Genomic DNA, 56,920 nt, shown 5'->3' with positions numbered 1-56,920 from the left:
GATGTTGTGGTTGAACCGGAAGACGTTGTCCGGGTCGAACCGCCGTTTCACCGAGGCCAGGCGCCGCAGGTTGTCCTCGCCGAGGCCCGCCGCGACCCGGTCCTCGCCCTCGTCGCCGAGGAAGTTGAGGTACACCGCCCCGGTGCTCCACGGGCGCGCATCGGCCCGTACGTCCTTCACCCACCGCCGGCACCGCTCGTCGTCCGCCGGGTCCTCCCAGACGGCGAACGGGTGCACCGCCCAGGCGGCGTCCCGGTACGGCACGGGGAAGTCCGCCGGGCCCTGCGCGATGGCCCCGCCCAGGGGGAACAGGATGTGCTGGGTGCCGGTCGGGACCGGCATGGACGCCGCGCGGGCGCAGTAGAGGTCGACCAGCTCGTCGGGCAGCCCCGTCAGGTACTCGGCGGACCAGTAGTTCCGCATCCCCGGCGGGTCGTCGATCATGCACTGGAGGTCCGCGTACGGGATCGCGGTGACGATCTCCACCTCGTGCGGCACGGCCAGCAGCGGCGCCAGGAGCGCGCGCATGGCGTCCTCGGGACCGGCGTACGTCAGGAGCGCCGCGCAGAGCATGGTGCCGACCAGGTGCGGTGGCACGAAAGGCTCCGGCGGCGCGGTGAGGTGGATCACGCCGCCGCTCGCCTCGGGCGGCGCGGCCTCGATCACCTCCCGGTACAGGCGGGTGATCTCGGGGCCCCGTTCGGGGGCGTACATGAGCATCGCGACCGACATGGCGGGCAGTTCGTGCAGCCGCAGCGTCAGCGAGGTGGCGACCCCGAAGTTGCCGCCCCCGCCGTGCAGGGCCCAGAACAGCTCCGGTTCGTCCTCGGCTGTCGCGCTGACGATCTCGCCGTCCGCGGTGACCAGGTCCACCCCGAGGAGGTTGTCGACGGCCAGGCCGAACTTCCGGTCGAGCCAGCCCGAGCCGCCGCCGAGCACGAACCCGCCGACCCCGGTGGTCGAGACGCGGCCGCCGGTGGTGGCCAGGTCGTGCGGGGCGCAGGCCCGGTCCAGGTCGCTCATCAGGGCGCCGCCGGACACCCGTACGGCCTTCGCCCCCGGATGCACCGTCACCTCGTTCATCCGGCGCAGGTCCACCACCAGGGCGCCGTCGCCCAGGGCCGTGCCGGCGACGCTGTGGCCGCCGCCCCGCACCGCGATCGGCAGGTCCAGCTCGCGGCCGAACCGCACGGCCGTGACCACGTCCGACTCGCTCTCGCACTGGGCGATCACGGCGGGACGCCGATCGACCATCGCGTTGAAGACGGTCCGGGCCTCGTCGTAGCCCGGATCGTCGGGCGCGAACACCGCGCCGGAGAGGTCTTCGCGGAGCGCGGTCAACGCCGCGCCCGCCTTCGAGAGCGGGGCCATGACAGCCCCCTTCCGCGAGGGGCACACAAGACCCCTCCAGGTTAGGCCTTGTCGTCGAGGTCGCGCCGGTCGGAACCTCGACGACAAGGCCCGGGGTCAGCCCCCGTACGCCCCGCTGGCCGTCAGGCGCAGCGCGGTGTCGATCAGCGGGACGTGGCTGAAGGCCTGCGGGAAGTTGCCGACCTGGCGCTGGAGCTTGGGGTCCCACTCCTCGGCGAGCAGGCCCAGGTCGTTGCGCAACGACAGCAGCTTCTCGAAGAGCCGGCGGGCCTCGTCGACCCGGCCGATCATCGCGAGGTCGTCGGCCATCCAGAACGAGCAGGCGAGGAACGCGCCCTCGTCGCCCTCCAGGCCGTCCACGCCGCATTCCTCGCCGGCCGTCGGGTAGCGCAGGATGAAGCCGTCGGGGGTCGACAGCTCTCGCTGGATCGCCTCGATGGTGCCGATGACGCGCTTGTCGTCCGGTGGAAGGAAGCCCATCTGTGGGATGAGCAGCAGCGAGGCGTCCAGTTCCTTCGACCCGTACGACTGGGTGAAGGTGTTGCGGTCCTTGTCGTAGCCCTTCTCGCACACGTCCGCGTGGATCTCGTCGCGCAGTTCGCGCCACCGCTCCAGCGGGCCGTCCGCGTCACCGCTCTCGAGCAGCTTGATCGTGCGGTCCACGGCCACCCACGCCATCACCTTGGAGTGCACGAAGTGGCGGCGCGGGCCGCGCACCTCCCAGATGCCCTCGTCCGGCTCGTTCCAGTGGGTCTCCAGGTAGCGGATGAGCTTGAGTTGGAGCAGCGAGGCGTAGTCGTTGCGGGCCAGGCCCGTCATGTGGCCCAGGTGGAGGGCCTCGGTGACCTCGCCGTACACGTCGAGCTGGAGCTGGTGGGCGGCGCCGTTGCCGACGCGGACCGGCCGGGAGTTCTCGTAACCGGGCAGCCAGTCCAGCTCGGTCTCGCCGAGTTCCCGTTCGCCCGCGATCCCGTACATGATCTGCAGGTTCTCGGGGTCGCCTGCCACCGCGCGCAGCAGCCAGTCCCGCCAGGCGGAGGCCTCGTCGCGGTAGCCGGTGCGCAGGAGCGAGGACAGGGTGATGGCCGCGTCGCGCAGCCACGTGTACCGGTAGTCCCAGTTGCGGCTCCCGCCGATCTCCTCCGGCAGGGAGGTGGTCGGCGCGGCGACGATGCCGCCCGTGGGTCCGTACGTGAGGGCCTTGAGCGTGATCAGGGAGCGGACCACGGCCTCCCGATAGGGACCGTGGTACGTGCACTGGTCGACCCACTCGCGCCAGAAGTCGGTGGTGACCCCTAGCGCCTCCTCGGCGTCCGGCGCCTCGGGGGCGCCCCGGTGCGAGGCCTGCCAACTGATGGCGAAGGTCACGCGGTCGCCGGGACCGACGGTGAAGTCGGAGTACGTCGTCAGGTCCTTGCCGTAGGTCTGCGCGTCGGTGTCCAGCCAGACCGAGTCCGGTCCGGAGACGGCCACCGTACGGCCGTCCACCTTGTGCACCCAGGGCACGATCCGTCCGTAGCTGAAACGCATCCGCAGCGCCGAGCGCATCGGGACGCGCCCGCTGACGCCCTCCACGACGCGGATCAGTTGCGGTGCGTGATCCTCGCGGGGAGGCATGAAGTCGATGACACGGACGGTCCCCCTCGGGGTGTCCCATTCCGATTCGAGCACCAGGGAGTCACCGCGATAGCGCCGGCGGTCGGCCCGCGGGGCCGGGGTGCCGGACGGGACCGCGGGGCCGACCCGCCAGAACCCGTGTTCCTCGGTGCCGAGAATGCTCGCGAAGACGGCATGGGAATCGAACCGTGGCAGGCACAACCAGTCCACGGCTCCGTCCCTGCAGACCAACGCAGCGGTCTGCATGTCCCCGATCAGTGCGTAATCCTCGATGCGCCCGGACACGTTGCATCTCCAGTCGAACGGCCACGTCCGCCCCTGAGGGCGCTTGCATTTGCGCGGTTGCGCGGTCTCCGTGTGTGTAGGGATCCCCGCGTAGAGTCCATGATTCCGGAACCGGCGTGGTTACACCGTAGGCCGGACTGCTCGGCGGCGATGTGCAGCGATATTCGAGCAGGATATGACGGCACCCTAGTGATCCCCTTAAGTCTCGGGACAATGCGGCTCGCCCGAACGGGTGACCTGCGCAAATGCCGTAGTCACGGGTGTGGCGCGGTGTGGCGCGCGTCACCGGGGAGGGCCGGACCGTGCCGTCGGAGGCGGACCGTCCCGGGCGCTGATAGGCTGGTATCCCGTGGACCGGTGGTCTGCCTGTGCGAATCAGGAGCCCCGAAACCGCAGCTTCGGCGCCCCCTGAGACCCCTCCGGTTCGACGGTGGCCGGCGCCGGAAGCACCTCACCTCGCGACCACGGGAGCCCCCTCTTGGCGACGCCGCCCGCTGCTTTTCGAAACAGCACAGCCATGACGACCAAGCACATCTTCGTCACCGGGGGTGTCGCTTCGTCCCTCGGCAAGGGTCTGACGGCCTCCAGCCTGGGTGCGCTGCTGAAGGCGCGCGGCCTGCGGGTCACGATGCAGAAGCTCGACCCCTACCTGAACGTCGACCCCGGCACGATGAACCCCTTCCAGCACGGTGAGGTGTTCGTCACCAACGACGGCGCCGAGACCGACCTGGACATCGGCCACTACGAGCGCTTCCTCGACGTCGACCTCGACGGCTCGGCGAACGTCACGACCGGCCAGGTCTACTCGCAGGTCATCGCCAAGGAGCGGCGCGGCGAGTACCTCGGTGACACCGTGCAGGTCATCCCGCACATCACCAACGAGATCAAGAGCCGCATCCGCCGCATGGCTACCGAGGACGTCGACGTCGTCATCACCGAGGTCGGCGGCACCGTCGGCGACATCGAGTCGCTGCCGTTCCTGGAGACCGTCCGTCAGGTCCGCCACGAGGTCGGTCGCGACAACGTCTTCGTCGTGCACATCTCGCTGCTGCCCTACATCGGCCCCTCCGGCGAGCTGAAGACCAAGCCGACCCAGCACTCGGTCGCGGCCCTGCGCAACATCGGCATCCAGCCCGACGCGATCGTGCTGCGCGCCGACCGTGAGGTCCCGACCTCCATCAAGCGCAAGATCTCGCTGATGTGCGACGTCGACGAGGCCGCGGTGGTCGCCGCGATCGACGCCAAGTCGATCTACGACATCCCGAAGGTGCTGCACACCGAGGGCCTGGACGCCTACGTCGTGCGCAAGCTCGACCTTCCCTTCCGCGACGTGGACTGGCGCGTCTGGGAAGACCTGCTGGATCGGGTCCACAACCCCGACCACGAGGTCAAGGTCGCGCTCGTCGGCAAGTACATCGACCTGCCCGACGCCTACCTGTCGGTGACCGAGGCGCTGCGCGCCGGCGGGTTCGCCAACAGGGCGCGCGTGCAGATCAAGTGGGTCACCTCCGACGACTGCAAGACCCCGGCCGGTGCGGCGGCGGTGCTCGGCGACGTGGACGCGATCTGCGTTCCCGGCGGCTTCGGGGACCGCGGCGTCAACGGCAAGGTCGGCGCGATCACCTACGCCCGCGAGAACCGGATCCCGCTGCTGGGCCTGTGCCTGGGGCTGCAGTGCGTGGTCATCGAGGCCGCGCGCAACCTCGCGGGCATCGAGGACGCCAACTCCACCGAGTTCGACGCCTCGACCCCGCACCCGGTCATCTCGACCATGGAGGAGCAGCTGGCCTTCGTCGAGGGCGCGGGCGACCTGGGCGGCACCATGCGTCTGGGCATGTACCCGGCGAAGCTCGCCGAGGGCTCCATCGTCCGTGAGGTCTACGGCGACGAGGCCTACGTGGACGAGCGTCACCGTCACCGCTACGAGGTGAACAACGCCTACCGCGGCGAGCTGGAGAAGAAGGCCGGTCTGGTCTTCTCCGGCGTGTCCCCCGACAACAAGCTCGTCGAGTACGTCGAGTACCCGCGCGAGGTGCACCCCTACCTGGTCGCCACCCAGGCGCACCCGGAACTGCGTTCCCGCCCGACCCGGCCGCACCCGCTGTTCGCGGGTCTGGTCAAGGCCGCGGTGGAGCGTCGCCAGTCCGCCAAGTGAGCCTGCGGGGCCCGAGGGCCTGACCGCATAACGTAGACAGCCGGGGTACGGAGATCCGTACCCCGGCTGTCGCGCGTTGTGGAGGACATTCGGCATGGGCATCGACATCGAGATCAAGGACACCTCGGAATCCTGGGAGACGGTCTCGACCCGGCGTCCTTTCGAGGGCGCCAAGACGGCGGTGAGCTCCGACGTGGTCCGGATGCCGGACGGCGCGACCGTGCGCCGCGACTACCAGGTGCACCCGGGGTCGGTGTGCGTGCTGGCGCTGGACGAGGCCGGGCAGGTGCTCGTGCTGCGCCAGTACCGGCACCCGGTGCGCCGGAAGCTGTGGGAGCTGCCCGCGGGGCTGCTCGACGTACCGGGGGAGAACCCGCTGCACGCCGCGCAGCGTGAGCTGTACGAGGAGGCGCACGTCAAGGCGGACGACTGGCGGGTACTGGTCGACTTCTACGCCTCGCCCGGAGGCTCGGACGAGGCGATCCGCGTGTTCCTGGCGCGGGACCTGGCGGAGGCGGAGGGCGCCCGCTTCGAGGTGTCGGAGGAGGAGGCGGACATGCAGTTCGCCCGGATCCTGCCGGCGGAACTGGTACGGGGGGTGCTTGCCGGCGAGCTGGGGAACCCGGGGCTGGTGGCGGGCGTGCTGGCGCTGTCCGCGGCCCTCGCCGCGGAGGGCGGTCTGGACGCCCTGCGCCCGGCCGACGCACCGTGGTCGGCCCGGCCCTACGAGGCGTAGTCGCCCGGCGGGCGTCGCCGCGCCGCCCCACCCCGCTCCACCGCGGCCCGGCCCGGGGGCGGGAGGAGGGGTCGGCAGGGGTCTGGTGTGACCATCGGCTGATCCGATCGGGCGATGTGCCCGCCGCGCTCCACACGGGTCGTCGCTCTGCGTGAACTACGCTCGGCAACCCTAAGGCAGGGAGAGGAGCGGATCCCGTGACGGATTTCGTCGGGCGGCGGCGTGAGCTCAAGGAGCTGCGCGAGGACATCGCACGGACCGGGCTCGACACCCTCTCGGGGCGCAAGGCGAAGGCGCCCCGCGCGAGGGTTCTGCTCGTCGCGGGTCGTCCCGGTTCGGGACGGACCGCGCTGGCCGAGGCATTCGTCCGCGAGGTGCGCGACGACTACCCCGACGGGGTCGTGAAGGTGCGGCTCACCACCCCCGGCGGGGAGACCGTCGCCACCGAACGGGCCGTCAGGACCCTGTTGGAGGGCCTCGGTCACTCCACCCCGCCCGGGGCCGGCGAGGACGACCTCAGCTCCGAACTGCGCACCGCGCTGACCGGGCGGCGGGTCATCCTGCTCGTGGACGACGCCGCCGACCCGCACCAGGTCGACGCCCTGTTGCCGGACACCCCCGAGTGCCTGGTCGTGGTGACCGCCGAGGGGCCGCTCACCGGGATCCCGGACGTCCGCCCCTGCACCCTCGGGGGACTGGACACCCCCTCCGCCGTCCAGATGCTCGCGCACAGCATCGGGGACACCCGGATCACCGTGGACCCGCGCGCCGCCGAGACCCTCGCCGAGGAATGCGGCGGCCAGCCCGCCGCGCTCGCCCTGGTCGGCGGATGGCTCGCCGCCCACCCGAAGGCCGCCGTGGCCGACGTGGCCAAGCAGCTCCACGACATGCCGCCCGGCACCAGCGGGCCGCTGGCCCGCTCCTTCCGGCTCGTCTACGAGTCGCTGCCGCAGCCCGCCCAACGGACCCTGCGGCTGCTTCCGCTCGCGCCCGCCGGGTTCATCGACGCGCACACCGCCTCCGCCCTGGCCGGCTGCTCCGTGGCCGCCGCCCAGTCCACCCTGGAGGACTTCGCCGGGCTGGGTCTCGTCCGGCACGCCCCCGACGGTCTGTTCCTGTTGCCCGGCTGCCTCGCGCCCCTGCTCCAGGCCCTGTTGGAGGCCAAGGAGCGACCGGCCGAGGTGCAGTTGGCCCGGGCCCGGATGCTGGAGCGGACCGTCCGTCTGCTCACCTCCTGCCGGGCCATGGCCGAGGAGGACGAAGAGCTCGTGCGGGAGCGGCTGGACGGGTTGCCCCGCGCCCTCCGCTTCGCCGACCGGCGGGCCGCCGCCGGCTGGCTGGACACCCGGCTGCCCGCCCTGTCCGCGTCGGCCGCCCTGGCGGTGGCCGACGGCGACCTGGACACCCTGGCCCGCCGGTTGGTCTCGGCCCTCGTGCGGGCCCTCGCGGAGCACCGCGGGACCGAGGCGGCGGCCCCCGAGCTGTACGGGCTGCACCGCCTGGTCCTGGACGTCGCCGAGCGCCGCGACCTGTACCGGGAGCAGGCCGCCGCGCTGCTGAACCTGGCCGACCTGGACGCCGAGACCGGCCGCACCCACGAGGCGCTGGAGCGCTACCGGGCGGCCCTGGTCGCGGGAAAGGCCGCGAACGATCCGTACGCGACGGGCCGCGCGATGGAATCCGTAGGCGGCGCGTACCAGGAGCTTGCCGACTGGTACCGGGCCTCCGACTGGTTCGGCCGGGCCCTGACCCAGGCGCTCGCCCGGGGGGAGCGCACGGACGAGGCCAGGTTGTACGGCCGGCTCGGCAACGTGCACACGTACGCGGGCCGCTACGGCGAGGCGCTGCGCAGTTGGCGGGCCGCCGCGGCCGGCTACCGCCGGCTGGCCGATGTCCCGGGCCAGGCAAAGGCGTTGAGCGAGATGGCGCGGATCCAGGAGTACGCCGGACGACCCGAGGAGTCCCTGCACACCTGCCGTGAGGCGATCGAGTTGGCGCGCAGGGCCGGGGACCTGCGACTTCAGGCCGCGCTGCAGGTGCGGCTGGCCGACACGCTCGACAGGCTGGGCGACCCCGCGGCTGCCAGGCTGCACCGGTCCGCCGCCGACAGATTGCTGGGAGATGACCCCGCAGCCTGCGAAATCCGTAGTGATTCCGACTGAGATTATTTGTTTGCAAGGCTAGACAGCGACTCATCCTTCATTAGACTGGCTCCACCACGTCATCTCGTGGTGCATCCCGTTGCGCGTTCTTGTGAGCGGGTATGTATGGAAGTGACCCGAAAAATCCCCTGAGCCAAGGACCGTGATCGACGATGAAGGTCGGCATCCCCCGCGAGGTCAAGAACAACGAGTTCCGGGTCGCCATCACGCCCGCCGGCGTGCATGAGCTGGTCCGTAACGGCCACCAGGTCTTCGTCGAGCAGAACGCCGGTGTCGGCTCCTCGATCACGGACGCGGAGTACGTCTCCGCCGGCGCCGAGATCCTCGGCACCGCCGACGAGGTCTGGGCGACCGCGGACCTCCTGCTGAAGGTCAAGGAGCCGATCGCGGAGGAGTACCACCGCCTCCGCAAGGACCAGACCCTCTTCACGTACCTGCACCTGGCGGCCTCCCGCGAGTGCACGGACGCCCTCCTGGCCTCCGGCACGACCGCCATCGCGTACGAGACGGTCGAGCTCGCCAACCGCGCGCTCCCGCTGCTCGCCCCGATGTCCGAGGTCGCGGGCCGACTGGCCCCGCAGGTCGGCGCCTACCACCTGATGCGCTCGGCCGGCGGCCGCGGCGTCCTGCCCGGCGGCGTCCCCGGCACCCACGCCGGCGAGTGCGTGGTCATCGGCGGCGGCGTCTCCGGCTGGAACGCGGCTCAGATCGCGATCGGCATGGGCTTCCACGTGACCCTGCTCGACAAGGACATCAACAAGCTCCGCGAGGCCGACAAGATCTTCGGTACGAAGATCAAGACGATCGTCTCCAACGCCTTCGAGCTGGAGAAGGCAGTCACCGAGGCCGACCTGGTCATCGGCGCGGTGCTGATCCCGGGTGCGAAGGCCCCGAAGCTGGTCACCAACGAGCTCGTCGCCAAGATGAAGCCCGGAAGTGTCCTTGTCGACATCGCGATCGACCAGGGCGGCTGCTTCGAGGACTCCCGTCCGACCACCCACGCCGAGCCGACCTTCCAGGTCCACAACTCGGTCTTCTACTGCGTCGCCAACATGCCGGGCGCGGTCCCGAACACCTCCACCTACGCCCTGACGAACGCGACCCTGCCGTACATCGTGCAGCTCGCGAACCTCGGCTGGGCCGAGGCGCTGCGCCGCGACGCGGCGCTCGGTCTGGGCCTCAACACCCATGACGGGCAGGTCGTTTACGGTCCCGTCGCCGAGGCCCACGGTCTCCCGACGCTCCCGCTGAGCACGCTGCTCGGCTGAACCGTCAACGACTGACGTCAATCTCACGTATCCGGCCGGACCTTGCTCGCGAGGTCCGGCCGGCCGCGTTTCGGGGGTGTGCGCCGAGGGCGCTCAACTCGCCTCGAACGTAACCCTTTAACCCTTTCGCACACCTGCGAAACTTCGCGGCGACAGCTCGTACGCCCTTGACAGAGTGGTGTTCGGTTGCCGACACAACGCGTCGGGTCCGGTGGATTGTGTTGCCGCTGGGTGGTGACACGCCATAGAGTCGCCAACCGTCGGCATGGTGCCACGCTGACCTATCGATAAGTGTCCTGGTCACGTCCGAGGAGGTAAGACGACTTGTGAATGAGTCGACATTTGCTCCTGGGGGTGGTCGAGCAGGAATGCCTGCGCGGGGCCAGGGCCCTGCCGGAATCGAAGCTGTCGGCTCCGTCGCAGTCCGCACCTTCGCAAACCACCAGCACATGACGACGCCCCGAAACAGCATGGACGGCCTAGACGTGAACTCCAGGGCCGGCGACCTGAGCGGCGAAAAGCCCGTGGGTTTCGCCGACTATGAAAACGTGCCCGAAGGGCACTTCTACGACCCCGACGCGGAGTACGAGCCCGACCCCGAGTACGCGGCCACTCTCGCCCCCGACGCTGCCCGTCAGCGCCGTGAGCGGATCGGCCCGACCGGACGGCCGCTGCCGTACTTCCCGATCCCCGGGCCACTGACCGACCACGGTCCGGCGAAGATCATCGCGATGTGCAACCAGAAGGGCGGCGTGGGAAAGACCACGTCGACCATCAACCTGGGTGCCGCGCTCGCCGAGTACGGGCGCCGCGTGCTGCTCGTCGACTTCGACCCCCAGGGCGCACTGTCCGTGGGTCTCGGCGTGAACCCGATGGAACTCGACCTGACGGTCTACAACCTGCTCATGGAGCGGGGCATGTCGGCCGACGAGGTGCTGCTGAAGACGGCGGTCCCCAACATGGACCTGCTGCCGAGCAACATCGACCTGTCCGCCGCGGAGGTGCAGCTGGTCAGTGAGGTCGCGCGCGAGTCCACCCTTCAGCGGGCCCTCAAGCCCCTGATGGCCGACTACGACTACATCGTGATCGACTGTCAGCCCTCGCTCGGTCTGCTGACCGTGAACGCCCTGACGGCGGCTCACAAGGTGATCGTCCCCCTGGAGTGCGAGTTCTTCGCGCTGCGCGGTGTGGCGCTGCTGACCGAGACCATCGAGAAGGTGCAGGAGCGGCTCAACCCGGAGCTGGAACTCGACGGCATCCTCGCCACGATGTACGACTCCCGGACCGTGCACAGCCGTGAGGTGCTGGCGCGCGTCGTCGAGGCATTCGACGACCACGTCTACCACACGGTCATCGGCCGGACGGTGCGCTTCCCGGAGACCACGGTCGCCGGTGAACCGATCACCACGTACGCCTCCAACTCCGTGGGCGCCGCCGCCTACCGCCAGCTGGCCAGGGAGGTGCTCGCCCGGTGTCCCGCCGAGTGAGTCTGCCCGGAGCCGACGAACTGTTCCGCACGACCGGGGGGACGGCACTGCAGTCGTCCTCGCCGCGGCGGGGCGTCGAGGAGTCCGCGGGCGGCTCGGCGCAGTCGGAACACTCGGCGAACCCGGCGGAGGGCACGACGGAGGGGCGCGGCCGGGAAGCCGGAGAGCCGGCGGTGGGCGCGCAGCGCAGGCCGCAGGAAGGTTCTGCCACCGCCGCGGCCGGGGCGTCCGCGCCCCGGCGCGGCAAGGGGCAGGGCCGGGGCGCCAACCGGCGGCCGAGCGGGCGCGAGCGGCACGACGAGAAGATCACGGTCTACGTCTCCGCGGAGGAGCTCATGGACCTGGAGCACGCGCGGCTGGTGCTGCGTGGGGAGCACGGCCTCGCCGTGGACCGCGGCCGCATCGTCCGCGAGGCGGTCGCCGTGGTCCTCGCGGACCTGGAGTCCCGGGGCGACGCGAGCATCCTCGTACGAAGACTGCGCGGGCGCTGACCGGCGCCTGACGCCAGGGCGAGGGTCGGCCCGCTAACGTCGCCCGGGCCGGCACCGCCGTGCCGGCCCGTCCGTACCGCCCTCGCACCACCCTGGACCTCGATGCACCCTCCCGCCGAATCCGACCCACCCGCCCGCCGCCGGCTGGGCCGCGGCCCGGGCGCCCCCGACGCGGGGGAACAGGGACCGCGGGAGCCGGGAGGCCGGGAGCCGGCCCCCGTGCCGCCGGAAACGCTCCTGCGGATCCCGCCCGAGACGCCCACAGGGCCCCCGGAGGCCCCCCGAGCCCCCTCGACGGCCCAGGAGGCCCCGGAGGTGGTGGAGGCGCCCACAGGGCCCTCTGAGGCCCACCACGGGGCGGGTGTGGCTCTCGCCGACCCGCCCGCCGACGCCGGCGACGGGCGGTTCACGCTCCGGCTGGCGAACTTCGAGGGCCCCTTCGACCTGCTGCTCCAGTTGATCTCGCGGCACAAACTCGATGTGACCGAGGTCGCGCTGTCCCGGGTCACCGACGAGTTCATGGCGCACATCCGGTCCATGGGACCCGACTGGGACCTGGACCAGACCACCGAGTTCCTCGTCGTGGCCGCCACCCTCCTCGACCTCAAGGCCGCCCGGCTGCTGCCCGCCGCCGAGGTGGAGGACGAGGCCGACCTGGCACTGTTGGAAGCCCGGGACCTGCTCTTCGCCCGGCTCCTCCAGTACCGGGCGTACAAGCGGATCGCGGAGATCTTCGAGCGCCGGGCCGAGGACGAGGGCCTGCGGTACCCGCGCACCGTCGGACTGGAGCCGCACATCGCGGAACTGCTGCCCGACGTGGTGATCGGCATCGGCGCGGAGGGGTTCGCCCGGCTGGCCGTGCAGGCCATGCGGCCCCGGGCGGCTCCCCAGGTCTACGTGGACCACATCCACGCCCCGCTCGTCAGCGTCCGCGAACAGGCCGCGCTGGTCGTCGCCCTGCTCAAGGTCCGCGGGGAGGCCACCTTCGCGGAACTCGCGGAGGACGCCCCGGACACCCTGACCGTCGTGGCGCGCTTCCTGGCCCTGTTGGAGCTGTACCGGGAGAAGGCCGTGGTCCTCGACCAGGAGGAGGCCCTGCGCACGCTCACCGTGCGGTGGAGCGGCGGGGACGGCGACGGGATGCCGACGGTGACGGACGAGTTCGATCAGATCGTGGAGGCGAAGGAATGACCGAGCCGGCGGAGCTCGCCCTCAAGGGCGCCCTGGAGGCCGTCCTCATGGTCGTCGACGAACCCGCGACCGAGGAACACCTGGCCAAAGTGCTGGACCGGACCCCGCGCGAGGTCGCCGCCGCCCTGCGGGAACTGGCCGACGAGTACACCGCCCAGGAGCGGGGTTTCGAGCTGCGCCCGGTCGCCGGCGGTTGGCGGTTCTACAGTCGCGCGGCCTTCGCGACGGCGGTGGAGGCCTTCGTGCTGGACGGCCGGCAGGCCCGGCTCACCCAGGCGGCACTGGAGACCCTGGCGGTCGTCGCGTACCGCCAGCCGGTCAGCCGATCAAGGGTTTCGGCGGTCCGCGGAGTCAACTGCGACGGGGTCATGCGGACCCTCCTGCAGCGGGGTCTGGTGGCCGAGGCGGGGACGGAACCCGAAACAGGTGCGATCCTGTACAGGACGACGAACTACTTTCTGGAGCGGATGGGCCTGCGCGGCCTGGACGAGCTCCCGGAGCTCGCGCCCTTCCTCCCCGAGGCGGACGCGATCGAAGCCGAGACGCAAGAGGGTGTTCCGTCGTTCGATCCGGACGCACCTGATGCACCGGACTACTTTGAAGACGACAAGACGACGGAACTTTGATGCGAAGCAGCGGCAACGGCAACGGTGGCGGCAACAGGAACAGCGGCGGCGGTGGTGGCGGCGGGCGTGGTAACGCCCGCGGCGGCTCCTCCTCCGGCGGCGGCGGTGGCTACCGCGGTGGCGGCTCCGGCGGTGGCAGCGGCTCCGGCGGTGGCTACCGCGGCGGCTCCTCCGGCGGTTCGTCCGGCGGCTCCGGCGGCGGCGGTGGCTACCGCGGCGGTTCGTCGGGCGGCTCCGGCGGCGGTGGCTACCGCGGTGGCTCCTCCGGCGGTTCGTCCGGCGGTTCGTCCGGCGGCTCCGGTGGCGGCGGCGGATACCGGGGCGGCGGCTCGGGCGGTTCGTCCGGCGGCTACCGCGGTGGCGGCTCCGGTGGTGGCAGCGGCTCCGGCGGCGGTTACCGCGGCGCCGGCTCCGGCGCGGGCGCCTCGCGCGACCGTGACCGCGACCAGGCCCCCCAGCGTCCCCGCAACCCCCGCCCCGAGGAGCGTCGCTACGACGTGGGCCCCGAGGGTGAGCGCAACGGCCGCGGCGGCGCCAAGGCGGGCGGCGGCGGTGCCCGCGGCGCGGCCGACGGCAACCGCGGCGGTGCCCGCGGCGACTCCGCGCGCGGCGGCGCCAAGGGTGGCCCCCGTACCTCCCGGACCCCCGGCATCGGCGGAGCCGGCGGCCCGCGCAGCGGTCCCGGCAGCCGCAGCGGCCAGTCGCGCCCCCGCGAGCTGGACGCGCGGATCGAGGAGCGCGTGCGCGACCGGTACGCCGACAAGCCCGTGATCAAGACCCCGAAGACCTTCCCGGGTGCCGAGGAGGAGGGGGAGCGTCTGCAGAAGGTGCTCGCCCGCGCCGGCATGGGTTCGCGCCGTGCGTGCGAGGAGCTCATCGAGCAGGCCCGCGTCGAGGTCAACGGCGAGATCGTGCTGGAGCAGGGCAAGCGCGTCCAGCCGAAGGACGAGATCAAGGTGGACGGCCTGACCGTCGCCACCCAGTCGTACCTGTTCTTCGCGCTGAACAAGCCGGCGGGCGTCGTCTCCACCATGGAGGACCCCGACGGCCGCCAGTGCCTCGGCGACTACGTCACCAACCGTGAGACCCGTCTCTTCCACGTCGGTCGGCTCGACACCGAGACCGAGGGCATCATCCTGCTCACCAACCACGGCGAGCTGGCCCACCGTCTGACGCACCCGAAGTACGGCGTGAAGAAGACCTACGTCGCGGCCATCACCGGCCCGCTGCCCCGCGAGATCGGCAAGCGCCTCAAGGACGGCATCGAGCTGGAGGACGGCTACGCCCGCGCCGACCACTTCCGCGTCATCGACCAGCTCGGCAAGAACTACCTGGTCGAGGTGACCCTCCACGAGGGCCGCAAGCACATCGTCCGCCGCATGATGGCCGAGGCCGGCTTCCCCGTGGAGAAGCTCGTCCGGACCTCCTTCGGCCCGATCGAGCTCGGTGACCAGAAGTCCGGCTGGCTGCGCCGCCTGACCAACACCGAGGTCGGCATGCTCATGCGCGAGGTCGGTCTGTAGGACCCCTCGCGCGGGGTCACCCGACCCCTCGCGCGACTGCGCCCCGTCCGCCGGGGCCGAAAGCCCGCGGTGCCCTTCGGCACCGCGGGCTTTTTGCTTGCCCGCACGCCCGATCATGTTTATAGTCAACCTGACTATTAAAGAGACGGGGGCCTCCATGGGCTGGCAGACGAGTTGGACCGAGATCCTGGCGGCAGCCACCGGCGCCCTGTGCGTCTGGCTGGTGGCACGGCAGCACATCGCCAACTGGCCCATCGGGATCGCGAACAACGTCTTCTTCATCGTGCTCTTCGCCCAGGCCGGCCTCTACGCCGACGCCGGCCTGCAGATCGTCTTCATCGCCCTCGCCGCGTACGGGTGGTGGTCCTGGACCCACGGGGGTGGACCAGGAACCGCCGAGGCCCTGCCGGTGCGCCGGACCACGGGCACCGAATGGGTCGCCCTGGCCGCGGCGGGGGCGGTGGGGGTGCTCGCCCTCACCCTGCTGCTGGACCACACCACCGACTCCACCGTCCCCCTCTGGGACGCGTCGGCCGTCGGGCTCTCCCTCATGGCCACCTACGGGCAGTGCCGCAAGCTCCTGGAGTCCTGGTGGCTGTGGATCGCCACCGACCTCGTCTCCATCCCGCTGTACGTCCACAAGGACCTCTACGTGACGGCCGTGCTGTACGTCGGCTTCCTGGCCCTGTGCGTGGCCGGACTGATCGGCTGGCGCCGCGCCCTCGCAGCGACCGACGGGACCGACGGGACCGAGGGCACGCGCCGGCTGAAGACGGCGGCGACCGCATGAGGCGCCACCGTCACGGGCTGGTGCTCGGCAAGTTCTACCCGCCCCACGCCGGCCACCACCACCTGGTGCGCACCGCCCAGGACCAGTGCGAACGGCTGACCGTGCTGGTGTGCGCGGCCTCCGTCGAATCGGTGCCGCTCGCCGACCGGGTCGCCTGGATGCGCGAGGCCCACCCCGGCGCCCACGTCGTCGGTGCGGTCGACGACATCCCGGTCGACCTGCACGACCCGGCGATCTGGGACGCGCACATGGCGATCTTCCGCGCCGCCGTGCCCGGCCGGGTCGACGCCGTCTTCACCTCGGAGGCGTACGGGACGGAACTCGCACGCCGCTTCGGCGCCCAGGAGGTCTGCGTGGACCCGGACCGCACCCTCTTCCCGGTGTCGGGTACGGCCGTCCGCGCGGACCCCGCCGCCTGCTGGGAGTTCCTGGGCCCCGCCGTACGGGCCGCCCTGACCCGGCGCGTGGTCGTCCTCGGCGCCGAGTCCACGGGCACGACCACGCTCTCGCGCGACCTCGCGGCCCACTACCGCCGCCGCGGCGGCGTCTGGGCCAAGACGGGCTGGGTCGCCGAGTACGGGCGCCGGTACAGCGAGGAGAAACTGGCGGCGGCGCGGGCGACCGACCCGACGGCCTCCTGGTCCGAGGTGACCTTCGCCTCCGAGGAGTTCCCGCTGATCGCGCGCCGCCAGGACGCCGAGGAGGAACGGGCCGCCCGACTCGGCTCACCGGTGCTCTTCTGCGACACGGACTCCTTCGCCACCGGCATCTGGCACGAGCGGTACATGAGTGGCCGCAACGAGGAGGTCGAGGAGATCGCCTCCCGCACCCGCCGTGACCTGTACCTGCTGACCGACGACGTCGGCGTGCCCTTCGAGGACGACGGCCTGCGCGACGGACCGCACCTCAGACCGTGGATGACCGGACGCTTCCGGGAGGAACTCACCGACACGGGGAGGCGCTTCCTGCCCATGGGCGGGGACCGGGAGGCACGGCTGGCCTCGGCCGTGGCCGCCGTCGACGAACTGCTCGCCGAAGGATGGCACTTCACCGACCCGCTGCCCGAGAACGTACGGGTGGAGAACGGATGACCACCGGATACGACCCGCACGCCTTCGAACCGTTCGCGGTGACCGTCGACCTGGCCGTCTTCACCGTCCGCGCCGGCGACCTGCACGTACTGCTGATCCGGCGCGGACAGGAGCCGTACGCGGGCGCCTGGGCCCTCCCCGGCGGCTTCATCCTGCCCCGCGAGTCCGCCGAGAGCGCCGCACGCCGTGAACTCGCCGAGGAGAGCGGCCTGTCCGACGCGGTGGTCGCCGCCCTGCACCTGGAACAACTGCGGACCTACAGCGACCCCGACCGCGACCCCCGCATGCGGGTGGTCTCGGTGGCCTTCACCGCCCTGGTCCCGGACATGCCGGAGCCGGCAGCGGAAGGCGGCGGCGACGCCGACCGGGCCCGCTGGGTGCCCGTGGGCGAGGCCGCCGGACTGGCCTTCGACCACACCGCCATCCTCGACGACGCGCGCGAGCGGATCGGTTCGAAGCTGGAGTACAGCTGCCTGGCCACCGCCTTCTGCCCGCCCGAGTTCACCCTCGGCGAGCTCCAGGCCGTCTACGAGACCGTCTGGGACACCGCCCTGGACCGCCCCAACTTCCGCCGCAAGGTCCTCGCCACACCCGGCTTCGTCGAGGCCGTGGCGGGAGCCGCCCGACTGACCGGAGGCCGGGGCAAACCGGCCGCGCTGTACCGCTCCGGGCCCGCGACGGCCCTGCACCCGCCCCTGCTCCGCCCCTCGGAAGGACACGCACGATGACCGTGACGACGAAGAAGCGCGCGGCGACCGGGGCCCTGCTCGGCCTCGCCCTGGGCGACGCCCTCGGCTTCCCGACGGAGTTCCACGACGTCCCGTCGATCCTCTCCAAGACCGGCCCCTGGCGGCAGATGGCCCTGCCCCGCCCGGCGATCGTCACCGACGACACCCAGATGACGCTCGCGCTGGCCCGCGGCATGCGCACCGCGGGGGAGCGGGGCCGCATAGGACCGCTGCGGCTGACCCGGCCCGTCCGGGAGGAGTTCGTCGAGTGGTACCACTCGCCGGAGAACAACCGGGCCCCGGGCAACACCTGCCTGCGCGCCTGCCGGCTCCTCGACCAGCCCGAGCGGGACTGGCGCGACGCCGGCCAGATCGGCTCCAAGGGCTGCGGCGCGAACATGCGGGTGGCCCCCGTGGGCCTGGTGCCCGGCTGGACCGAGGAGGAGCGGGCCGGCGCGGCCCAGCTCCAGTCCGCCCTGACGCACGGCCACCCGACGGCCCTCGCGGCCTCCGACCTGACGGCCAGGGCCGTGTACCTGCTCGCCCAGGGCACGGAGGTGACGGGCCTGGTCGGGCAGTTGCGCTCGTACGCCCTGGAGAACCGCACCCGCTACCACGAGCACTGGCTGGGCGACCTGTGGATGCGCGGCACCTCCGACGCCACGGAGCGGACCTTCATGGCCCGAGGCTGGGACGAATGCCTGGGCGTCCTGGACCGGCTCGCGGTCGCACTGAAGTCGCCCTCCCCGGAAACCGACCCCTGCCTGGCCACGGGCGACGGCTGGATCGCGGAGGAGGCCCTCGCGACGGCCCTGCACTGCTTCCTGCTCTTCCCCGAGGAGCCGCTGACCGTCCTGCGCCGGGCCGCCTGCACCAAGGGCGACTCCGACTCCATCGCCTGCCTGGCCGGCGCCTTCGCCGGTGCCCACCTCGGCGCGGACGTCTGGCCCCGGGAATGGGAGGGCCGCATCGAGTACCGCGACGAACTCCTGGCCCTCGGGGCCCTCTGGGACGCCTGAACCCTGCGGCCGAGCCGGACTCAGAGGGCCACGGCCGCCGAACTCCGGCGGGCACGGGTCAGGAAGTCCTCCACCCGGGCGTGGTCCGGCTCCGCCGGCAGGGGACTGCCGGCGAGGGCCGCCTCCGCCTCCCCGGTCAGGCGGGACATCCAGGAGTCCACCTCCGCCCACCCCAGCTCACCGCGCCGCACCGCCAGGAGACGTTCCCGGTCGGCGCCGGCGTCGATCTCCAGGCGGCCCGTGCGCAGCAGGTCGCGACAGGACCCGAGCAGGCGCAGCAGGTGCATGGCGTGCTTCCAGCGCGGTGCGCCGTGGTTGCGCACGTCCGCGAGGAGCCTGCCGTGCTGGCCGGCCGCGTAGCGGGTGAACGTGACGTGGGCCCGGCGGGAGAGGAAGGCCCCGCGCAGGGACAGGAGTTCCTCGCCGACCGGGGTGACCCGCTCCACCAGCGGGGAGTGCAGGCACTCCAGGATGTTCGGGTTGGCGCGCAGCGCCAGCTCGCAGAAGCGTTCCAGCTCCCAGGAGAACTCCTCGTCCCGCGGCCCCTCCACGTGCGTGGGCGGCTTCTCGAAGCGCCAGAACAGCGGCGTGGGGGCGAGGTAGACACCGCGTACGTCGGTGTCGCTCGCCTCCGTCGCCAGCCCGAACGCGCGGGAGCCCATCACGCAGGAGTAGACGGTGTGGTCCCGGACCAGGGTGAGGTCGTTCATCCCGGGAGGGTAGGCGGACGCCCCCGCGTTACGCGAGGGAGATTTCGCCGCCCGGGGACACGGCGATCTTCTTCTCGGCGAGCCCGGTGGTGGCCGGCCCCTTGGCCACCGCGCCGTCCGTGATCTCGAACTTGCTGCCGTGGCAGGGGCAGTCGATGCTGCCGTTCTCGACCTTGTTCACCAGACACCCCTGGTGGGGGCAGACGGCGGTGAAGCAGCGGAACGACCCGGCCGTCGGCTGGGTCACCACGAGTTTCTGCTCCTTGAGCACGGTGCCGCCTCCGACCGGTACGGCCGAGGACTTCACCAGCGCGGCGCCCCCGGCCGAGGACCCGGGGTCCTGTGGCGTCGACCCGGTGCCCGCCTCGCTCGCGGGCTTCTCGGAGGACGAGCCGCACGCCGCGAGGGCACCGCCCGTGAGGGCCACCGCCCCTGCCGCCAGTACGGTGCGCCGGGCGGTCCGTGTGGGGTCGCTCATGACTGTCTCCTCGCTGTGTGGCCAGGCTGGGCGAGCAGCATCCTGGCCTGCGGCGGGCCTCAGGAGAAGTCCGCCGCGCCAGGCTCTTCGCTGCCGTGCGGCGCGCGTCGGTCGCCCGACTGCCACGGTTCCCATGTGGCAGGAGTGCCGGGTGTGCGCACCACCTCCCACACGCGTACCACCGCATCCCGGTTCAACGGGCCGTGGACATGGGGGTAGAGGCCACCGGATTCACCCTCCCGGCGGACCTCGGCGGTCAGCGCCGCCTCGTCCAGCTCCACGGTCAGCAGGGTGCCGGGGGTGTCCCGGTAGTACGCCTCGGTGATCGCGAGAGCCGTCGCGCGGTCCGCCGAACAGTGCACGAACCCCTCGGAATCGAGCGAGGCGGGGGCGTACGGACGCTCGGGCGCGGCCGTCCAGTCGGTGAGCGCGACGATGTGGAAGATCATGCCGATCGTTCTACCCCAGGTGCTCCGGGGCGGGTTCGGGGGCCGTGCGCCAAGTGGCGTCATGGGGTGATCCGGGTGAGATTGTCCGTATCTCGACGCCGGAGGCGCCGTACGGGCGCGGACCGGTCCCTCTCCGAAAGGCATGACGATGGCGGGTAACGACCTCGGCTCTCTCCTGGGCTCGCTCCTCGGCGGCAGCGGCAGCGGTGGCGGCCAGGCGGGTGGCGGTGGCGGCGGCAACATCCTCGGCGCCCTGCTCGGCGCGCTCTCCGGTGGTGGCGGTGGCGGCCAGGCGGCCGGAGGCGGCGGCAACCCGCTCGGCGGGCTGATGGAGATGTTGACCAAGTCCGGCCTCGTCGACCAGGCCCAGTCGTGGGTCGGCACCGGCGAGAACAAGGCCGTCACCGGCGCGCAGATCGCCGAGGCCCTCCCGAACGAGACCCTGCAGAAGGTGGCCGAGCAGACGGGCGTCAGCCCCGAGCACGCCGCCGATCAGATCGCGCAGTCGCTGCCCCGGGCCGTGGACAAGCTGACCCCCGACGGATCGCTGCCCTCGGGATCGCTGGAGGACATCATCAGGCAGCAGAAGCTGTAGATCCTGCGGCGAGGGCCCGGCGGTCGTCCCACGGGTCGGCCACCGGGCCCTCGCGCCGCGCGCGCCGGCTACCCTGAGTCAGGCCCGCCGTCACGCGATCATCCTGGAGCAGCTCGTGAGAACCGCCGTCGTCATCGGAACCGGACTGATCGGCACCTCCGCGGCGCTCGCCCTGACCGCCCGCGGCATCACCGTGCACCTCGTCGACCACGACCCGGCGCAGGCACGTACGGCCGCCGCCCTGGGCGCCGGCACGGACGAGGCCCCGGAACACAAGGTGGACCTGGCGATCGTGGCCGTCCCGCCCGCCCACGTCGCGACGGCGCTGGCCGACGCGATCGGCCGCGACCTGGCCCGCGCCTACGTGGACGTGGCCAGCGTCAAGGGCGGCCCGCGGCGGGAACTCACGGCGATGGGCGTGGACGCGGGCACCTACATCGGCACGCACCCGATGGCCGGCAAGGAGCGGTCCGGGCCGCTCGCCGCGACGGCCGACCTGTTCGAGGGTCGCCCGTGGGTGCTGACGCCGACCCGGGACACCGACCACGAGGTGCTGAACCTCGCGCTGGAACTGGTGGCGCTGTGCCGGGCCGTCCCGGTGGTGATGGACGCGGACGCCCACGACCGCGCGGTGGCCCTGGTCTCGCACACCCCCCAACTGGTGTCGAGCATGGTGGCGGCCCGCCTGGAGGAGGCCGACGAGACGGCCGTCCGACTGTGCGGTCAGGGCATCCGGGACGTGACGCGGATCGCGGCGTCGGACCCGCGGATGTGGGTGGAGATCCTCTCCGCGAACCCGGGGCCGGTCGCGGACGTCCTGGCCGGGATCGCCGCCGACCTGGACGAGACGGTCGAGGCCCTGCGCGGGCTCCAGTCGGCCGACGAGGCCAAGCGACGGGGCGGGGCCGCCGGGATCGAGGACGTGCTGCGGCGGGGCAACGCGGGCCGGGTCCGGGTCCCGGGCAAGCACGGCGCGGCGCCGATGGCGTACGAGACGGTCGGGGTGTTCATCAGCGACAAGCCGGGCGAACTGGCACGGATCTTCGCCGACGCCGGCCGGGCCGGCGTGAACATCGAGGACGTGCGGATCGAGCACGCGACGGGACAGCAGGCCGGCCTCGTCCAGCTGATGGTGGAGCCCCGCGCGGTGGCGCCCCTGGAGGCCGAACTGCGCGAGCGCGGCTGGGCGCTGCGCCAGCAGTGACCCCCGGGTTCGCGGCCGGTACCGCCCGGTACCGGCCGCGAACCCGTATTTCCGCCGGTCACCGCCCCTCCCGGGCGTCGATGCGGGCCCGTCCCTCCCGGGCGGGACGGGGAGCGGCCAGGGCCCGGTAACCTGGGGAGGGGCGCTATTGGCGCGCCCGGACACGTACGCGCAACCAGGAAGGTGCCCGCACCGTGGAATCCGCAGCTCAGTCCGCCGTGATCGTCGCCATCGACGGTCCCTCCGGCACGGGCAAGTCCAGCACCTCCAAGGCCGTGGCCGCCAAGCTCGGGCTGCGCTACCTGGACACCGGTGCCCAGTACCGGGCCATCACCTGGTGGATGATCACCAACGGCGTCGACATCGACGACCCGCAGGCCATCGCCCTCGCCGCGGACAAGCCCGCCATCGTGTCCGGCACCGACCCGTCGGCGCCCACCATCACCGTCGACGGACTGGACGCCTCCGGCCCCATCCGCACCCGGGACGTCACCTCCAAGGTCAGCGCCGTCAGCGCCGTCCCCGAGGTGCGCGCCCTGATCACCCGACTCCAGCGTTCGATCGCGGCCGACGCCGCCGAGAGCGCCGAGGGCATCGTCGTGGAAGGCCGCGACATCGGCACCACGGTCCTGCCCGACGCCGACCTCAAGGTCTTCCTGACCGCCTCGGCCGAGGCCCGCGCCGCCCGCCGCAGCGGCGAGCTGCGCGGCAAGGAGGCCGCGGACCTCGCGGCCACCAGGGAAGCCCTGATCAAGCGGGACGCGGCCGACTCCGGCCGGAAGACCTCCCCGCTGGCCAAGGCCGACGACGCGGTCGAGGTGGACACCACCGAACTCACGCTGGACCAGGTCATCGAATGCGTGGTGACGCTGGTCGCGGAGCGGCAGAGCGCGGCCGAGGACACCGGGGAGCGGGCGGGTCGCCAGTGAGCGCAGCGCCCTCCCCCAAGGGTGCGGCGGTCGGCCGGAGGATCGGCATCGGGCTGATGTACGGGCTGTGGAAGCCGCGCGTACTGGGAGCCTGGAAAGTGCCCGCGAAGGGCCCCGTCATCCTCGCCGTGAACCACTCCCACAACATAGACGGGCCCATGGTCATGGGGACCGCGCCGAGACCGCTGCACTTCCTGATCAAGAAGGAAGCGTACGTGGGCCCCCTCGGCCCGTTCCTCGACGGCATCGGGCAGGTGAAGGTCGACCGCAGTGGCGCCGACCGCACCGCCATCGGCCGCGCCCTCGACGTGCTCGACAACGGCGGCGCCCTGGGGATCTTCCCCGAGGGCACCCGGGGCGAGGGCGACTTCGCCTCGCTCCGCGCCGGCCTCGCCTACTTCGCGGTGCGCAGCGGCGCCCCCGTCGTACCCGTCGCCGTGCTCGGCAGCACCGAGAGCCGCGGCCGACTCGTGAAGGGCCTGCCGGCCCTCAAGAGCCGCGTCGACGTGGTCTTCGGCTCCGCCTTCGACGCCGGGGACGGCACGGGCCGTCGCACACGCACCGCCTTGGACGAGGCCACCGTACGCATCCAGGACCGGCTGACCGCCCACCTGGCCGACGCCAAGCGCCTCACCGGGCGCTGAGCGAGACTTGACCCAGTAGTGGAACCGCGCCGCGCGGGCACCACCGATCACCACGAACGACGAGGAACGGACTTCATGAACGACCAGCACGACCACGGAGCACTTGGCGACGCCGAGTACGCGGAGTTCATGGAGCTCGCCGCGGAAGAGGGCTTCGACGTCGAGGACGTCGAAGGCGCCCTGGAGGAGGCGGGCCACGGCCCGCTGCCCGTCCTCGCCGTCGTCGGCCGGCCGAACGTCGGCAAGTCGACCCTGGTGAACCGCATCATCGGCCGCCGCGAGGCCGTCGTCGAGGACAAGCCCGGCGTCACCCGTGACCGCGTCACCTACGAGGCCGAATGGGCCGGCCGCCGCTTCAAGGTCGTCGACACCGGCGGCTGGGAGCAGGACGTCCTCGGCATCGACGCCGCCGTCGCAGCCCAGGCCGAGTACGCCATCGAGAGCGCCGACGCGGTCGTCTTCGTCGTGGACGCCAAGGTCGGCGCCACCGACACCGACGAGGCCGTCGTCCGGCTCCTGCGCCGGGCCGGCAAGCCCGTCGTGCTCTGCGCCAACAAGGTCGACGGCCAGAGCGGCGAGTCCGACGCGGCCTCCCTGTGGTCGCTGGGCCTCGGCCTGCCGCACCCGGTCTCCTCCCTGCACGGCCGCGGCACGGGCGACATGCTCGACGCGGTACTGGAGGCCCTCCCCGAGGCCCCCGCGCAGACCTTCGGCACCGCCATCGGCGGCCCCCGCCGCATCGCGCTGATCGGTCGCCCCAACGTCGGCAAGTCCTCGCTCCTGAACAAGGTCGCGAAGGAGGACCGCGTCGTCGTCAACGAACTGGCCGGCACCACCCGCGACCCGGTCGACGAGCTGATCCAACTCGGCGGGGTCACCTGGAAGTTCGTGGACACCGCGGGCATCCGCAAGAAGGTCCACCTCCAGCAGGGCGCCGACTACTACGCCTCGCTGCGCACGGCCGCCGCCGTGGAGAAGGCGGAGGTCGCGGTCATCCTGATCGACTCGACCGAGAGCATCAGCGTCCAGGACCAGCGCATCATCACCATGGCCGTCGAGGCGGGCCGCGCCGTCGTGATCGCGTACAACAAGTGGGACGAGCTGGACGAGGAGCGCCGCTACTACCTCGAGCGCGAGATCGAGACCGAGATGCAGCAGGTCGCCTGGGCGCCCCGCGTCAACGTCTCCGCGCTCACCGGCCGCCACATGGAGAAGCTGGTCCCGGCGATCGAGACCGCGCTGGCGGGCTGGGAGACGCGCGTCCCCACCGGTCGACTGAACGCGTTCCTCGGCGAGGTCGTCGCCGCCCACCCGCACCCGATCCGCGGCGGCAAGCAGCCCCGCATCCTGTTCGGGACCCAGGCGGGAAGCAAGCCGCCGCGCTTCGTCCTCTTCGCCTCCGGCTTCCTGGAGCACGGCTACCGCCGCTTCATCGAGCGCCGGCTGCGCGAGGAGTTCGGTTTCGAGGGCACCCCGATCCACCTTTCGGTGCGGGTGCGCGAGAAGCGCGGCGCGCAGTACAAGAAGAAGAAGTAGGCGTACGCGCCGACGTGTGCCGGGGTCAGTAGCCCCGGCGCGGAGCGGGCGGCAGGGCCGCCGGGACGTGTTGCATCCCGGTCTGGTGCTGCCGCCCGTTGGCGTATCCCTGACCGGAGCCCGTGGAGTGTGCGTACGAGGGCAGCGGGGCCGGGACGTAGGGGGCGGGCTGCCAGGCGTCCACCGGCTGCCAGGAGGGCGTGCTCCAGGCGGCCGCGTACGAACCGCCTCCCGCCCCGGATCCGCCGTGGCCGCCCCCGTAGGAGAAGGCCGTGAAGCCGAGGTCCTCCTCGCCCGTACGGTCACCCGGCAGCGTCCGGAAGGCGCGCAGGTACTCCGAGTACAACGTGTCGTAGATCGGGGTGTGCGAGGCGACCGGGACGATGTCCCGATCCCGGGACGGGCGCATCGGGGGGACGGTGCTCGGATGGGACGGGGCGCGGGAGACATCGTGTGAATGCACGTATCAGCCAACGAACCCGGGGCTCTGCGGATGCGGGGTGAACGGGGAGAAAACGCAGATCGCCGGGGGTGCGCGGGACGGACCGCGCACCCCCGGCGCATGCGGTCCGGCCCCTTCGGCGGGGGCGGGGGACCGGTTCGGCGGGGTGTGAGGGACGAGCGGGACGGGCGAGGGGATCAGGCGCCCGGGGTACCGGCCAGGGGCATCGAGGCGGCGACCAGCTGCCCGTTGGCGGCGGCTTTGTCGAGGGCGTCGCGGAGCAGGTCCTCGCGGGGCTGCTGGCCGATGGAACCGACCGGAGCCGCGTAGATGAGCACGCGCTGGGTCTTGTTGACGGCGGCTCGCCAGCCGTCGGTCACGGACAGCGCCTGGTGCGCCTGCCACCAGTGGATCGGGCTGCCACCGGCCGGACCGGGCTGGAGCACGGCGTGCAGCTGCCCGGCGGCGAGGAGGACCGACCAGCCGGCCAGCGGCGAGGGGAGCTGCCTGGTGTCGGTGACCGGGATGAAGCCCTGCTCGATGAGGAGCGGCAGGAAGTCGTCGCCGGGGCCGGTGGTGCCGGGACGGGCGATCGGCGCGGTCGGCTCGACGACCAGCGCGGGGTGCAGTTCGTTGTCGATCAGGACCAGGCCGCTGGTGATGCCGAGGACGGCCTGACCGCCGGGCACGGACCGGGGCGCGCCGTCGGGGGCGACCGGGGAGGGGGCGGCCGCCGGGCTGTCGCCGGTGATGCTGGCGACGGCGCCCTGGAGCTGGGCCTCGGGCACGGAGACCACCTGGGAGGGGATGCAGGTGGCGTGGGCGAAGGCGAGGACGGCGGTCTCCTCGCCGACGAACAGCACCGTGCTGGTGCGGTCGCTCTCGGGGTTGCCGGGGGTGCGGCAGGAGGTGCAGTCGTAACTGCCCGGCGCGTCGTCGCCGACGAGCAGCCTGTCGGCTTCTTCGTCACCGATCTCGGCACGTACCTCATCACTGACGTCGAGCATGCGCGGCACGGGGTGACTCCTCGGACTAGGCGAGCGGGGGCCGGGGGGTCCCGGCTCGCCGGGCACAACGCAGGAGCGGCGGGCTGGGTCACGCCGTTTGAGGGAACGGAATCGAACCGGCCACCCGGGAGGGTGAACGGCGCGACCGGGGCTTTGTTTTCGTGCCAACTCTTTTCTGTTTGTGCTCAGTTGTCGGTCGCCGCCGGCTGGTTCGCGGGGTACCTGGGGGCGGCCGTCCGGGTGGGCGCCGGGGCGCTCGCGTGGCGGTCCAAGTGCCCGCGGGCGGGCCGCGTAGCGTGACCCGATGCCCAACCTCCGGATCCGGTGGGTCGCCTGCGCGACCGCGGTCGTCGCCGCGCTGGTGCTCGGCCGCCCGTCCCACGCCCTCGCGGCTCCACCGCCACCGGCCCCCGGCCCCGCGGGCGCGGCGCATCCCGGTTCCCCCGGGGTGGTGGGGAACGGTCCGGGGGACTGCGGGCCGGGTGGAGAGTGGCCCTGGGACTGCGTGGCCGACTGCGAGAGCAGCGGGCGGTGGGCGGTCAACACGGGCAACGGGTTCTACGGCGGGCTCCAGTTCCGGCAGCCGACCTGGGAAGGACACGGTGGGCTGCTCTTCGCGCCGAGGGCGGACCTGGCGACCAGGGAACAGCAGATCCGGGTCGCCGAGGAGGTGCTCGGAACCCAGGGGTGGGAGGCCTGGCCGGTGTGCTCGAAACGGTACGGACTGACCGGGCGCACACACGTGGTGCGGGCGGGCGAGTCGCTGTACTCGATCGCGCGCGATCACCGGGTGCGCGGCGGGTGGCAGGCGCTGTACGAGGCGAACCGGGCCCTGATCGGTCCGAGCACGCAGGCGCTGGTGGTCGGCACGCGGCTGATCCTCCCGGCCCCCGAACCGGTGCACACGGCGCCGTCGCCCCGGCCCCGCTGACCGTCCTGCGGGCCCCGCCCGGCCGGGTCCGGCATTTCTTGCGGGCGGTCCGGAACGCGCCGACCCTGGAGGCATGAGCGGACACGGACACTCCCGCCGCGTCGCCTGGGCGGCGGCAGCGGCGCTCCTGCTGGTACCCGCCACCGCCTGCACCGCCGGGGCGACCGGGAACGGCGTCGCGAGCACCTCGTCGGCCCCGGCACCCGCGACGGCGATCCGGGCGGACGGCCCGGCGGACCCGGCGGCGGCCGAGGCGCAGATCGAGAAGAACTGGGCCGCGTTCTTCGACCCCTCGGTCTCCGCCGACCGGAAGGCCGAGGTCCTGCAGAACGGCGTCCTGCTGAAGCCCCTGCTGGCCGCCGTCGCGGACCGTTCCGAGGTCGCCGACGTGTCCTCCGAGGTCACCGGGGTCACCTTCACCTCTCCCACCGAGGCCGAGGTCACCTACGACCTGTTCGTCAGCGGATTCCCGGTGCTGTCCGACACCAAGGGGGGCGCCGTCCTGGAGGACGGCGTCTGGAAGGTCTCCCTCAGGTCGCTCTGCGCCCTGGTGAAGTCGGCCGGCGACCTCGCCGTCCCGGGCTGCTGACCGACGGAGCCGCCCGCCGCCGGGGCGGTGAACCTGGACGTACTCGTGATTCACATCATGTTGCTCGGGTGTGAGTTCGAAGTCGTCGAGCCGGTGGAACCGATCGGGAGGATCCGGGCCCCGCGTGACGTTTTCGACCGATCGGTGAAGAACCCGCAAGGAAGCTGACGGGGGTTCAGCCCCACTCCTTCGGCGACTCTCCGGCAATCCTCCGGCAGTAATTCGGTGGCCGTGGAACGGAATGGGAAACAGCCTTCGCCCCCGCGCGTGTCGCGGGTCGAAAAAGAAAGCCCACCGGCCTCTTGTCGGACGCTTCCGGGTAAGTCGGCCCGGGCAAAGGACTGTCGACAATCCGTGACACAAGCGTGACCCGGTACGGAGGAACCTCAGGGCGCAATGCTGACGGACCGGGCATGCGGACGACAGCGGCGGGCCGGTTCGATGAACCGGCCCGCCGTGCTGGGGCGATGTCGCGGGAGGGTCGTGCGTACCGCTCCGCGGGGTGGGGCGGGCGGCTCAGCCGCCCGCGATCGGACGGGCCGGCGCCGGCCGGGCGGTGGTCCGCTCGGTGTGCGGCGGCCGGCGGCTGCCGACCGGGGTGACCGGGGTCCGCTCGGACCGGATCACGTGCGGGCGGGTGGTCAGGTGCGCGGCCGGCCTGGGGGTCGGGCCGTGGCCGGTCGGGGCGTTGGCGACGGGCTGACCGGCGGCCTGCGCCTGCTGGGTGGCGGGGGCGGGCGCCGGGGCCTCCGCGTTCCGCCGGAGCTGCCACTTGCCGCCCGCGGAGAGCAGCGGGGTGAGCGCCGCGGCGACCGGCTCGGACACCCGGCCCTCCTCCAGCCGGCGGCGCAGCAGTTCGCGCAGCTCGAAGACGTAGGCCTCGGCCCGGGCGACCAGCGGCTCGAACCAGGGCAGCGCCAGCAGGATCAGCAGGCCGGCGGTCCAGCCGAGCAGTACGTCGCTCACCCAGTGGGTGCCGAGGTACACGGTGGTGGCGCCGACGCTCAGCGAGACGACCGCGGACACCACCGACAGCACCCGCCGGGTGACCACGGTGGAAGCCAGGTAGGCCAGGATTCCCCAGGTCACGACGGCGTTGGCGGTGTGGCCGGAAGGAAATATATCGCCGCCCGCGAAGAGCTCGGCGGAGCCGATCTGGGTCGCGTAGTGCGGGCCGAGCCGGCCGAGGCCGATCTTCACGGCGCCGACGGTGACGTTCAGCAGGAGCAGCGCCACGCCGAGGGTGATCAGCGGGCGGAGGGTGTGCTGCCGCCAGGAGCGCCACCCGAGCCAGGCCGCGACCATGACCGCGGTGGGTCCGCGCTGACCGAGGACGACGAGGTAGTCGAGGAAGGCGTGCAGCTGCGGCCACTGTTCGTAGGGCCGGAAGAACATGATCTGCCAGTCCAACCGGACGAGCCAGGACGTGGTCAACACGGCGACCACGATCGCGAGATAGAACGCGAGCGTGGAACCGAGGAGCACGACGCGGTGCCGGCTCATCCGCGGAGTTTGCAGATGAGCCGGTCGCTCTGGTTCCCGGTCGAGCCGGGCGAAGACCCGCTCGAGACGGGTCAGCATATGGTCGGTACGCACTCAATCGACGTTACCGCGCGTCGAAGCTCGGCCCGGTCGAATCGCCGGCTTTGTGATGACCATGTGATGTGGACTTGGTCTCACGCGGTACTTAATTCCCGTTATTCGACCGCCGATTGAAACGCCCGCAGGGCGATTATCGACCCGCTTACCGGCGGTTTATCACCGCAGGTCAATTACTTTACTCAAGCATGGATCGGAATGATCCCTTCCATGACCGCGGCCCCGGCCGTGCTCACGGGGGCCCCGATCCGTTGAGCCAGAACGCCCCGTACACCGCGGAGACCGAGGCCACCGCGCCCAGCACCGCGGCCGCCCGTCCGGTCCGCAGGCGGGCCAGCGCCGCGGCCACCGGCAGCATCAGCGGGAAGGCGGGCAGCAGCAGCCGGGGCTTGGACCCGAAGTACCCGGACGCGCACAGCGCCAGCGCCACCACGATCCCGCAGTAGACCAGCAGGGCCGCGGGCTGGCGCTGCCGTACGCACAGCCGGTACAGCCACAACACCAGCGCCACCCCCGCGATCAGCCCGATCCCCGCCGGGAACGCCGGGGAGGCCAGCCGGGCTCCGACGAACCGGGCGAAGGCCCAGCCCCCGTCGAAGCCGTTGCCCCAGCCGCCCTGCACGTCGAGGTAGCCCAACAGGCCCCCGCCGGTGCGCGCCCCGACCCACAGCACGTAAGCGGCCGCGCCGAGCGGGGCCAGCAGGGCGCCCGCCGCCATCCGCCACGACCGCTCACCGCGCCGCAGGGTCAGGACCGCCGCCACCCACACCGCCGCGACCACGGCGGCACCGACCGGTCGGGTCAGCCCGGCCGCCGCCGCGAGCAGGCCCGCCGTGACCCAGCGGCCGCGCAGGACCCCGTACAGGGACCAGGCCGCGAGGGCGGTGAACAGCGACTCGCTGTACGCCATGGACTGCACGATCCCGACCGGCAACGCCGCCCAGGCGGCGACGGCCAGGACCCCGACCCGGCGGCCGTACAGCGAGTCGGCGACCGCGAAGATCCCCCAGGCCGCCGCGAGCCCCGCGACCGCGGCGACCACCAGGCCGGCCGAGCTGTGGGAGAAGCCGGTCACCGCCGCCACCAGGCGCTCCAGCCAGGGAAGCAGGGGGAAGAACGCCAGGTTGGAGTGGACGTCGCCGTTCGGCAGGAGTACCTCGTACCCGTAGCCCTCGGCGGCGATCCGGGCGTACCAGAGGGAGTCCCAGCGCGCCGACAGCAGCGTGTGCGGGCTGCTGTCGACCGCCGCCCCCCACAGCGCGAGCACGCTCAGCCCGAGCAGCCTGACCGCCGCGAACGCGGCCAGGGCGGGAGCGGCCCGACGAAATCCAAGATCCTTCACGGGCACGATTATCGACGCCGGCCCACCCGGCGCCGGACCGGGACCACGGGCCGTGACCAGGCGTGCGCACGAGGGAAGGGGGGAGGGGGCGGGGCGAGTGGCACACACCACACGCAGGCCGCCGTCGGGATGAGAGCTTGACCACGTGTGGGTCAAACGAACTCGCGTACGCTGACCGTTCACTCGCTTGTCGATGCCGGACCCCGCAGGACGCCGCACCCCCGCTTCACCCCCGTGGCTCCACACGACGCTGGTCCGCCGAGTGCGAGGGATCACCTGGGAGGTACATGCATGTCGGGGACGAACGTGACCGGCGACCGGAACCCTTCCCCCTGGCAGCGAATCAGCGCCGCCTCCGGCGGGGCGAACCGTTGGGTCGTCCTCGCCGTCCTCTGCGTCAGCCTCGTGCTCGTCGCGCTCGACGCGACGATCCTGCACGTCGCCGTTCCCGCCGTCACCGAGGACCTGCGCCCCGGCTCGATCGAACTCCTCTGGATCGTCGACGCCTACCCGCTGGTCTGCGCCGCGCTGCTGATCCTCTTCGGCACCCTCGGGGATCGGGTCGGCCGCCGCCGGATCCTGCTCCTCGGCTACGGACTCTTCGGCATCGCCTCCGCCATCGCCGCCCTCGCCGACAACGCCCAGGTCCTCATCGCCGCCCGCGCCCTGCTCGGCATCGGCGGGGCGATGATCATGCCGGCCACCCTGTCGATCCTGCGCCAGGTCTTCCCCGACCGGCGCGAGCGGGCCCTCGCCATCGGCATCTGGACCGCCGTCGCCGCCATCGGCGCGGCCAGTGGCCCCGTCCTCGGTGGATTCCTCGTCCAGCACTACTGGTGGGGATCCGTCTTCCTGATCAACATCCCGCTGATGGCGCTGATCCTGCCGCTCGGCCGATGGCTGCTCCCCGAGTCCAAGGGAGCCACCGAGGGGCCCTGGGACGTGCTCGGCGCGCTGATGGCCGCCGGCGGCGTGCTCGGGGCGGTCCTCGGGGTCAAGCGTCTCGGCGCCGAACGGCAGCTCGTCGACCCCGAGGCGCTGGTCCCGCTGCTCCTCGGCGTGGCGCTGCTGATCCTCTTCGTGCGCCGCCAGCGACGACGCACCCACCCGCTGATCGACATGCGGCTGTTCTCCCGCGCGGCCTTCACCACCTCCGTCGGCTGCATCGTGCTCGCCATGCTGGCCCTGGTCGGCCTGGAACTGATCGCCGTCCAGTACCTCCAGCTGGTGCTGCGCCTGAGTCCGCTGGAGACCGGCCTGCGGCTGCTGCCGCTGACCTTCGCCGCGATGGCCGCCGGCGCCACCGGTTCGTACACCCTGCAACGGGTCGGCCCGCGCACCATGGTCTCGCTGGGCTTCCTGCTCACCGCCTGCGCCGTGCTCCTGCTGACGCTCATGGGGCAGCAGGACCGGCCCCTCCTGCTCACCGTCGGGTTCATCCTGCTCGGCTTCGGCCTCCAGACCACGCTGTTCGCCGCCTACGAGTCGATGCTGAGCGAGGCTCCGGCTGCCACCGCCGGCGGCGCGGCCTCCATCGGCGAGACCTCCTACCAGCTCGGCGCGGGCATGGGCATCGCACTGCTGGGCAGTGTCATGAACGCGGCCTACGCGCCGGGCCTCGCGCACGTTCCGGGGGTCTCGGCGGCCGACGCCGCCGACGCCGCCAACTCGCTGGGCGAGGCCTACCAGATCGCGGCGCACCTCGGCGGCCCCGCCGGCGCGGCGCTGCACGCCGCCGCCCGGCACTCGTTCGTCCACGGCCTGCACGTGACGCTGGTGGTCAGCGCCGGGCTGCTGTTCGCGGGCGCGGTCATGGCGCTGAAACTGCCGCGCACGATGGACTGCGCCGCCGACACGGACACCGGCGAACCGCTGCGGCTGCCCGCGCAGGCGAACGCCGCGGCCCCCGTCGGCGAACCCGCCGCGCGGATCCCCGGCCAGGCGCACGCCGAGTGCGACCCGGCCGCCCGCTCGGCCTGACACCCGCCTCCGAACGGGACCCTCGCAGGTGGGGGGTGGACCGGGGGCGGGGTCGCGGACACACTGACACCGCCAGGTTTCCGTCCCTCAGGCCGCCGGGAGGCCACGTGTCCTTCGTACCCACCGATCCGCTCGGGATCGACGAGCTGCTCAGCCCCGAGGACCTCGCGGTCCGCGCCACCGTCCGGGACTGGGCCGCCGACCGGGTGCTGCCGCACATCGCCGAGTGGTACGAGAACGGCGAGCTGCCCGGGATCCGGGAACTCGCCCGGGAACTCGGCTCGATCGGCGCGCTCGGGATGTCGCTGACCGGATACGGGTGCGCCGGCGCCTCCGCCGTGCAGTACGGCCTGGCCTGTCTGGAGCTGGAGGCCGCCGACTCCGGCATCCGCTCGCTGGTCTCCGTACAGGGCTCGCTGGCCATGTACGCGATCTGGAAGTACGGCTCCGAGGAGCAGAAGGAGCGCTGGCTGCCCGGCATGGCCGCCGGCGAACTCATCGGCTGCTTCGGCCTGACCGAACCCGACGTCGGTTCGGACCCCGCCGCGATGCGCACCTACGCCAAGCGCGACGGCACCGACTGGGTGTTGACGGGCCGCAAGATGTGGATCACCAACGGGTCGGTGGCAGCCGTCGCCGTCGTGTGGGCGCAGACCGACGAGGGCGTCCGCGGGTTCGCGGTGCCCACCGACAGCGCCGGGTTCTCCGCGCCCGAGATCAAGCACAAGTGGTCCCTGCGCGCCTCGGTGACCAGCGAGCTGGTGATGGACGACGTCCGCCTGCCCGCGGACGCGGTGCTTCCGGGCGTCACCGGGCTCAAGGGACCGCTGGGCTGCCTCAGCCACGCGCGGTACGGGATCGTCTGGGGCTCCATGGGGGCGGCGCGCGCCTCTTTCGAGTCCGCGCTCGACTACGCGAAGACGCGGGAGCAGTTCGGAAAGCCGATCGGCGGCTTCCAACTCACCCAGGCCAAGCTCGCGGACATGGCGCTGGAACTCCACAAGGGCATCCTGCTCGCCCACCACCTGGGTCGCCGCATGGACGCGGGAACCCTGCGGCCGGAGCAGATCAGTTTCGGCAAACTCAACAACGTCCGCGAGGCCATCGACATCTGCCGCACCGCGCGGACCATCCTCGGCGCGAACGGGATCTCCCTGGAATATCCCGTGATGCGGCACGCCACCAACCTCGAATCGGTCCTCACCTACGAGGGCACCGTCGAGATGCACCAATTGGTGCTGGGCAAGGCACTCACCGGGCTCGACGCCTTCCGGTGAGGGCCCTGCTCAGCTCTGGTTGAAGAAGTCGCGCGAGCGCCCACCGGGCTCGCCGCTGACGATCTGGGTGTCGGCCGGGGTCAGGAGGAAGACCCTGGTCGCCACCCGCTCGATCGATCCGCGCAGTCCGAAGGTCAGGCCGGCCGCGAAGTCGACCACGCGCTTCGCGTCGCCCGGGTCCATCGACGACAGGTTCACGATGACCGGGACGCCCTCGCGGAACAGCTCGCCGATGCCGCGGGCGTCACGGAAGCCGTCGGGCGTCACCGTCGCGATCCGCCGACCGTGCTCGACCGCGGACTCCGAGGCCACCTTGACGCGCGGGTCGGTGACCCACTGGTCGCCGGGGCCCGAGACGGACCCGCCCTGCTGGCGCTCCACCGCCTCCGCGTAGTCGTCGTCGTAGTACCGCTCGTCGTCGTTGTCTTCCACGAGACCCAACCAGGCACTCGCCTTGCGCACCGAACCCATGGACGCCTCCTTTCACCGCGGTCAGTTGTCTTCTCTCCGCTGCCCCTATGGTCGTCCATGATGCTGACAACGCGCCAAGTGGATAGCCGCCGCGCCGGCTTTTCGTGACGGTACTGGTGCAGAACATTCGTTGCACGACTAAGGTGCGCGACGGCCTACCGCTGCTGACTGAGTGAAAATACGACCGCCGCCACCTTTCGGGTGATGCGCTGGTGCGTACGGGTGACCGGGTTGGCTCGATACCATGCCCGGAAAGCACGCGCATGACACACGGGGGAAGCAGATTGTTCGGCATCGTCAGGCCTTGCACGCACCGGCTGGGAGAGCGCTTCAAGACCGAGTGGATGGCTCATCTCTGCGGTCTGTGCCTGGCACTTCGCGGTGACCACGGGCAGTTCGCCAGGATCGTGACCAACTACGACGGCCTGCTGGTATCCGTTCTGACGGAGGCTCAGTCCGGACCGGATCCGCAGGCACGACGCACCGCCGGCCCCTGCCCGCTGCGCGGCATGCGCACCGCCGCCGTCGCCAAGGGGGAGGGCGCGCGTCTCGCGGCGGCCGTCTCCCTCGTGCTGGCCTCCGCGAAGGTGCGCGACCACGTCGCCGACCGGGACGGGCTGTTGGCCCGGGCGCCGATCGCCGCCGCCGCGCGCAAGGTGGCCCGGGGCTGGGACCGGGCCGGCGCCCGCACCGGGGCCTCGCTCGGCTTCGACACGGCCGTGCTCGTCGACGCCGTGGACCGGCAGGGCGGCATCGAGGTGCTGGCCGGAATCGGCACACCCGTGCTGGTGGTGACCGAGCCCACGGAGACGGCGACCGCAGCCGCCTTCGCGCATACCGCGGTCCTCGCGGGACGGCCAGGCAACACCGCCCCGCTCGCCGAGGCGGGACGGTACTTCGGCCGCCTCGCACACCTGCTGGACGCCGTGGAGGACCAGCGGGCGGACGCCGCCGCCGGCGCCTGGAACCCGCTCACCGCCACCGGAACCTCCCTCACCGAGGCGCGCAGGCTCTGCGACGACGCCTTGCGCGGCATCCGGCTGGCACTGCGCGAGGTGGAGTTCGCGGACGCCGGTCTGGCCCACCGGCTGCTGGTGCACGAACTGCGCACCTCGGTCGACCGGGCCTTCGGCGCGACCGGCTGCGGTCACACGGGCGACCACGCCGCCGTGAACTCCGGCGGGGGCTTCGGCCCGGCCCCGCAGGGCTACGACGCCCCGGGCGCGGGCAACCCGTACGGCGGCGGCAACCCGTACGCGCCGGGCACCCCGTACGCCCCCGGGGGCCCCGGGACTCCGCCGCCGATGGGGCCGGGCGGGCCGGGAGGCGGCGGTGGCGGCGGGCTGCCTCCGCAGCGACCGCGCCGCGGGCTCCTCGCGGGCTGCGCGGTGGCCGTCGGGCTCTTCTGCACCTGCCAACTCTGCTGCACGGAGCACGAGGGGCCGTGGTCCCGACAGAAGCGGGACCCGTGGTGCGACGGGTGCGACTGCTGTGACGGGTGCGACTGCTGTGACAGCTGCGGCGACGGTTGCTGCTGCTGCCCCTGCGACGGCTGCTGAGCCTCCCTCAGATATTTCGCAGGTCCGGACGGGGTACCCCGCGGTTCCCGCCCGGACCGGCGTGGAAGGGTTGAGCGGCATGAACCATGACGACGACACCGACCCCGAGACCGCCTGGCGGCGCTGGCACGAGCACCGGGTGGCGACCGTGTCCGCCCCGCACGGGCCCCTCGCGCTGACCGGTACCCACTGGCTCGCCGACTACCCGGAAGGTCGAATTCCGGCCGTTCCCGGGGAATGGCGCACCACCGACGCGGGGGTCGCCCTGCACGCCGACCCCGAGGACGGGCTGCGCCTCGACGGAGCCCCCTTCACCGGCGACGCCGTGCTCACGTCCGACGAGGCGCCGCCCTCGCACTCCCGGATCTCCGCGGGCGACCTCCGGATCGTGGTGATCCGGCGGGAGGGGGAGTGGGCGGTGCGCGTCTTCGACCCGGCCTCCGAGGCCCGGCGGGACTTCACCGGCATCGAGGCCGGCCCGTACCACCCGGAGTTCGCCCTCCCGGGGCGCTTTCGACCGTACGACCGGGGCCGGACGGTCCAGGTCGAGAACGCCGACGGGCGGGACCGCGGACTCGGTCTCGGCGGGGAACTGGTCTTCACCCGCGACGGCGTGGAACACGCCCTCCAGGTCGCCGTGGACGAGGAGGACGGGAGCCTGTGGGCCGTCTTCGGCGACGCCACCGGCGGGGTGTCCAGCTACCGGTTCCGCTTCCTCAAGCCCGGCACTCCCGGCGAGGACGGCTCGATCACCGTGGACTTCAACCGGGCCCAGCTGCCACCGTGCGCCTTCGCGGACCACTTCATCTGTCCCTTCCCGCCCCCCGGGAACACACTGCCGTTCGAGGTTCCGGTGGGTGAGAGGAGGCTGAAAGCCGCTCTTGTCGCCGGAATCTGACGCCAGGACACTCCCGAAAGCGTCTCTCACGAGGCTTGTCAGGGGCACGGCGAACGGGCATGCGCCCGTCGTGCTCCCGACCGCCTCTCTCCCGGGCTCCGGCACCCCCACCACCGCCGGGCCCCCCATCCCCTCCGGGAGGACGAGTCAGTGAGGATCCAGAGCATCACCCGAATCAAGCTTCTCGCGGCGGCCACCGGCCTGGCCGCCGTCGCCGCGCTCGGCGCACCCGCCACGGCGAGCGCCGACAGCGGCTTCAGCGCCGATCGCCTCGCCTCGGCAGGCGCCTCCGTCCTGCGCGCCGACGTGGCGGGCACGGCCTGGCACACCGACCCCGCCAACGGAACCCTCGTGGTCACCGCGGACTCCAGGGTGTCGGCCGCCGACATCGCCAGAATCCGCCGCGAGGCCGGCGCCGACGCCGGCGCCCTGCGGATCGAGCGCACCCCGGGCAGACTGACGAAACTGTTGTCCGGCGGCGACGCGATCTACGCGTCGAGCTGGCGCTGTTCGCTCGGCTTCAACGTGCGCAGCGGCAGCACCTACTACATCCTGACCGCCGGCCACTGCACCGACGGAGCCGGCACGTGGTGGAGCAACTCCGCCCACACCACCGTCATCGGCCCCACCGTGGGCTCCAGCTTCCCGACCAATGACTACGGACTGATCAAGTACAACAGCAGCACCCCGATCCCGCCGGGCACCGTCGGCAGCCAGGACATCACCAGCGCCGTCAACGCCACCACCGGCATGTCCGTCACCCGGCGCGGCTCCACCACCGGCATCCACAGCGGCTCCGTCACCGGCCTCAACGCCACCGTCAACTACGGCGGCGGCGACATCGTCTACGGCATGATCCGCACCAACGTCTGCGCCGAGCCCGGCGACAGCGGCGGCCCCCTCTACTCCGGCAGCCGTGCCGTGGGTCTCACCTCCGGCGGCAGCGGCAACTGCTCCTCCGGTGGAACGACCTTCTTCCAGCCCGTCGTGGAAGCACTGAACGCCTACGGCGTCAGCGTCTACTGACCCACGCGCCCCCACTCGACCCCTGGACGTCCTCCCGCCTTCTGGGAGGATGTCCAGGCGTCCACGGGGGAGGATTCCGCATGAAACGTATCGGCGTGACCGGGCACCGATCGATTCCCGTCGAGGTGCTCGACCACGTGAGGGACGGCCTGCGGGCCGTCCTCGACGGCCACGACGGACCGCTGGAGGCCTTCTCCAGCCTCGCCGAGGGAGCGGACCAGCTGTTCGCCGACATCGCGCTGGAATGCGGCGCGGACCTCACCGTCGTGATCCCCAGCGGCGACTACGAGGAGACCTTCGAGGGCGCCGAGTCGCTGGCCCACTACCGCCGGCTCCGGCGCCGCGCCGCGCAGGAGGTCCGGATGGCCTTCGACCGGTCCACGGACGAGGCGTACTACGCGGCCGGCACCTTCATCGCGGACTCCTGCGACCGGCTCGTCGCCGTCTGGGACGGCCTGCCCGCCCGCGGGCACGGCGGCACCGGCGAGATCGTCGCCTATGCGCGGGCCCTCGGGAAGCCCGTCACCGTCGTCTGGCGCGAGGGCGTGACCCGGGTCTGAGCCACCCCCTCCCGCGACGGACGTCAACTGCTGTGTCGCGCGAGCCAGTCCGTGTGCTGCGGAGACACGTAGCGCTCCGTCTCGTACACCGACGAGGGCCACTGGGCCTCGGTGATCGTCGTCTGCATCACGACCATCATCGCCGACAGGTCCTGCTCGATCAGGGTGTGCGCCTCGATCAGCGGATGATGCCGGCGCACCTCGTTCCAGGCGATGCCGGCCGCCGCCGCCGCGCTGAGCAGCCCCGTCAGCCGCGGCCCCGGACCCGAACCGAAGGCCGCCAACAGGGCGAACAGCAGGCCCAGGCACGTCAGCAGCACGATGGTCCACGACCACAGGGCGGTCGCCCGACGCGAGACCTCCGTCTTGCGCTGGTACCAGTTGCGCTGCTCGATCAGCCGATCCCGGACGTACGTCTCCCGGCGCACGTGGTAGCCCAGACCGCGCAACCGGTGCATCGCCCCCGTGATCTCCCCGCCCTCCGGCACGGCGCCCGAGCCCCGGGGATCCTCCCAACCCATCTTGCGCAGCTCGTCCAGGCCCTTCTCCAGGCGGGTCCGGTACGTCGCCTCCGGCCCGGCGACATCACTGCCGAACGGCGCCCCGTGCACGGCGTACCGCCAGGCCAGGGACTTGATGAACTCGGCCGCGCTCCGGTTCAGCTGCCACTGGGGCCGGGCCCGGCGCCGGGTCGCCCGGATGCCCACCCCCAGGACGCCGGCGTACGCCAGCGCGCTGATCGCCCCGAACAGTCGGAGCGAACCCACGGTCGGTCCCTCGGGCAGGGCGGCGGCCCCCGCCGCGACGACGAGCAGCACCAGCTGGGCGCGCGTGGCCTGGGTGGACTCCCGCTGTCGGGAGATCGCCGCCTGATCGGTGTGGTGGAAGAGGGCCGGCAGGTCCTCGTTTCGAAAGGTCATGCTGTCGCTCACAGCGAACCCCCCAGGCTGCTGTCGGGGTGGAGGGCGACCCGTGCGGGGCCGCCCTCCGTCGGATCACACGGCGAGGGGCTCCAGATCGCGGTGCACCCGCCGCTCGTCGCGGGCGTAGCGGGTCAGACCGTGGTCCTCGCCGAGCAGCCGCGTCAGCTCTGCCACCGCCTCGGCCCGCACCCGGGCGGCCTCCTCCTTGCGCCCCATCATGTCCAGGCTGACCGCCATGTTCGAGGCGCTCGCCAGGGTCTCGGGGTGATGCACTCCCAGCGCCTCGCGCAGCCGCATCACCGACGACCGCTCCAGTTCCAGCGCGCCCTCCGGATCACCCAGGTCCGCCCGGGCGTTGGCGAGGTTCAGATGGGCGAAGATCGTGTGCGGGTGGTTGTCGCCCAACACCTCGCGCATGTGTCGGATCGTCTGCCGCAACATCGGCTCCGCCGTGTCCGCCGCCCCCGTGCCCCAGTGGAACACCGCGAGGTTGTTGACCGCGGCGAGGGTGTACGGGTGCCGCTCGCCCGGCACCTTCATGAACTCGTCCACCACCTCCTGCGCCAGGTCCCGCGCCGCGCCCGGATCACCCGTCGCGAACAGGTCCGAGGCGAGGTTGAGTTCGCAGGCCAACAGGTCCGGGTTGACCGAGGTGTACTTGGCCCGGTACCGGTTGCGGGTCGCCGTCGTCAGCCGCAGCGCGTCCTCCAACTCGCCCGCCCTGCGCAGCGACACCGCCAGGTTCTTCGCGGCCGACAGAGTGCCGGGGAAGGCCCGGCCCAGCGTCCGCTTGTAGATCTCGTACGTCCGCGCCAGGAGCTGCACCGAGTCGTCGTACCGGCCCACCTCGCGCAGGTCACGGGCCAGGTTCTGGGCCGAGGAGAGCGTGTACGGGTGGTCCGTGCCCAGCACCTCGGTACGCCGGTCGAAGACCTCCTGGTCGATCTCCCGGGCCCGCGCGTACTGGCCGACCATGCGCAGGTTCAGCGCCAGGTTGTTGGCCGCGGCCAGGGTGCGGGGGTGCGCCTCGTGGAATATCTGGCTGAAGCCCTCGTGGGCGGCCGTCGCCAGTTCCATCGCCTCCGCGTACCGGCCCAGCGCCCCCAGGTCCATCGCCAGACCACTGGTGGTCATGTACGTGTGCGGATGGGAGGGGCCGAGCACCGTCCGCTGCCGCTCCAGCGTGACCTCGCCCAGCTCCTGCGCCTCCACGAACCGGCCCTGCGAGCGCAGGATGTTGGACAGGTGGAAGCGCAGGTACAGGTACTGGAGGTCGTCGTTGCCGAGGGTGTCCTTCCAGATCTCCCGCAACTCCTCGCCGAGTTGGTACGCGGCCTTGAAGTCTCCGCGCTTCCACAGGTAGCGGACCCGGTCGATCAGCAGCCGGCGGGTCTCCGGCTCCTTGCAGTTGCGGGCCTCGGAGGGCGTCAGGTGCGGCCAGATGGTGTTGAACCGCGGCCAGGTCTCCGGATTGTCTATCGGCTCGTCGTCGTCCGGCCGGGCCCCCGCCAGGATCCGGTGCACCGCGTGCCGGGCCTCGCGCTGTTCCTCCTCCGAGAGCTGCGCCCGGATCACGGCCTGGACCAGCCGGTGCACCTGGATGCTGTTGCCGACCTGGTCGACCTTGGCCATCGCGAACCGGCCGATCTCCCGGATCACCCGGCCCAGCATCAGCTTCTCCTGGAGCGAGGAGTCGTACGGCTTGAGCGCGTTGATCATCTCCTTGCTGTAGAGGAGGTTCGCGGAGATCGGCTCGGGCGCGAAGAACGCGCAGAGCTGGAGCAGCCGCACGGCGGCCGGGGAACGGGACTGGAGCCGCTCGATGGACACGTTCCAGGTGGCCGCCACCGGCTCCGGGTACCCGGGGGGCTGGTTCAACCCCAGCACCCGGGCCGCCTGCTCCGCCAACTGCTCCAGGTACGCGGACACCGGCGTCGCCGTCTCCGCGATCCAGGCGCCCGCCTGCTCGACCGCCAACGGGAGGTCGCCCACCGCCACGGCGACCTGCTCGGCGTCCTCCTTGGTGAGCCCCGGCGCCCGGCGCTGGAGGTGCTCGATGGACTCCTCGCGCAGGAACACGTCCACCGGGAGCGCGTCGCCGTACTGCGACCAGGACTGGTTGCGCGAGGTCACCAGCACGTGCCCCGGGCCGCCCGGCGGGAAGAACCGCTTCAGGGTCTCGGGATCGTCGGCGTTGTCGAAGACCAGCAGCCACCGCGAGGTCGGCACCCCGCGCCGGAGCAGGTCGATGGCCTCCTGGGAAGCGGCCGACATGTCCTCGCCGGTCTGCGCGCCGAGGCGTACGGCCAGCTCCGCGAGGGCCGCCACCACGTCGTCGGTCTGCTCCGAGGAGATCCACCAGACCAGGTCGTAGTCGGCCATGAACCGGTGCACGTACTCCAGCGCCACCTGCGTCTTGCCCACGCCGCCGAGCCCGTACAGGGTCTGCGGCTGCGGCAGCACCACGGCCATGCCGCCGCCGAGCTGGTCGCGCATCCGCTCCAGCACGATGCTGCGCCCCGTGAACCCGGGGTTGCGGGGCGGAGCGTTCCAGATCTTCGGGACCGTCCCGGGGAAGCGGGGCCCGGGCTGGGTGGTGCTGTTGACGGAGTCCGGCAGGGCCATCGGCCGCTCGACCGCGCGGAGCAGCGCCGTGGTGGCGTGCACCTCGTCGAGCCGGAACAGGTCCACCGGATTGCGGTCGATGTACGGGGTCGCCAGCCGTACGTCGCCCACGCGCAGCGGCACCAGCTGGCGCCGCCCCCCGGTCGGGTCCTCGGCCGCCGCCCGGTTCCAGACGTCCACGGCCCGGGCGGACTTGAGGTAGGCGCTGGAGAGCAGCACCACGGTCCGGGCCGCGTTGTCGACGCTGATGCCGGCCCCGCCGAGGGTGTCCCCGGACCCGCCCCCGTCGACCGGCGCGCGTTCGGCGGAGACGTCCTGCGGCACCACCCGGAACCCGGCCCGGGTGAGGACCGACTCGATCCAGTCGGCCCACATGCGGTTCTCGGCGACGTAGGAGAGGAACAGGTCGGCGGGCAGGGCCGGGCGACGCCGGGTGAAGGCGTCCCGGATCCGCATCCGGACGTCCTCCGCGATGGCGGGCATCGAGACGATCTCGCCCTCGGTGACCACCGCCGTCAACCGCTCGAACGCGGAGAGGAGGGAGTTGGTGAGACCGGCCTCGTCGCCGAAGGTGGCGAGGGTCTCCTCGTAGGCGTAGTAGGGCCGGTAAGGGATCTCCACCGCGCCCCAGTACGAGGTGAGTTCGTCCCCGACGAGACCGTTGGGGAAGCGGTCGAACCTGATCCGGGCCAGGGCCCGGCCCGCGTCGGCCTTCTCCTTCTCGCCCTCGTCGATGCGCATCGGAACCGGGTAGATCTTGATGCCCCGGTCGTTGAACCGCTCGTCGATCTGCCGCGCCACCGAGGCGGCGCCGTCGATCGACTGGTCGGAGAGGGTGAAGCAGTCCACCAGCACGTCCGGCAGGTGCACCGTGCAGATGTCCGCGATGTCGGACAGACCGGTCCGGCTGTCGATCAGGACGTAGTCGTAGTTCCTCTTCATGTCGGCGCGTAAGGCGTCGAAGAAGAGACCACCGCCGAGCCGGTCGTAGAAGTTGTCCCAGTCGAAGGTGGAGACGGTCGCCGAGTACTCGCGGTTCTGTCGGCCGGCCGAGACGAAGTCGAGCGTGCCGCCGTCGGGGAACTCCCAGCCCAGGGTCTCCGGGGTGAGCGAGACGGCGTGCGGCTGGATCCGCGCGTAGTCCTTGTGCCAGTCGTCGGCGCGCTGCACCGGGCTGGTGGCCGCCCAGGCGTACTCGCTGATCAGGTCGATGACCCCGGTGGTGGCCCCGAGGGTGGAGGGGTCCAGGAAGGGGTGGAAGAAACGGTGCAGCCCCGGGGCCTCCAGGTCCCAGTCGACGGCGAGCACGCGCTTGCCGTTGGCCGCGAGTATCCAGGCGGTGTTGGCGAGCGCCATCGTGCGGCCGGTACCGCCCTTGTACGAATAGAAGGTGACGATGCGTCCGTCACGGCTGTCACGACTCGCTGTCATCCGCGTCCCCCCGGTCTGGTTCGTTGTGGTCGGCGGCGTCCCGGCCGCGCGGCTCGCTGTTCCGGTCTTCCCCGTCCCGTTGCTCGTGGTCGCGACCCTCGCCGTCGCGGTGTTCGCCGTCCCGGGATTCGCTGTCGGGCGGGAAGGGGGCGCGCGGCGGCAGCGGAGCGGGCGGCCCGTTCATCCCCATCGGCCCGATCAGTCGCGGGCGTTCGGTGTGGGTGCCGCCGGCCGGAGGATAGACCTGGGCGTGTCTGAGGAACTGCTGCGCGGCGGCCTCCACGACCTGCGGAAGGATCTGCCCGAGCGTCTCCATGTTGGCCACGCCGTTCGCGGCGGCCCGGCACGCGGCCCGGCCCTGGCTCATCTTGACGGGCATGGTGTCCTCCAGCCGGTGCGCCAGCTCGCTCTCCTTCGCCCGGCTCTGGTGGTCGTAGCGGTTCCACGGCACGACCACGTTGATCCACGGCCGGGACTCCTGGTCGAAGGCGGCGAGTCGCCGGCGGCGCTGCTCGTCCTCGACCGCCCAACGGTCGACGATCAGGATCTCCGGGCGGGTCGGCGGCTGCTTGCTGTCGAAGTGTCCGGCCTCGTCGTCGAAGGATCCGATGCTGGTCTGGTAGTTGAGGTTCCTGACCAGGTCCTCCGCGATCAGGGCGACGGGCCGCTGGGACGCCGGATGGTACGGGTTCCAGTCCAGCGCGCTGTCCCCGTAGTACTCGGGGCTGCGCCCCTCCGGCAGGTCGTGGCGGGACGCGGCGGCGACGGTCACGTGCAGGGAGCGGGCCGGATTGTCGGAGCTGCCGAAGGCGCTGGGCACCACCCGGTAGTCCACCGGGCGGACGGGGTCGAGGCGGACGGTCTCGGCGACGCGGACGATGCGTTTGGCGAGTTCGTAGACGGCCCGCTCGTACTGCTCGGCGTACCCCCGCAGTTTGATCAGCCCGTACAGCCCGTCGGTGACGTAGCGCTCGCCGAAGGTGTTGTGGTTGAACTGCAACCGCTCTGCGGGGCCGGGGAGTTGTGACGGTGGCACCGGTACCCACAAGGCGGGGACGATGGCCTCGGCCGGCTCGTTGCTCGCCGCTCCGTGCTGGATGGCGCGCTGCGCGAAGGCGAACCACTCCTTGCCGCACATCTCACTGGCGAAGTAGCGCGGCGAGAACAGCGGAACGAAGACCCGGCAGGTGGCGAGAGCCGTGCCGAGCCGCTCCGACCAGCCCTCGCCGCTGCGTATCTCCCGGTCCATGAAACCCGCCTCGGACCCGGCGGGCAGATCGGTCAACGCCATGACGTGACTGCAGAGATCACGGAAGAGACGCTCGACCCACATGTCCGGGTCGGGCCCCCCGGCCCCGAATCTCGGTGTATGCGCATAACTGAGAAAGAAGTACGGCTGCACTGATGCGGGCACACGCCCCCCGTCCCGAAGATGCGAGCGAAGAAACATCATTCCGGAGCTGCTTCGCGACATCCCCTCATCGTTCAGTCAATCAGCATCTGTTTTCGGTCATCCAGTCAAGGGCGTGATCGACGGCATCGGGAATCGAGAAGAGCAGGGCCGAGACTCCGCCCACCCGACCCCTGCGCACCTGTGAATCCGGAAACGTTCTGCCGATCTCCGCGAAGTCGCCGTCATCCAGCGCCACGTCCTCGTACGCGGTCCATTCCTCCCCCTGTCGACCCCCCGGAAGGTTCACCTTCACCACACAGTCGTACATGCGCAAGGGGGGCTTCGGAATTCGATACTCCGCGAGATGGAAAGCAGTGCAAACTGAAAACCCCACATTGATCATGAGTACCTGCCCTCCCTCCCAGCACAGCTTTCCCAGAGGCGACTCCTCGCCCATGTGGCTTTCGATCCGATGACCCGCGCACAGGCGCTCCGCGTCCTCGCCGAGCGCGGCGAAGGAGGTCTGCGGATGGTCGCTGCGCACGGCTCCCTGCGCGGTGCGCACGGCCTCGGCCAGGGCGCCCATGCCCTGGCTCGGCGTGGTCGCCGGGTCGAAGGCCGGCATCCGGGCGCGGAACGCCGCCGTCTCGGCCGCGCTCAGCCCGGCGATCCTGGCCAGGTGGGCGCCGGAGGTGAGGGAGTTCTCCGGGGTGAAGGTCGGTACCACCAGCGTGCCGTGCGGGCCGAGGACCCCGGTCAGGGCGTCACGCAGCACCTCGGCGCGCAGGCCGGTCCCGCCGAGCGCGGCGTGCACCAGGAGCCGGGTCCGGGGGCGGACGCCGAGCAGGCGCAGGTGGACGGCGAGGGCGAGGGCGCTCACGCGTCGACCGCCTTCAGTTCCCAGCGCAGCTCCTCCACGAGGCGCTTGCCCGTGATCGTCAGTTCGGCGGCTCCGGACAGCCGGTCCAGGGCCCGGTGGATGGGGTCGGCGGCGCCGGGCTCGGGGCCCGCGACGGCCCGCCGGTAGGCCTCCACCGCCACCCGCTCGTGTACGTCGGCCAGCAGTCGGGACACCGGGACGGGCCGCTCCCGCCAGGGCGACGGGTGCTGCCACTGCCCGTCCAGGGCGTACAGGTCGGCCACCTCGGTCAGCGCGCGCAGGCGGGCCCGCCGACGGCCGGTCAGCAGCGCGAGCGCCGTCTCCCGCACCCCCGCCCCGTACGGGACGCCGAGCGCCCCGGGGGCGTGCCGGCCGGCCTCTCCCCAGCCGTGTTCCCGGGGGCCGCCGGCCAGCGGGGTCAGCGTGGTCAGTCCGGCGGCGGCCGCCCGGGCGAACTCGGGGACCGTGTCGTGCAGCAGCGCCCAGGCCCGGTCGAGGAGGGCCCGCCACTCCTCGGCCTCGCCCGCCCCGAGCCGCAGCCGGGGCGGGCGGGCGAAGCAGTTGCGGTACGGGTCCAGGTCCTCCAGGGCCACCGGCGCCGCGTCCGGGCCGGGCGACCAGGTCCGTACGGGCTGCCAGCGCGCGTCCCCCGCGGCCGGGCCGAAGCGGTGTTCGGCGCGGCCGTCCCGTACGGCGTATCCGTCGTCGACGGCGCGGAGCGCGGCCCGCCCCCGCGTGCCCGGCTCGCCGAGCCGCAGCAGCCCCAGGGTCGGCAGGTACACCTCGCCGTCCCGGTAGACCACCTCGGCCGGCAGGTCCGACCCGCCGCGCAGCACGGCGGCGGCGGCCAGCGCGGCCAGCCGACGGGCCGGGCCGGTGTCCTCCCGGGGGTCCTCGTGCTCCGGGTCCAGGGCCGCCAGTACCCACGTCCGGGTGAACGGGTGGTCCAGAACGGCGTCCAGGGCGTCCGCGCCGGCGTCCCCGGACCGCTCCACGGCCGCCAGCAGTTCCCAGGCCCGGGCCCAGTCGGGGTCACCCGTACGGTCGGCGTTCAACCGGGCCAGCAGCACCCGGGTCAGCTCCTGCTGGGACCGGGCCAGTTCGGCCGGGTCGGTGAGCTCCGGGGCGGTCTCGCGCGGTGCGGTGCGACCTTCCACCCCGTCCACCAGCTCGCGCAGGTCGGCGCAGTACACGGAGGGATGGTCGAAGCTTCCGCCGGTGGCCGGGTCGGGCCGGTAGCGGTGGGCGTAGAGTCCGCCGCCGCACGAGCGTACGACGGGGCAGCTCCGGCACGTCTCGCTGACACCGGCGAGCCCCTGCTGTCGGGCGCGCACCCCGGGGTGGGACGCCACCTGGTCGAAGGTGTGGTCGAAGACGTTGAAGCCGGTGGCGGCGGCTCCCTCGAAGGCGGTCTTGAGGGAGTCGACCTGCTCCAGTTGTCCGTCGGTCTCGACGACGACGAGGTCGGTCGGGGCCAGGCCCAGGGACTCCGTCAGGCTGGGGCCGCCGCGCAGGGTGGACAGCAGCGACTCGAAGAGCCGTACGGGGACGGGTCGTTCCCGGCGCTCCCAGTGGTCGAAGACCCGCAGCAGCCAGCGCGCGTACGCGTCGGGGGCGCCGTCCGGGCGGACCGGAGGGGTCTCCCAGGTGGCGTGGGGGAGCAGGAAGTCCACCCGGGGGGGCTCCAGCTCCACGAGGGCGTCGAGCACGGCGACGGGGTCGTTGGCCACGTCCACGGTGCAGAGCAGCCCCTGGTAGAGGTGGCGGTAGGGCTCGGAGCGGAGCAGCGCGACGGCGGCGAGGACCAGGGGGTGGCTGGTGCGGCCGTCCGCGAACCGGCGGTGGCGGTCGTTCGCGGCGCGGTCCCCGTCGAGGGAGATCCCGACCCGGACGTCGTACTCGGAGAAGAGGTCCAGATGACGCCGGCCGAGCTGGAGCCCGTTGGTGTGGATGCGCAGGTCCAGGGCGGAAATTCCGTCGAGGGCGCGGGTGAATTCCTCGCACACGAGGCGGAGTCGGGCGGTGCCCGCCAGCAGGGGTTCCCCTCCGTGGAGAATCACCGTGACAGAGGGGAGGGCATGGTCACGGGCATGTTCGGCGAGCCGCGACGCGGTGTGTGCGATCACTTCGGGGGAGATCACCTTCGGCCGGGCTCGCCAGCTCTGATCTGCGTGTTCGTAGACGTAGCAATGATCACAAGCGAGATCGCATCTGCTGTGAACTTTCAGGACGATCTCGCGAAATGCGATCAGGCCGGTCATTCCACCAGTCTAGAGCGCCTACTTCGGTGTCAGAGCGCAGAGTTGAAGATCGGTGCCTGAACGTGACGACCGGATTCCGTCCGCAACACGCGGCCGAGTGTCGTCGCCGCCGAGGTGCTGTGCACGTCGATGCGGTCGAGCGGGACCCGGGAGGTCTTGACCGTGGTGGTCGGGGGGGTTGCGGAAGTGTTCACGACACCGTCCTTGGGGAAGCCGGGTGGAATGGGCAGGGGGTTGACAGCGACGTCGTGCCAGTGTCAAGCGTGGACTTTACTCGTCCACACCCCATTGGCAACCGAGACATGACGCCTGGTCAAGCGTTCTATGGAAAGCGTGACGCAATTCTCGCGGCGTCGCATTCGGCCGTTTGCCGTACGGCAAGATCCATTTCTTCCCGGGTGCGCCTTCCCCCGCCGTCCGGGAGTTCGGATCATGGTCCGCGGATCCGTCTAGCATGGGCACGTCACCCTTGCCACCTGCAGTTCCGGACGGAAGCCCCCCCCATGCGCACCCAGCGGATCCTCGCCGTGACCGCCACCCTCGCCTGCCTCGCGACGCTCCCCGCCTGCGAGGGGGACGCGGCCCCGCCCGCGTCCGGCGCGACCGCGCCCGCCGGCGCCGCGGCGACGCCGGCCGGTGGGAAGGGGGCGACGACGGTCACCCTCGCCGGCGCGCAGCAGTACGTACGGCAGTTCACCAACTGTGACGACCTGAGCGCCGAACCCGGCGACCCCCGGCTGCCGTTGACCGAGTTCGTCGGCGTCGGCGAGTGGTCCGTGACGCAGCGGGGCGTGTGCAGCGACGCGGCCAAGGACGGGGAACTCGTCTTCTACGTGCCGTCGGACATGAAGGAGTTCCAGGAGCGGTACAAGCGGAGCGTCCTGGAGTCCTCCGACGGCTCCCGGGGTCTGTTCAGCCGGGTCTTCGTCGGCAAGGGCTTCGTCGTCACCCCGACCTCGACCGAGTCGGCCCTCGCCCTGGCCCGGTCCGAACTGCGCATCCTTTACTGCAACCCGAGCTTCTGGCCGCCCAAGGGGTACAAGATGGACAAGGCGCTCGTCGAGCACTGCGTCCTCAGCGACTTCGTCAACGCGGAGGACGGCAAGGGCAGCCCGAACTTCGAGACCCCGCAGGACCCGGGCGGGCAGAAGCCGGGCCAACCGGCCAAGGGGAGCCTGGGGTTGGCGCACGCCGACAGCGTGGCCGAGCTGCGCAAGCTGGTGGCGCCCAGCGTGGACTGCACACGGTTCTCCACCGATCCCGACACGGTGGCGATCGAGTCGATCGACTACGCGCCCGTGGTCGAGGGGAACGCCCTCGACTGGGGTGTCACCGGACGGGCCCTGTGCGGGGAGCCGGGCAGTGAGCAGCGCGCCCACCACCTCAACTGGCTCGACACCGTGGGCGACATGAAGAAGCTCCAGACCAGGGCGAAGGCCGCCCAGCAGGCGGACCTCAAGGACGACGGCAAGCTCAGGCGTACGGCGAGCCGGCTGCTGGTCGGCGAGAACGTCGCGGTCGAGAGCAACGACCCGGCCGTCCGGTTCGGCCTCTACCAGCAGCAGTTCCTCTACCTGAACTGCGTACCCGGCTTCTCCGCCCCGGCCGGCTACCGGCTGGAGCGCGCCCTGGTCGAGGGCTGTGTCCTGACCAACCACGACCCCGAGAACCCGGTCGACGGGGGCAACTGAACGGGACCGGGGCCCCGGATGTGCCAGGACTTTCGCGCGCTGTCGGCTGCGAGGGGCCCCGAGGGAAGACGCAAGTCTTGAGCATGTTCACATAGGGGCGGCGGCCGCAGGGCCGGACATCCGACCTACCGGGGGAGAGGTCTGTGAACATGAGTGCGGGGGTCGTGGTGAACAGGAGGATGAGCGGAGGGTGGCTCGTTGCCGTCTCGGCCGCGTCCGTGGTCCTGATCTCGGGGTGCACGGCCTCGATCGACCCCGACGAGCTGTCCGGCGTGTACCGCAACGACAAGACGGGCAGCGAGCTGCGGCTCGAGTCCGACGGGACGTTCTCCGCCGCCGGCGTATCGACAGACGGGCACTCCGGGCCCGCCGACTTCCATGGCGGCTGGGAGTTCCTCGACGACCAAGCGGGCAGCGACTTCATCTACCTGACGGTCGAAGGCGATGGACTCGGCGGGACCGACGGCATCCAGCTCTACCCGAGCGGACGGAACGCGGTGGAGTTCCGGCCCGATCCGGACGGACCGCCGGGCCCGAAGCTCACCAAAGCGGCCGCACCGTAGAGACCGGGTGCCCGCACTGCGCCCGACGGCTGCGGAGGGGCCGCGGACGTCCGTCACGCGGCCGGCGGGTTCGACGCGATTCGGGGATCCTACAGACCAGGCCGAACTGAACCTCCAGGTCGCAGGGTTGCGAGGGCTTGCGGAGTCCGGGACTGCCCAGTGTCCCTGTGCCGGGAATTCGCCTGCTTGTCAACGAATCCACGACTCGGGACGCTAGGCCGGTTGTTGCTCGCTGACCGGGGGCGCGGGCACGTCCCGCAGCAGCCAGTTCAGTACGTCGGGCAGGGCGCGCAGGGCCGCGAAGTGGGCCGCGGCCGGGTCGATGGTGGTGGTGGCGCCGGGGATCCGGCGGGCCAGCCAGCGGGAGTGCCCGACGGGGGAGAAGACGTCCAGTTCCCCGTGCCAGATCATCACCGGGGTCCGGATGTCGGCCGGGTCGAAGCCCCACGGGCGGCTGAAGGCGAGGACGTCGTCGATCCAGCCGTCCGCGGAAGTCCGCAGGCCCTCGCGGTAGTTGCGCAGCAACATGGACCGCAGGCCGGCGTCCGAGACGATCATGCGGTCGTTGTCGGTGAGTTCCCGGCGCAGTTCGTCCAGGAGCCGGCCGGGGTCCGCGCGGATGCCGGCGGCGCGGGGGGTCAGCCGGGCCGCGAGTTCCTCGGGGTCGTCGGCGGCGGTGGTGTACTCCCGGACGTTCGAGTCCGCCATCCCGGCGAACCAGTCCAGGTCCTCCGCGTCCCGGGGGGCGAGGCCCACCATGGCCGCCGTCCGGGTGACCCGGTCCGGGAGCAGGGCGGCGCAGGCCAGGGCTCCCGCGGAGCCGCCGGAGCGGCCCGCCACGGCGAAGGCGTCCAGGCCCAGGGCGTCGGCGACGGCGGCCACGTCCTGGGCCACGTCGGCGACGGTGCGGCCCGGGTGGCGGTCGGAGCCGCCGTAGCCGGGCCGGTCGTAGGCGATGAGCTGCATTCGGCGCTGGTAGAGGACCATGCCCCGGGGGGCCGGCCCGAGTCTGCTGCCGGGCATGCCGTGGAGCAGGAAGACCGGTTTGCCGTCGGGGTCGCCCCAGCGCTCCACGGCCAGAGCGCGTCCGTCGGCGGTACGCACCTGATGGCGCACGCGCTCCCTCCCTCTCGGTCCGAGTCGTCACGGTGATTGTGCTCGCCGGAAGAGGAGTGCGGTAGGGCGCACTTCGCGGGAAATTCTTGTGAATGCCTTCACGAACATGTGGAGGTCTGTGGTCCCCTTGCATATGCCCAGGTCAAGGGCGATGGTCACGGGGGCGCGGACGGGCGTGAACGCCCCTTTGGCCCCCTCGGGGCGGGATTTCCCGGCGTCAAGCCGTCCGCTTTCGGGTGTCGAATGGAGGCACGGGAAAACGGGTCGTCGGTTCGCGTCGGGTCGAAAAGGAGTTCCTGCTCGCGCGGGATCTTTCAGAGGTGCGGGATCAGCAGGGCCGCCGCCGAGCGGGCCCGCTCCAGGGCCACGTCCCGCTCCGCGCCGCGCTGACCGAGGACCACGCGGGTGCTCAGTCCGTCCAGCAGCGCGAGCAGCTCCGAGGCGCGGGCCGGCACGTCCAGGTCGGCGGCGAACCGCCCCTGCCGCACCCCCTTGTCCAGCAGGGTCTCCAGGTCCCGCTGCCAGCCGTCGTCGATCTCCTGCTGGGCGGCCTGGAGGGGCTCGTTGGAGGGCGTGCGGGCCCACAGTTCGATCCACAGCGTCCAGCGCGGATCCCGGGGGCCGCGGGGCAGGTACAGCTCCACGAACAGGGCCAGTTTGCGGTGGGCGGTGACCCGGCGGCCCAGCAGTTCGGTCCGCTCGACGGTCAGCTGCGTCTCGCTCCAGCGCAGCGCCTCCAGCAGCAGCCGGTCCTTGCTGCCGAAGTAGTACAGGATGTGGCCTCCGCTGGTGCCGAGCCGCTCGGCCAGCGCCGACATGGTGAGCGTCGCCAGCCCGTCCTCGGCAATCGCCGTCATGGCCTCTTCCAGCATCCGCTCCTGGGCGACCTGCCCGTCGCGCCGCCGCGCCGCTCCCGCCACCGGTCCCGCCTTCCTGATCTTGCCTGGTCGGACCTTATCCCGGACGGGGTCTTGACGTGGCCCCCGGAGGCGGCGCATCTTGAATGTCATTCAAGAAGTTAGAACGCCATTCAAGGTCCTGGAGGGCCGAGAGTGCCAAGGTCAGGGGTACGGCGGATGACACAGCAGGAGACGAGCCGGTCGTGGACGAGACGGCAGGAGACGAGCCGGCCGGAGACGGCGGCCGACGTCGACGAGGTCTTCGAGGACGAGATCTTCGAGGACGAAGTCTTCAAGGACGAGGTCTTCAAGGACGAGGTCTTCAAGGTCGAGACGCACGGCATCGACCCCATCCCGGACGCCGAGCGCCACGGCGGCGCCAAGGACCTCTTCTGGCTCTGGTTCGGATCGAACCTGACCTTCACCTACGTGATCAACGGCGCCCTCGCCGTGGCATTCGGCCTCTCCTTCTGGCAGGCCACCCTGGTGGTCGTGCTCAGCGGCCTCTCCTTCTTCGCCGTCAGCGCCGCCGGACTCAGCGGCATCCGCACCGGCACCGCCACCCTGGTGATCTCCCGCGCCGCCTTCGGGGTGCGCGGCAACTTCCCCGCCGGCGTCCTCAACTGGGTGGTGAGCATCGGCTACACCATCGTCAACACCGTGGTCGGCACCCTGGCGCTGGAGGTGTTCCTCGCCGAGATCGGCCTCGGCCAGGGCACGGCGATCCGGGCCCTGGCACTCGGCGTCACCCTCGCGCTGACCTTCGCCGTCGCCATGTGGGGCCACGCCACCGTGCAGTTCGCCGAGCGCTGGATGGCGTACGTCCTCGCCGTCGGCTTCGGCGCGCTGCTCGTCTTCGTGCTGCCCGGCGCCGACACCTCCGCGCCCGCCGCCGCCCCCGGGCTGTCCGGCTGGAGCCTGGCCTTCGTCGTCATGCTGGCCGGCCCCTTCTCGTACCTGCCGATGCCCGCCGACTACACCCGCTACCTGCCCCGGACCACCTCGCTGAGGTCGATCACCTGGATGGGGGCGTCGGGAGGGTTCCTCTCCTCCGTGGCCCTCGGCGTCGCGGGCGTGGCGGCCGCCACCCAGACCGACATGACCGACGCCGTCGCGGGCGCCGAGAGCCTGCTGCCGGGCTGGTTCCAGACCGTGTTCCTGGCGCTCGTGCTCGGCGGCTCCGTCACCAACTCGATCATCACCCTCTACTCCTCCAGCCTGAACCTCCAGGTCCTCGGCATCCCGTGGAGCCGCTCCCGGGCCATCGTGATCAGCGCCGCCGTGACCGCCGTCGGCTCGCTCGCCGCGCTCTTCCTCACCGACTTCACCACCTCCCTGCTCTCCTTCCTCTCCCTGCTGATCATCGTGTTCGCGCCCTGGGGCGGGGTCTTCCTCGCCGACATGCTGCTGCGCCGCTGCCGGTACGACTCCGACGCCCTGCACGCCGGGAGCGCGGGCGCCTACTGGTACCGGGCCGGCTATCACCCCGCGGGCATGACCGCCCTGCTCGCAGGCATGCTCTTCGCCGCCCTGACCTGCGACTCCGAGCTTTGGACCGGCCCCCTCGTGGCCCCCCTCGGCGGCGCCGACCTCACCCTTCTCGGCTCGGTCGTCTCCGGACTCGTCTATTGGGCCCTGGTCCGGCGCGCACCCGCCGACACCCCGGCCGCCTGACCCTCCGTACACATCCCCCTCAGCTGCCACAGGAGCACCACCGCATGTCACACCCCATCGCCGCCGACCTGCTGCTCACCGGGGCCCGGATCCACACCGTGGACCCGGACCTGCCCGAGGCCGAGGCCCTCGCCGTCCACGACGGCACCATCGTCTGGGTGGGCCCGGACGCCGAGGCCGAGGCCTGGGCCGGACCCGACACCGAGCGCATCGACGCGGGCGGGCGGCTGGTGCTGCCCGGCTTCATCGACGCCCACAACCACGTACGGCTCGGCTCCGACGACGCGTGCGTACAACTCGCCGGGGTCCGCACGCTCGACGCGATCCTCGACCGGATCGGGGAGTGGCGCGAGGCCCACCCGGACGCGGAGTGGATCGAGGCCGAGGCCTTCGACTACTCCGCCATCCCCGGCGGCCGGATGCCGACCGCCGCCGACCTGGACCCGGTCACCGGCGACACCCCCGCGATCGTGCTCTCGTACGACGTCCACACGGCCTGGCTGAACACCGCCGCCCTGCGTCGCCTCGGCGTCTCCCGGGACCGCGTCGACCTGCCCTTCGGCACCGCCGCCGTCGATCCCGCCACGGGCGAACCCACCGGCTTCGTCAAGGACTTCGCGATCAAGGGGCTCTCCCGCGACGGGCACCGGGCGTTGCGCGAGCTGGGCGTGCCGTGGGCCTCCCCGGACCGCCAGTACGGGCGGCTCGCCAAGAGCCTCGACGACGCGATCCGCTTCGGCATCACCACGGTGGTGGAGCCGCAGAACTCCCTGGACGACCTGGAACTCTTCGAACGGGCCCGCGCGGAAGGGCGGCTGAGGTCCCGGATCGTCGCGGCCCTCTTCCATCCGCGCGGCACGGGCGACGAGGAACTCGACCTCTTCGCCGCCTGCGCCCGGACGTACTCCGGGGACCGCCTGCGGGTGGGCCCGTTGAAGCTGTACATCGACGACGTCGTGGAGCCGCGCACGGCCGCGCTGCTGGAGCCGTACACGGGATGCGGGGCCCACCGGGGCGAGACCTTCTACCCGGCCGAGGAGTTCGCGGAGCTGTTGGCCGGGCTGGATGCCCGCGGCTTCCAGTGCTTCGTGCACGCCACGGGCGACCGGGGCATCCGTACCGTCCTCGACGCCGTCGAGCACGCCCGGGCGGTCAACGGGCCGCGCGACGCCCGCCACCAGGTGGTGCACGTGGAATGCCTGGACCCCCAGGACGTGTCGCGCTTCGCCGAACTCGGCGTGGTGGCCTGCATGCAGCCCCGGCACTGCGCGCCGGAGATCGCCGGACCGGGCCAGGACTGGGCGGAGAACGTGGGTGAGGGGCGCTGGCACAAGGCGTGGCCGATGCGCAGCCTGCACGAGGCGGGCGCGGTGCTGGCCTTCTCCAGCGACTGGAACGTCGCCGAGATGGACCCGATGATCGGCATCTACACGGCGGTGACGCGCCGGCCGCTGGACGGCGGCGACCCGTGGCAGCCGGGCGAGACGGTGGACGTGGCCACCGCCGTGCACGGCTACACGATGGGCTCGGCGTACGCCAACTTCCTCGACACCGAGCGCGGCTCCCTGACGGTGGGCAAGGCGGCGGACTTCGTGGTGCTGTCCCGGAACATCCTTCAGATCCCGGCGGAGTCCATCCCCGGGACCGTCGCGCGGACCGTCGTGGTGGCGGGGGAGGTCGTCCACACCGCCCAGGACGTCCCGGCCGAGGGCCGGGCCGTGTCGTTCGAGGGTCGTGTCGTGTCGCTCGAAGATCAGGACGTGTCGCTCGACGCCTAGGCTGTGCCGATCGGAGTCGGTCGGGAGGCGGGGGCGCGGGCATGTTCGTCGATCTGGTGGGGTCGGCCGTCGGTGCGGCGGCGGGTCTGGGAGTGGTCCACCTGGCGCGTCGCCGGCTGGCCGCGCACCGGGCCGCCGGGGTGGCCGCGGGAGTGCGGACCGCCCTCTCCTGCCGGGTCGAATGGCGCGAGGGGCTGGGCCGCTCGGGCCTCGTGTACGGGACGCTGAGCACGGGCCCGACCGGCGTTCCGGTCTTCAAGCGGCCCGCCCGCCGGGCGGTGGAACTGCCCGGCGGGGGCCGTGCGACCCGCCGGTCCTCCTGGCGGCCCGGCATGCGGATGGTCGAGTACCGGGCGCCCGACGGGGACCGGATCGGGTTCCTCGTCCACGACACCGACGTCGACCTCGTGGCCCGATTCCTGCGCGTCCCGGACCCGGCCGACTACTTCTGAGCGCCGCCGTCGGGGCGCGCGCGGGCCGTCGGGCCGGTCACCGGCCCGAGGCGCTCCCGGCGGGCGCGGGGTCCTGCGGGGCGTCGTCGATGCCGCTGCCCACCGCGGGCCCGGCCTTCCCCTTGTGGAACATCGCGCAGGCCAGGGTCACGGCAGAGCCGAGCAGCGCCCAGCCGGCCAGCACCAGCATGGGGCCGCCCGCGCCGTTGCCACGGAAGTACGCGATCGAGCGGGCGGCGTACGTGCCGGCGCCCGGCGGCAGGGCCGGTCCGATGGTCCTCCAGAACGGCGGCAGCAGCGGGTACGGGTAGGCGCCGCCCGCGCTCGGGTTGCCGAGGACCACCACCAGGAGGATGGCCAGGCCGATGCCGACCACGCCCGCCAGTCCCTGGAGGGCCAGGGTGAGCGCGCCGACGGCGAAGACGACCAGGGCGCCCAGGCCCCACAGGGCCGTGACGCTTCCGGACA

The 56,920-nt window shown here is 72.0% G+C and carries 49 protein-coding genes and 1 pseudogene (2 of these 50 running past the window's edge); 31 read left to right on the top strand and 19 right to left on the bottom strand.

Annotated features, from left to right (window positions below; genetic code table 11):
• Positions 1–1,371: the 5' portion of an FAD-binding oxidoreductase gene (locus tag ACQEVM_RS25285; protein ID WP_433082685.1), read on the bottom strand. The gene continues 12 nt to the left of window position 1, outside the view; the window shows 1,371 of its 1,383 coding nt (coding positions 1–1,371); the start codon lies at positions 1,369–1,371; its stop codon lies off the left edge, out of view.
• A gap of 96 nt (positions 1,372–1,467) precedes the next feature.
• The gene (locus ACQEVM_RS25280; protein ID WP_433082683.1) at positions 1,468–3,273 is read right to left on the bottom strand and encodes a glycoside hydrolase family 15 protein; all 1,806 of its coding nucleotides are present in this window, start codon (positions 3,271–3,273) and stop codon (positions 1,468–1,470) included.
• A gap of 517 nt (positions 3,274–3,790) precedes the next feature.
• Between ACQEVM_RS25280 and ACQEVM_RS25275 the strand changes: the two genes are divergently transcribed.
• From ACQEVM_RS25275 to ACQEVM_RS25215, 13 genes are all read left to right on the top strand, one after another.
• A complete protein-coding gene (locus ACQEVM_RS25275) occupies positions 3,791–5,428 on the top strand; it encodes a CTP synthase (RefSeq protein ID WP_433082681.1) in 1,638 nt (545 codons plus the stop codon).
• Between the two features lie 106 nt (positions 5,429–5,534).
• On the top strand, positions 5,535–6,164 hold the full coding sequence (locus ACQEVM_RS25270) for an NUDIX domain-containing protein (protein ID WP_433085359.1): 630 nt from the start codon (positions 5,535–5,537) through the stop codon (positions 6,162–6,164).
• A gap of 197 nt (positions 6,165–6,361) precedes the next feature.
• Positions 6,362–8,326 (top strand): tetratricopeptide repeat protein, encoded by a 1,965-nt coding sequence (locus ACQEVM_RS25265; protein WP_433082679.1) that lies wholly within the window; start codon positions 6,362–6,364, stop codon positions 8,324–8,326.
• Positions 8,327–8,478: 152 nt separating this feature from the next.
• Positions 8,479–9,594, top strand: a complete 1,116-nt coding sequence (ald, locus tag ACQEVM_RS25260; RefSeq protein ID WP_433082677.1) for an alanine dehydrogenase — start codon at positions 8,479–8,481, stop codon at positions 9,592–9,594.
• A gap of 368 nt (positions 9,595–9,962) precedes the next feature.
• Complete coding sequence (locus ACQEVM_RS25255; protein WP_078998964.1) at positions 9,963–11,081, top strand: ParA family protein; 1,119 nt, start codon at positions 9,963–9,965, stop codon at positions 11,079–11,081.
• Entirely contained in the window at positions 11,066–11,572 is a 507-nt protein-coding gene (locus ACQEVM_RS25250; protein ID WP_433082674.1) for a hypothetical protein, read from the top strand. The genes ACQEVM_RS25255 and ACQEVM_RS25250 overlap by 16 nt, the downstream gene beginning before the upstream one ends.
• 102 nt (positions 11,573–11,674) lie before the next feature.
• Positions 11,675–12,763 (top strand): segregation/condensation protein A, encoded by a 1,089-nt coding sequence (locus ACQEVM_RS25245; RefSeq protein ID WP_433082672.1) that lies wholly within the window; start codon positions 11,675–11,677, stop codon positions 12,761–12,763.
• The gene (scpB, locus tag ACQEVM_RS25240; RefSeq protein WP_433082670.1) at positions 12,760–13,389 is read left to right on the top strand and encodes an SMC-Scp complex subunit ScpB; all 630 of its coding nucleotides are present in this window, start codon (positions 12,760–12,762) and stop codon (positions 13,387–13,389) included. The genes ACQEVM_RS25245 and scpB overlap by 4 nt, the downstream gene beginning before the upstream one ends.
• Positions 13,389–14,912 (top strand): pseudouridine synthase, encoded by a 1,524-nt coding sequence (locus tag ACQEVM_RS25235; protein WP_433082668.1) that lies wholly within the window; start codon positions 13,389–13,391, stop codon positions 14,910–14,912. The genes scpB and ACQEVM_RS25235 overlap by 1 nt, the downstream gene beginning before the upstream one ends.
• Positions 14,913–15,027: 115 nt before the next feature.
• The gene (gene pnuC / locus ACQEVM_RS25230) at positions 15,028–15,702 is read left to right on the top strand and encodes a nicotinamide riboside transporter PnuC (protein WP_433082666.1); all 675 of its coding nucleotides are present in this window, start codon (positions 15,028–15,030) and stop codon (positions 15,700–15,702) included.
• A complete protein-coding gene (locus tag ACQEVM_RS25225; RefSeq protein WP_433082664.1) occupies positions 15,699–16,793 on the top strand; it encodes an AAA family ATPase in 1,095 nt (364 codons plus the stop codon). Before pnuC ends, ACQEVM_RS25225 begins: the two co-directional genes overlap by 4 nt.
• Complete coding sequence (locus ACQEVM_RS25220) at positions 16,790–17,521, top strand: NUDIX hydrolase (protein ID WP_433082662.1); 732 nt, start codon at positions 16,790–16,792, stop codon at positions 17,519–17,521. The genes ACQEVM_RS25225 and ACQEVM_RS25220 overlap by 4 nt, the downstream gene beginning before the upstream one ends.
• Positions 17,518–18,540 (top strand): ADP-ribosylglycohydrolase family protein, encoded by a 1,023-nt coding sequence (locus tag ACQEVM_RS25215; RefSeq protein WP_433082660.1) that lies wholly within the window; start codon positions 17,518–17,520, stop codon positions 18,538–18,540. The genes ACQEVM_RS25220 and ACQEVM_RS25215 overlap by 4 nt, the downstream gene beginning before the upstream one ends.
• Positions 18,541–18,560: 20 nt before the next feature.
• Here the strand turns inward: ACQEVM_RS25215 and ACQEVM_RS25210 are convergent, their stop codons facing one another.
• From ACQEVM_RS25210 to ACQEVM_RS25200, 3 genes are read right to left on the bottom strand one after another with little or no spacing between them, the layout of a single operon-like run.
• Entirely contained in the window at positions 18,561–19,250 is a 690-nt protein-coding gene (locus tag ACQEVM_RS25210; protein ID WP_433082658.1) for a nucleotidyltransferase domain-containing protein, read from the bottom strand.
• 28 nt (positions 19,251–19,278) lie between these two features.
• Positions 19,279–19,728 carry a Rieske (2Fe-2S) protein gene (locus ACQEVM_RS25205; protein WP_433082656.1) on the bottom strand — a complete coding sequence of 150 codons (450 nt, stop codon included), beginning with the start codon at positions 19,726–19,728 and terminating at the stop codon, positions 19,279–19,281.
• Positions 19,729–19,787: 59 nt separating this feature from the next.
• Positions 19,788–20,177: a DUF952 domain-containing protein gene (locus ACQEVM_RS25200; RefSeq protein ID WP_433082654.1), complete on the bottom strand. Its 390-nt coding sequence runs from the start codon at positions 20,175–20,177 to the stop codon at positions 19,788–19,790.
• Between the two features lie 133 nt (positions 20,178–20,310).
• Here ACQEVM_RS25200 and ACQEVM_RS25195 point away from each other — a divergent pair.
• The 5 genes and pseudogenes from ACQEVM_RS25195 to der form a co-directional block, all read left to right on the top strand.
• Positions 20,311–20,772, top strand: a pseudogene (locus ACQEVM_RS25195) (YidB family protein); the annotation flags it as partial.
• Positions 20,773–20,887: 115 nt separating this feature from the next.
• On the top strand, positions 20,888–21,976 hold the full coding sequence (locus tag ACQEVM_RS25190; RefSeq protein ID WP_433082652.1) for a prephenate dehydrogenase: 1,089 nt from the start codon (positions 20,888–20,890) through the stop codon (positions 21,974–21,976).
• Positions 21,977–22,170: 194 nt separating this feature from the next.
• Entirely contained in the window at positions 22,171–22,905 is a 735-nt protein-coding gene (gene cmk, locus ACQEVM_RS25185; protein ID WP_433082650.1) for a (d)CMP kinase, read from the top strand.
• Entirely contained in the window at positions 22,833–23,549 is a 717-nt protein-coding gene (locus ACQEVM_RS25180) for a lysophospholipid acyltransferase family protein (RefSeq protein ID WP_433082648.1), read from the top strand. The genes cmk and ACQEVM_RS25180 overlap by 73 nt, the downstream gene beginning before the upstream one ends.
• Positions 23,550–23,624: 75 nt before the next feature.
• Positions 23,625–25,085, top strand: a complete 1,461-nt coding sequence (gene der, locus ACQEVM_RS25175; RefSeq protein WP_433082646.1) for a ribosome biogenesis GTPase Der — start codon at positions 23,625–23,627, stop codon at positions 25,083–25,085.
• A gap of 25 nt (positions 25,086–25,110) precedes the next feature.
• On the opposite strand, the gene ACQEVM_RS25170 is transcribed toward der, so the two are convergent.
• Both ACQEVM_RS25170 and ACQEVM_RS25165 read right to left on the bottom strand, forming a co-directional pair.
• Complete coding sequence (locus ACQEVM_RS25170) at positions 25,111–25,494, bottom strand: hypothetical protein (protein WP_433082644.1); 384 nt, start codon at positions 25,492–25,494, stop codon at positions 25,111–25,113.
• A gap of 230 nt (positions 25,495–25,724) precedes the next feature.
• Positions 25,725–26,543, bottom strand: a complete 819-nt coding sequence (locus ACQEVM_RS25165; protein ID WP_433082642.1) for a hypothetical protein — start codon at positions 26,541–26,543, stop codon at positions 25,725–25,727.
• Between the two features lie 295 nt (positions 26,544–26,838).
• Here ACQEVM_RS25165 and ACQEVM_RS25160 point away from each other — a divergent pair, with 295 nt between their 5' ends.
• Positions 26,839–27,465 (top strand): transglycosylase family protein, encoded by a 627-nt coding sequence (locus ACQEVM_RS25160; protein ID WP_433082640.1) that lies wholly within the window; start codon positions 26,839–26,841, stop codon positions 27,463–27,465.
• Positions 27,466–27,538: 73 nt separating this feature from the next.
• Positions 27,539–28,054: a hypothetical protein gene (locus ACQEVM_RS25155; protein WP_433082638.1), complete on the top strand. Its 516-nt coding sequence runs from the start codon at positions 27,539–27,541 to the stop codon at positions 28,052–28,054.
• Positions 28,055–28,570: 516 nt separating this feature from the next.
• Here the strand turns inward: ACQEVM_RS25155 and ACQEVM_RS25150 are convergent.
• Positions 28,571–29,650 carry a phosphatase PAP2 family protein gene (locus ACQEVM_RS25150; RefSeq protein ID WP_433082636.1) on the bottom strand — a complete coding sequence of 360 codons (1,080 nt, stop codon included), beginning with the start codon at positions 29,648–29,650 and terminating at the stop codon, positions 28,571–28,573.
• 235 nt (positions 29,651–29,885) lie between these two features.
• A complete protein-coding gene (locus ACQEVM_RS25145) occupies positions 29,886–31,001 on the bottom strand; it encodes a glycosyltransferase family 39 protein (protein ID WP_433082634.1) in 1,116 nt (371 codons plus the stop codon).
• A gap of 285 nt (positions 31,002–31,286) precedes the next feature.
• On the opposite strand from ACQEVM_RS25145, the gene ACQEVM_RS25140 reads away from it, so the two are divergent.
• Together ACQEVM_RS25140 and ACQEVM_RS25135 are read left to right on the top strand one after the other, a co-directional pair.
• Complete coding sequence (locus tag ACQEVM_RS25140) at positions 31,287–32,975, top strand: MFS transporter (RefSeq protein ID WP_433082632.1); 1,689 nt, start codon at positions 31,287–31,289, stop codon at positions 32,973–32,975.
• A gap of 107 nt (positions 32,976–33,082) precedes the next feature.
• Positions 33,083–34,252, top strand: coding sequence for an acyl-CoA dehydrogenase family protein (locus ACQEVM_RS25135; protein WP_433082630.1), 1,170 nt, complete (start codon positions 33,083–33,085; stop codon positions 34,250–34,252).
• Between the two features lie 9 nt (positions 34,253–34,261).
• Here the strand turns inward: ACQEVM_RS25135 and ACQEVM_RS25130 are convergent, their stop codons facing one another.
• Positions 34,262–34,723, bottom strand: coding sequence for a cell division protein SepF (locus tag ACQEVM_RS25130; protein ID WP_433082628.1), 462 nt, complete (start codon positions 34,721–34,723; stop codon positions 34,262–34,264).
• A gap of 284 nt (positions 34,724–35,007) precedes the next feature.
• Here ACQEVM_RS25130 and ACQEVM_RS25125 point away from each other — a divergent pair, with 284 nt between their 5' ends.
• The 4 genes from ACQEVM_RS25125 (at position 35,008) to ACQEVM_RS25110 (ending at position 38,766) form a co-directional block, all read left to right on the top strand.
• Complete coding sequence (locus ACQEVM_RS25125; RefSeq protein ID WP_433082626.1) at positions 35,008–36,282, top strand: DUF5685 family protein; 1,275 nt, start codon at positions 35,008–35,010, stop codon at positions 36,280–36,282.
• 79 nt (positions 36,283–36,361) lie between these two features.
• Positions 36,362–37,180 (top strand): DUF1684 domain-containing protein, encoded by an 819-nt coding sequence (locus ACQEVM_RS25120; RefSeq protein WP_433082624.1) that lies wholly within the window; start codon positions 36,362–36,364, stop codon positions 37,178–37,180.
• 150 nt (positions 37,181–37,330) lie between these two features.
• Positions 37,331–38,206, top strand: coding sequence for a S1 family peptidase (locus ACQEVM_RS25115; protein ID WP_053679234.1), 876 nt, complete (start codon positions 37,331–37,333; stop codon positions 38,204–38,206).
• 80 nt (positions 38,207–38,286) lie between these two features.
• On the top strand, positions 38,287–38,766 hold the full coding sequence (locus ACQEVM_RS25110; protein ID WP_433082621.1) for a hypothetical protein: 480 nt from the start codon (positions 38,287–38,289) through the stop codon (positions 38,764–38,766).
• Between the two features lie 23 nt (positions 38,767–38,789).
• Here ACQEVM_RS25110 and ACQEVM_RS25105 read toward each other — a convergent pair whose 3' ends face one another.
• The 6 genes from ACQEVM_RS25105 to fxsA form a co-directional block, all read right to left on the bottom strand.
• Entirely contained in the window at positions 38,790–39,686 is an 897-nt protein-coding gene (locus tag ACQEVM_RS25105; protein ID WP_433082619.1) for a DUF4231 domain-containing protein, read from the bottom strand.
• Positions 39,687–39,761: 75 nt separating this feature from the next.
• Positions 39,762–43,745, bottom strand: coding sequence for an FxSxx-COOH system tetratricopeptide repeat protein (fxsT, locus tag ACQEVM_RS25100; RefSeq protein WP_433082617.1), 3,984 nt, complete (start codon positions 43,743–43,745; stop codon positions 39,762–39,764).
• Positions 43,729–45,195, bottom strand: a complete 1,467-nt coding sequence (locus ACQEVM_RS25095) for a TIR-like protein FxsC (protein WP_433085357.1) — start codon at positions 45,193–45,195, stop codon at positions 43,729–43,731. Before ACQEVM_RS25095 ends, fxsT begins: the two co-directional genes overlap by 17 nt.
• Before the next feature lie 43 nt (positions 45,196–45,238).
• The gene (locus ACQEVM_RS25090; RefSeq protein WP_433082615.1) at positions 45,239–46,018 is read right to left on the bottom strand and encodes an aminoglycoside N(3)-acetyltransferase; all 780 of its coding nucleotides are present in this window, start codon (positions 46,016–46,018) and stop codon (positions 45,239–45,241) included.
• Positions 46,015–48,279, bottom strand: a complete 2,265-nt coding sequence (gene fxsBH, locus ACQEVM_RS25085) for a radical SAM/SPASM protein FxsBH, inactivated beta-hydroxylase extension form (protein WP_433082613.1) — start codon at positions 48,277–48,279, stop codon at positions 46,015–46,017. The genes ACQEVM_RS25090 and fxsBH overlap by 4 nt, the downstream gene beginning before the upstream one ends.
• 29 nt (positions 48,280–48,308) lie before the next feature.
• Positions 48,309–48,473: an FxSxx-COOH cyclophane-containing RiPP peptide gene (gene fxsA / locus ACQEVM_RS25080; protein ID WP_159041409.1), complete on the bottom strand. Its 165-nt coding sequence runs from the start codon at positions 48,471–48,473 to the stop codon at positions 48,309–48,311.
• 309 nt (positions 48,474–48,782) lie between these two features.
• Between fxsA and ACQEVM_RS25075 the strand changes: the two genes are divergently transcribed.
• Positions 48,783–49,970, top strand: coding sequence for a hypothetical protein (locus ACQEVM_RS25075; RefSeq protein WP_433082611.1), 1,188 nt, complete (start codon positions 48,783–48,785; stop codon positions 49,968–49,970).
• A 179-nt stretch (positions 49,971–50,149) separates the two neighbouring features.
• Positions 50,150–50,533 carry a hypothetical protein gene (locus ACQEVM_RS25070; protein WP_433082608.1) on the top strand — a complete coding sequence of 128 codons (384 nt, stop codon included), beginning with the start codon at positions 50,150–50,152 and terminating at the stop codon, positions 50,531–50,533.
• A gap of 213 nt (positions 50,534–50,746) precedes the next feature.
• On the opposite strand, the gene ACQEVM_RS25065 is transcribed toward ACQEVM_RS25070, so the two are convergent.
• Together ACQEVM_RS25065 and ACQEVM_RS25060 are read right to left on the bottom strand one after the other, a co-directional pair.
• Positions 50,747–51,649 carry an alpha/beta fold hydrolase gene (locus ACQEVM_RS25065; RefSeq protein ID WP_433082606.1) on the bottom strand — a complete coding sequence of 301 codons (903 nt, stop codon included), beginning with the start codon at positions 51,647–51,649 and terminating at the stop codon, positions 50,747–50,749.
• A gap of 314 nt (positions 51,650–51,963) precedes the next feature.
• Positions 51,964–52,569, bottom strand: a complete 606-nt coding sequence (locus ACQEVM_RS25060; protein ID WP_433082604.1) for a TetR/AcrR family transcriptional regulator — start codon at positions 52,567–52,569, stop codon at positions 51,964–51,966.
• A gap of 156 nt (positions 52,570–52,725) precedes the next feature.
• Here ACQEVM_RS25060 and ACQEVM_RS25055 point away from each other — a divergent pair, with 156 nt between their 5' ends.
• From ACQEVM_RS25055 to ACQEVM_RS25045, 3 genes are read left to right on the top strand one after another with little or no spacing between them, the layout of a single operon-like run.
• Positions 52,726–54,222, top strand: a complete 1,497-nt coding sequence (locus tag ACQEVM_RS25055; protein WP_433082602.1) for a purine-cytosine permease family protein — start codon at positions 52,726–52,728, stop codon at positions 54,220–54,222.
• A gap of 44 nt (positions 54,223–54,266) precedes the next feature.
• Positions 54,267–56,000, top strand: coding sequence for an amidohydrolase (locus ACQEVM_RS25050; protein WP_433082600.1), 1,734 nt, complete (start codon positions 54,267–54,269; stop codon positions 55,998–56,000).
• Positions 56,001–56,041: 41 nt separating this feature from the next.
• Positions 56,042–56,452 (top strand): hypothetical protein, encoded by a 411-nt coding sequence (locus tag ACQEVM_RS25045; protein WP_433082598.1) that lies wholly within the window; start codon positions 56,042–56,044, stop codon positions 56,450–56,452.
• A gap of 37 nt (positions 56,453–56,489) precedes the next feature.
• On the opposite strand, the gene ACQEVM_RS25040 is transcribed toward ACQEVM_RS25045, so the two are convergent.
• Positions 56,490–56,920, bottom strand: partial view of a DUF3533 domain-containing protein gene (locus ACQEVM_RS25040; RefSeq protein ID WP_433082596.1) — the end only. 673 nt of this gene lie beyond the right edge of the window; 431 of the gene's 1,104 nt are visible here — the last part of the coding sequence; its start codon lies beyond the right edge, outside the window — the gene reads right to left on this strand; it ends in the stop codon at positions 56,490–56,492.

Origin of the sequence: Streptomyces sp. CA-243310, assembly GCF_050936775.1 — a bacterium.
GTDB lineage: Bacteria > Actinomycetota > Actinomycetes > Streptomycetales > Streptomycetaceae > Streptomyces.
The sequence above is the reverse complement of the archived record's forward strand: the minus strand, read 5'-3'. Positions and strand labels throughout refer to the sequence as shown.

Bases quoted from the DNA above. Each gene is read 5' to 3' on its own strand.
- ACQEVM_RS25105 (WP_433082619.1), bottom strand. From the start codon at position 39,686: ATGACCTTTCGAAACGAGGACCTGCCGGCCCTCTTCCACCACACCGAT.
- ACQEVM_RS25200 (WP_433082654.1), bottom strand. From the start codon at position 20,177: ATGATCTTCCACATCGTCGCGCTCACCGACTGGACGGCCGCGCCCGAG.
- ACQEVM_RS25120 (WP_433082624.1), top strand. From the start codon at position 36,362: ATGAACCATGACGACGACACCGACCCCGAGACCGCCTGGCGGCGCTGG.
- ACQEVM_RS25255 (WP_078998964.1), top strand. From the start codon at position 9,963: ATGCCTGCGCGGGGCCAGGGCCCTGCCGGAATCGAAGCTGTCGGCTCC.
- ACQEVM_RS25055 (WP_433082602.1), top strand. From the start codon at position 52,726: ATGACACAGCAGGAGACGAGCCGGTCGTGGACGAGACGGCAGGAGACG.
- ACQEVM_RS25155 (WP_433082638.1), top strand. From the start codon at position 27,539: ATGAGCGGACACGGACACTCCCGCCGCGTCGCCTGGGCGGCGGCAGCG.
- ACQEVM_RS25140 (WP_433082632.1), top strand. From the start codon at position 31,287: ATGTCGGGGACGAACGTGACCGGCGACCGGAACCCTTCCCCCTGGCAG.
- ACQEVM_RS25160 (WP_433082640.1), top strand. From the start codon at position 26,839: ATGCCCAACCTCCGGATCCGGTGGGTCGCCTGCGCGACCGCGGTCGTC.
- ACQEVM_RS25210 (WP_433082658.1), bottom strand. From the start codon at position 19,250: ATGAACGACCTCACCCTGGTCCGGGACCACACCGTCTACTCCTGCGTG.
- ACQEVM_RS25170 (WP_433082644.1), bottom strand. From the start codon at position 25,494: ATGCGCCCGTCCCGGGATCGGGACATCGTCCCGGTCGCCTCGCACACC.
- ACQEVM_RS25050 (WP_433082600.1), top strand. From the start codon at position 54,267: ATGTCACACCCCATCGCCGCCGACCTGCTGCTCACCGGGGCCCGGATC.
- ACQEVM_RS25205 (WP_433082656.1), bottom strand. From the start codon at position 19,728: ATGAGCGACCCCACACGGACCGCCCGGCGCACCGTACTGGCGGCAGGG.
- ACQEVM_RS25235 (WP_433082668.1), top strand. From the start codon at position 13,389: ATGCGAAGCAGCGGCAACGGCAACGGTGGCGGCAACAGGAACAGCGGC.
- ACQEVM_RS25180 (WP_433082648.1), top strand. From the start codon at position 22,833: ATGCGTGGTGACGCTGGTCGCGGAGCGGCAGAGCGCGGCCGAGGACAC.
- fxsT (WP_433082617.1), bottom strand. From the start codon at position 43,745: ATGACAGCGAGTCGTGACAGCCGTGACGGACGCATCGTCACCTTCTAT.
- ACQEVM_RS25045 (WP_433082598.1), top strand. From the start codon at position 56,042: ATGTTCGTCGATCTGGTGGGGTCGGCCGTCGGTGCGGCGGCGGGTCTG.
- ACQEVM_RS25225 (WP_433082664.1), top strand. From the start codon at position 15,699: ATGAGGCGCCACCGTCACGGGCTGGTGCTCGGCAAGTTCTACCCGCCC.
- ACQEVM_RS25245 (WP_433082672.1), top strand. From the start codon at position 11,675: ATGCACCCTCCCGCCGAATCCGACCCACCCGCCCGCCGCCGGCTGGGC.
- ACQEVM_RS25070 (WP_433082608.1), top strand. From the start codon at position 50,150: ATGAGCGGAGGGTGGCTCGTTGCCGTCTCGGCCGCGTCCGTGGTCCTG.
- ACQEVM_RS25130 (WP_433082628.1), bottom strand. From the start codon at position 34,723: ATGGGTTCGGTGCGCAAGGCGAGTGCCTGGTTGGGTCTCGTGGAAGAC.
- scpB (WP_433082670.1), top strand. From the start codon at position 12,760: ATGACCGAGCCGGCGGAGCTCGCCCTCAAGGGCGCCCTGGAGGCCGTC.
- ACQEVM_RS25110 (WP_433082621.1), top strand. From the start codon at position 38,287: ATGAAACGTATCGGCGTGACCGGGCACCGATCGATTCCCGTCGAGGTG.
- ACQEVM_RS25075 (WP_433082611.1), top strand. From the start codon at position 48,783: ATGCGCACCCAGCGGATCCTCGCCGTGACCGCCACCCTCGCCTGCCTC.
- ACQEVM_RS25275 (WP_433082681.1), top strand. From the start codon at position 3,791: ATGACGACCAAGCACATCTTCGTCACCGGGGGTGTCGCTTCGTCCCTC.
- fxsBH (WP_433082613.1), bottom strand. From the start codon at position 48,279: ATGACCGGCCTGATCGCATTTCGCGAGATCGTCCTGAAAGTTCACAGC.
- pnuC (WP_433082666.1), top strand. From the start codon at position 15,028: ATGTTTATAGTCAACCTGACTATTAAAGAGACGGGGGCCTCCATGGGC.
- ACQEVM_RS25220 (WP_433082662.1), top strand. From the start codon at position 16,790: ATGACCACCGGATACGACCCGCACGCCTTCGAACCGTTCGCGGTGACC.
- ACQEVM_RS25215 (WP_433082660.1), top strand. From the start codon at position 17,518: ATGACCGTGACGACGAAGAAGCGCGCGGCGACCGGGGCCCTGCTCGGC.
- der (WP_433082646.1), top strand. From the start codon at position 23,625: ATGAACGACCAGCACGACCACGGAGCACTTGGCGACGCCGAGTACGCG.
- ald (WP_433082677.1), top strand. From the start codon at position 8,479: ATGAAGGTCGGCATCCCCCGCGAGGTCAAGAACAACGAGTTCCGGGTC.
- ACQEVM_RS25095 (WP_433085357.1), bottom strand. From the start codon at position 45,195: ATGTTTCTTCGCTCGCATCTTCGGGACGGGGGGCGTGTGCCCGCATCA.